Genomic DNA, 53904 nt, shown 5'->3' on the forward strand with positions numbered 1-53904 from the left:
AAGTGACCGACGGGAACGGTGCGGCGCGGGTCATGGACGTCGTGCTTTCGCATGCGTCTCGCCCGATGCTGGAGGCGGCCCCATGACGGACGGCGTGCCGGGAACCCTAAGGATCATGGCGGACGACGATCTCGATCTGGTGCTGGCCTGGCGCAATTCGCCTGCAGTGCGCAGAAACATGTACACAAGTCATGAAATAAGCGCCGAAGAACACCGCGCTTGGTGGGCCAGGATGCACGATGCAAAAGATCGACACGATCTGATCTTCGAGGATAACGAAAGGCCACTTGGCGTCGTCTCGTTTTCACAGGTCTCGCACAGCGATCGCAATGCGGTCTGGGCCTTCTATGCAGCAACCGATGCACCACGCGGGACGGGGTCCCAGATGGAGTTCGCCGCGCTCGACTTTGCCTTCAAGCGGTTAGAGCTGCACAAACTCAGCTGTGAAGTCCTCGCGTTCAACGAACCCGTGATCAAACTTCACCATAAATTCGGCTTCACAATCGAAGGCATTTTCCGTCAACACCATCGGCGCGGGGAGGAATTCGTCGATGTGGTACGTCTGGCCATCCTGCACGACGAGTGGAAAAGCATGCGCCCAGCAATGAGTGGTAAGCTTCGCGCGACCGCATCGCGCTAGACGGCGTTTTCTCTGTGTTGTGCACGAGGTTTCGATGTCCAGTATCAAGATTGCAGATCGACTGATCGGCCGAGACGCCGAACCGTTCATCATTGCCGAAATGTCCGGCAATCATAACGGCTCGAAGGAGCGCGCGCTGGAGATCGTGCGCGCAGCGGCCCAGTGCGGCGTCGATTGTCTGAAATTCCAGACCTACACGGCCGATACCCTGACGCTGGACAGCGACTTGGACGATTTCGTTATCAGTGATGACAAGAGCCTCTGGAATGGTCGCAGGCTGCACGATCTCTACCAGGAAGCCCACACGCCGTGGGAATGGCATGCCGATCTCTTTGCGGCTGCCGCGGAACACGGTGTCATGGCATTCTCCACGCCATTCGATGAAACTGCCGTCGACTTTCTCGACGGTCTCGGCGTTCCGATGTTCAAGATCGCCAGCTTCGAGCTCACCCATCTGCCACTGATCGCCAAGGCCGCAGCTACCGGTAAGCCGCTGATCATGTCGACGGGCATGGGCACGATCGACGAGATCGAGGAAGCCATTGCCACGGCACGGAGCGCAGGTGCGAGCGACGTCGTCCTGTTGAAATGCACGAGCCAGTATCCGGCCGACGCCTCAGACGCCAATCTTATGACCATACCCGACATGGCGTGCCGTTTCGGCGTGCAGGTTGGGCTGTCGGATCACACCCCCGGCACGGGCGTCGCGGTAGCCGCAGTCGTGCACGGGGCGACGGTGATCGAGAAGCATTTCACGCTGTCACGCGCGGAAGGCGGCGTCGATTCCGCGTTTTCCCTCGAGCCCTGGGAGATGCGGCTCCTCAAGGAGGAAACCCGGCGTGCTTGGTTGTCGGGCGGCATGGTTCACTACGGCGGCACGGAGAACGAGAAGAACTCACGGGCCTTCCGCCAGTCGATCTATCCCTCGCAGGATATTCGCGAGGGCGAGATCTTCTCGAACGGCAATCTCAAGATCTGCCGCCCCGGCACCAGCCTAGAGCCGCGCCATTTCGCTGGTCTCTTGGGGAAACCAGCGCGACGCGCGCTCCGCAAGGGTGAACGCATGACGCTGGACGATCTCTAGGATTTCGCATCGGCCACCATTCCAGCATCGACAAGGCTCGCACAACATAGGCCTGCGACAAGGCATCCTCGACGGAGACCATTCCAGCAGAGGATCGCACGATGGCGAACCCCAAGCCTGCCCGCAACCAAGCTGGTGACGCAAGTCGGCCGGAGGACGCATTGAAGGCACGCATGATAGGGGCGCAGACGCTGCTGGCTGCCGTTGCGGCCAAGACGCAAGGCCAGCATCCAAGAAAACCATTCAACGCGCCTCCCGCATCGAAGGCAGAACGCAAGGCGTCGAAAAAAGCCATCGAACTGACCTCTGAAGCGACCAAGGCTTTGCATGCTCGGCGCTACAAGGTGGCCGAGACCCTTTTCGATCAGGCCATCGCCCTGTTCCCATCACCGCCGCACCGGCTGTTGATCAACAGGCTCACTGCTGCGTCGAAGGCTGCCAACCACGCCTATGTTGCTGAGCATTATCCGCAGGTCCGTGCCATGGCGAAGACGGACGATGAGAAAGCGACGGTCGACCATATCTGGATCGACTGTCTCGTTGCCGCCGGATACCCGGACCAGGCGCTCGAACTGATCGAGGTATGGCGTACTTCTGACGTGAAGACTTGGGCCTCGATCCAGACGGTCGCCGGGATCATCGAAGAGGATCGCGGCAACTTCGACAGGGCGATGGCCATTCAGGAGGCGATCCTCGCCCGTGATCCAGACTGTGCCGTTGCGCGCTGGCACCTCTCTCTTCACCAGATGGCGGCCGGGAAATTACCTGAGGCATTCCAAAATTACGATATCCGCTGGGAAATCAGCGATTTTCCGTCTGAGCATCGCAAATTCGAGATTTCCAGGTGGCAAGGCGAAGCTTTGGAAGGCAAGAAAATTCTCGTCTGGCGCGAGCAAGGGGTCGGAGATGAAATTCGTTTCGCGGGTCTCCTCTCGGACCTCGTCATGGCTGGCGCTGACGTCACCTTCGAATGCACGGCAAAACTCGTCCCGCTGTTCCGCCCGTCTCTGCCGGACATCAAGGTCACACCCGTCGTGCCTGCGGCTAACCGGACACCCGCGCTCTATGCCGAATTCGATTTCGAGACCCCGCTTGGCTCTCTAGCGCGGTTCCTGCGGCCATCCGCTGAAGCCTTGCAGGCTAAGGCGCGGCCCTTCCTGAAACGCAGCCCTGAGATTGAGAACAACGTCCGCGAAGCGATGAACGCGCGGCCCGATCAACCGGTTATCGGTCTCTGTTGGCGCTCAAGCCTGCGCAACCTGCATCGCGACAAGAACTATCTGCGTGCCGAGCACATTGCAGCCCTGAAGCTGCTCGGGAGAAGCGGGTTCATCTGCCTTCAGTATGACCAGTGCGGCGAAGAAGTCGCGATTATGCAGGAACTCGGCCTCCCGGTAACCCAATTCTCCAGCATCGATCAAATGAACGATCTCGCGGGAGCGGCCCTGCTCGCCGGCGCCTGCGACCTAGTCATCTCCGCAGGAACGGCAACTGCCGAACTTGCTGCCGGCCTTGGGGTCCCTACGCTGCTCTTTGGACCCCAGCACAGCCGCATCCGGCTCGGGACCGATGGCATGCCATGGCACGCAGCGACGCGTTACATGCCGACCATCCCCGATGAGCCGATAGAGTTGATGAAGACCATTTTGTTCGATTGGGAGAAGATTGCAGCCTGGGCCGAGGATAAGAGCATTTCGGGCCGAAAGATCGATTGGAGCCAATCGTACCCTGGCGCATGACGCAGGTCTTCGGCCTTAAACGAAAAACCCCGGGGTCTTGCGACCCCGGGGTTTTCATTTGGAGCGTTCGGCGCGAACCGGAGGCGGATATTAGCCCTGGAAGAGCTGCAGAATGTTCTGCGAGTTCGAGTTGGCGATCGACAGCGACTGGATGCCGAGCTGCTGCTGGGTCTGAAGCGCCCGCAGACGGGTCGACTCTTCGTTCATGTCGGCGTCCACCAGACGGCCGATACCGCTGTCGATGGAGTCCATCAGGTTGGCGACGAAGTCTTCCTGCATTTCGATGCGGCTCTTGACAGCACCGAGGTCGGCAGCTGCATCCGTCATCGACTGCAGCACAGCGTCGATACCCGAAAGAGCATTGCTGAGAGCGCCAGCCGTCATGGCGGAGATGTCGAGCGTGAGCACCGAAACGCCGGTGATCGAAGCAGAAGCGCCCGAAGCATTGATGTAGCGCAGATCGTTGGAGAGTAGGCCGTTGCCGGAAGCGACATAGCCGCCGGTTGCATCGGTTTCAATCAACGAAGTGGCGGTCGTGTCGACATCCAGCTTGGTAATGGAGACGTTGTTCTGGGAGTCGCGGTTGAACGAACCGACGATCGACTTGGTGCCGGCGACGTTGTCGGTGTCGTGGGAGAGCCAGTTTTCACCCGAGAATGCTGCCGATCCGACGACGCTTACCAGCTGGTTCTGAAGCTGATCGATTTCCTTCTGGATCTTGGCCTTGTCGACGCCCGGCTCCGAAGCTGCAACCAGCTTTGCCTTGATTTCGTCGACGACTTCGATCGCAGCGTTCATACCCGTGTATGCGGTGTCGACCTTGGCAGCGCCGAGACCGAGTGCGTCCTGAACGGTCGAGAGAGCCTTGTTGTCTGAACGCATGGTCGTGGCAATCGACCAGTAGGCGGCGTTGTCGCCGGCCGTCTGAACCTTCATGCCCGAAGAAATGCGACCCTGCGTCGTTTCCATGTCCGAGTTGATGGAGCGCAGCGTCTGCAGCGCGCCCATGGCTGCGCTGTTGGTGAGAAGACTCGTCATTTGGGTAAAGCCCTTTATCGCGTGACTGATACAAAATGAAAGCGCGTCATGTGCGAGACGAAAGGCTTCATGCATGTCGGCGAGTGACTCGACGACGTTTCGTCTGTGAGGAGGATTACAATCTATTTAGGTTAATGCAATGCTAACATACGGCTCCGAACATTTACCATTTGTCGCTTTCATCGCAAAAAATGCAAAAACGCCGCGGTCCGGATGGACCGCGGCGTTTGTCAGTGTTGGTCGGTGACGGGCGTTTCCACCCGAAACCGTGAGAGCTGATCTTAGCCGAAGAGCTGCAGGATGTTCTGCGACTGCGAGTTCGCAATCGACAGCGACTGGATACCGAGCTGCTGCTGCGTCTGCAGAGCGCGAAGGCGGGTGGACTCTTCGTTCATGTCGGCATCCACGAGGCGGCCGATACCGCTGTCGATGGAATTCTTAAGGTCCGAAACGAAGTCACCCTGCATCTCGACGCGCTTCTTCACGGCACCGAGATCGGCAGCGGCATCGGTCATGCTCTGGAGAACAGAGTCCACGCCGGACAAGGCGTTCGAAAGATCACCAGCCGACATGTCGGTGATGTCGAGGTTCATGACGTTCACGCCGCTCAGCGATGCGGAGGTGCCGCTGGCATTGGTGTAAGTTAGGTCGTTGGACAGAAGACCATTGCCGGAAGCAACGTAACCACCAGAAGCGTTGACTTCGATCAGCGACGTGGCGGTCGTGTCGATGTCGAGGGTGGTCAGGCTGACATTGTTGCTGGCGTCACGGTTGAACGAACCAACAACGGCCTTCGTGGTCGCCGAGTTGTTGTCGTCGTGATAGAGCCAGTTTTCGCCGTTGAACGAGGAGGACTTGGTCAGGCTGGTCAGCTGCTCTTGGAGCTGCGTGATTTCCTTCTGAACCTTGGCCTTGTCGACGCCCGGTTCGGAAGCTGCAACCAGCTTGGTCTTGATTTCGTCAACGACTTCGATGGCGGCGTTCATACCGGTGTAGGCGGTATCGATCTTGGCAGCGCCGAGGCCGAGTGCGTCCTGAACCGACGAGAGTGCCTTGTTGTCCGAACGCATGGTGGTTGCGATCGACCAGTAAGCGGCGTTGTCGGAAGCTTCGCCGACTTTCATGCCCGACGAGATGCGGCCCTGGGTCGTGGACATTTCGGAATTGATCGAACGCAGCGTCTGGAGAGCAGACATGGCCGACGTGTTGGTGAGAAGGCTCGTCATTTGAGTAATCCCTTGGACTAAATACTTTTCAGGGACATACCGGACTGCAAAGGATTACCGGCAATGGCGGTTTAGGCATCATGCCACTCTGCTCAGACCTCGGTCAGAAGCGAACCCGCCATGTTGAGACCAACTTCGCCGAGGCCGCTTTCCAAACACTTAATCGGCCCGCCAGACGGCCGTGCAACGACCAACTCCGGGGCGATAACCAGATTTATGGTTAAGGGAAGTCTAAGATAAGGGATGGGCTACGGGCTCAGACGAACGAGCGCACCAGGGAGCCAACAAGCAGGTTCCAGCCATCGATCAATACGAAAAACAGAATCTTGAACGGCAATGAAATGGCCGTAGGCGGCAGCATCATCATGCCCATCGACATGGTGATCGTCGCAACAACGAGGTCGATGACGAGAAACGGCAGCACGATGAGAAAGCCGATCTCGAAGCCGCGTCGGATCTCCGAAATCATGAACGCCGGGGTGAGCACGCGCAGGTCGATCACGCCGTCTGTTTCGACGGTTTGGCCGCGTTCGGTCGCGATGTCGATGAAGAGGTTCAGATCCTCGTCGCGCGTATTGGCCATCATGAAGTCGCGGAAGGGATCGGCGATCAGCTCGATGGCTTGCGTCTCGTCGATCTGCTCTTCCATCAGTGGCTGGACGCCTTCCGACCATGCCCGATCGAAAGTAGGCGCCATGATGTAGAATGTCATGAAGAGGGCAAGGGAAACGAGGATGACGTTCGCAGGCGTCGTCTGCAGGCCCATGCCGGCGCGCAGGATCGCGAATGCAATGATCAGCCGAGGAAAGCTGGTCACCATGATCAGGATGCCGGGCGCAACCGACAGAACGGTGATCAGGCCGAAGGTTCGGATGATCCAGCTCGCGACGGACCCATCGATGGGCGCCTCGAAAAGACCGGGATCAATCCCCTGGGCCTGGGCACTGGCAATCAACGCCATCATGGCGAAGCCAGCTATGAGCAATCGGTTCATTCGATCACGAAGGTCCTGAACATGAGGCTGGCTACCTTGCCTTGCGAGCGCAACGCGGCCCGTTCGGTCAGGTCTTCCTTGAGGTGCTGGAAACCTCGGGCGCCCTCGATCTGCTGCAGCGAGACGGTGCGCAGATAGGCGACGATATCCTGATGAACCGTCTGCGCCATCGCGTCGTCGGCCATGTCGGCGAACACCAGCGAGACTTCGAGGCGGATCCAATTTTCAGATGGATAGGCAAGATTGGTGGTGATTGGATCGAGCGCGACCACCTTGGGAGCAGCATGCGCCTCGCCCCCAGCTTCGTCGCCATGAGCCTCGGCTTCGTCTTCCGGCACGGCCGCCTCGACCTGCGGTGCGAGCATGCCGCCAACGACCCATCCACCACCGGCTGCAACAGCCGACAGGACCAGAACCACGGCGATCGTGATCATCGCCGAAGGCTTCTTCGGCGCGTTGCCCGTTTCTTCAGGTGTCGTCATGTCACCCCCGTCGCCCGTTCCTGCCGCATTCAGATCGGCGAATAGATATCGACGAACTGCTGACCGACCGGAGGCTGCTGAACCTCGGTCAACCGGCCGCGTCCCCCATAGGAAATGCGCGTTTCGGCGATCTTTTCATAAGAGATTCGGTTGAACGCGTCGACATCGCGCGGACGCGCTATCCCCGCAATATTGAGGATGCGAAGTTCCTGATTGACGCGGACTTCCTGGGACCCGCTGATCACCAGGTTTCCGTTCTCCAAGATGCCCGTGACGACGGCGGCAACACTCAGGCGCAATTGCTCTGAACGAGCGGTTGAGCCCGAGCCATTCGTCGATGTGTTCGAGCCGAAGTCGATATCCGCTTCGCCGGCGCCGCTGCCGCCGAAAATGTTATAGGCACCGCCCAATCCGATGCCGCTGTTGTTGACGCGGCTGCGTTCGGTCTCGTTATCGAAGGCAGCGCGGTCATTGATCGCGATGTCGACTGTCAGGATGTCACCGACATTGATCGCTCGCGCATCCTTGAACAGGGCGCTCTGGCTATCTTGCCAGATCGAGAAGCTGCGATTGGTCGTTAGCGGCTGCTTCGGATAAAGCGCCATCTGAGGCGTCTGGCCGTAGGTCAAGCCGGCACCGACCGGGCTCATGGCCGGCGCGCGCCCGATCTCGTTGAAGGTCTGCGAATTGCAGCCGGTGAGAACCGCAAGCGTCGCGAGAAGGGTCAGGCGGCGGATCATGACGGGTTTCTCGATGTGGTTTCATCCGCAGCACTTGCAATCACCGAGGTCAGCGCGGCTGCGATCTGGGTGTCCATCTCATTGAGAATTTGGCTGGCAATGCGCGGGCTGAGCTTCATGATGATCGCTGCCGCGATTTCGGCATTCACGTTTTCAAGGCGCTCGGCAGCCGCATCCGGGCGCATCCCCTTGTAGATATCGATGAGCCCCTGCTCCGCCTGCAACAGAAAATCGTTGCGGCGCTTGAGCCAGTCTTCGTACTCGGCGCGGCGCTCTTCGAGAACGACGATGCGCTCGTCGATTCCGGCCTGCAGGGTGTCGAGCTCCTGCTTCTGCAAGATATAGCGCCGATCACGGGCCGCGTCGGCAATGTTGGTGCAATAGGCTTCGATATCGGCGCTGATTGCCGGATCGACATTGCCTTGCGCGTTGGCGCCGCTCATCGACAGCGGCAGCGCGATCAGAAAGGCGCTAACGGCGCAGGCGTTGAAGCCAAGAAAGGCGAGTGCCATGCGTTTCATGCTCATTGCAGTACAAGCTCCGCCTGAAGTGCACCGGCCGATTTGATGCCCTGAAGAATGGAAATGATGCCGTCCGGCTTGACACCGATGCCGTTGAGGCCGGCGACAAGCGTCTGAAGGTTCGGCCCGTCGAGTATCGCGACCTGCCCGCCTTCGACGTCAGCATAAATGTCCGTGTTCGGTTCTTCTGCCGTCACGCCGTCGGAGAAGGGCAGCGGCTGTACGATGGTCGGTGTCTCGTTGACCCGGACCGTCAGCGTCCCGTAGCTGACTGCCACCGGCGAAATGCGCACGTCGTGGCCAATGACGATCGTCCCGGTCTTCTCGTTGACCACCACGCGCGCGGGCGCATCAGGAACGAGTGTCAGGCCTTCGATTTCAGCCAGAAAGCGCGTCAGCGCGCCTGCATTGGCTGGCTTCTTCACCGCGATCTCGGTGCTGTCGCGCGCTTCGGCAGTCGCCATCCCATAACGCTGGGTCGTATAGGCGTTGACCACGTCCGCAAGAGCGATCGCCGTGCCGAAATCAGGGTTGCGGAGCTGGAAAACGAGATGATCGGCAGCCTCGAACTGAGCACCGACTTCACGCTCGATGATCGCGCCGTTCGGCACGCGACCGGCAGTCGTCACGCCTTGGGTCAATTCCTGCGCCTGGCCTTCGGCCTGAAAGCCGGACACGACCACGCTGCCCTGGGCCACCGCATAGATCTGGCCGTCGGCACCAGACAGCGACGTCATCACCAATGTTCCGCCACGCAGCGAGGTCGCATCTCCGAGCGAACCCACCGTGACGTCGACCCGCGAACCGGCGCTCGCGAAAGGCGGAAGTGTCGCCGTCACCATGACCGCCGCGACGTTGTTGGCATTGGTCGCACGCCCATCGGTCGAGATGCCGAGATTCTGCAGCATTGCCCGCAGCGACTGTTCCGTGAAGGGCGATGCACGCAACCCATCGCCGGTGCCCTGAAGCCCGACGACCAGGCCGTACCCGATCAGCTGATTGTCGCGCGCGCTTTGGACCTGCGCGATGTCCTTGATACGCGAGTTTGCGTCAGCACTGCCGACGAGGCCGCCCGACAGCAGCATCAGTGATGCCACAAGCATGATGACGAAGCGGCCAGAGTTCCCCGATTTCATTGTGCGATGACCTGCACGGTGCCGTTGGCCATCACGGTGCCCGAAACGGTGCTGCCGCTTTCCAGGTTGCGCACCTGGATGAAGTCGCCAATGGCAGCGGATTTCAGCGGACTACCCGAAGCCGTGATCACCAAGCCCCCATTGGAATAGATGAGCTTGACCGGATGCCCACGTTCAACCGCATAGGACGCACGGACGGCCGACATCGGGATCACGCGGCCGGGAAGCAGCGTGCGGCGCGCCACGGCACCTTCGAGCTCCGCCATGGACGAGATGTAGTCGGCACGAATGTTCGGATTGGTCACTTCGACTTCGCGCATCAGTGCGATGTCGATTTCCTGCCCGGGATAGACGACCTCGTTGGGAACCACCGCGACTGGTTCGCTTGCCTTCGCGGGGGTACTTAAACCCGCCGCAAGGGCGAGCGCCGCCGTCAGCATCTTGAACGTGGCCATGTGCGTGCGAAGAGCCATCATGTGCGTCCGCTTCAATCCTAAAATCCGTCAGCGAATGCCTTGCGACACCACAGACGCCATCTCATCAGCCGCCTGAATGATCTTCGAGTTCATCTCATAGGCGCGCTGCGCCGAGATGAGATCGGTGATCTCCTTCACCGGATCGACGTTCGAGGCTTCCAGATATCCCTGCTGGATGCGCGCGAAACCGGCATCGTCGGGAGCACCCACGACGGCGGCGCCCGAGGCCGGCGTTTCGCGGAAGAGATTTTCGCCGAGCGGCTCGAGCCCGGCCTCGTTGACGAAGTTCGAGAGCTCCATTTGACCGAGCTCCTGCAGATCGACCTGGTTCTCGACACGGGCGAAGACCTGGCCGGACCGGCTGACCACGATCTCGCTCGCATTCTGCGGCACGATGATTGCCGGCTGGATGCGATAGCCGTCGGCCGTCACCAGTTCGCCCTCGGCATTCGTGTTGAACGCACCGGAACGTGTGTAGAGCGTGTCGCCTTCCGCCGTCTCGACCTGGAACCAGCCTCGGCCAATCAGCGCGAGGTCGAGGTTGTTGCCGGTGGTGACCAGCGATCCCTGGATATGCAGGTTGCGCACCGCAGTTGTCTGGACGCCGAGGCCGATATAGGCGCCTTCCGGCACCACGGCGGAGTCCGCCCGGTTCGGCACGCCCTGCTGGCGCTCGACCTGGTAGAGCAGATCGGAGAACTCTGCACGCGAGCGCTTGAAGCCCGTCGTGTTGATGTTGGCGATGTTGTTGGCGATGACTTCCAGATTCAATTGCTGGGCGTTCATGCCGGTCGCAGCGATGGCGAGAGCTTTCATGGTCTGGACGTCCTTAAATCTGCATTCGGCTGACTTCGAGGTAGGCGGTCACGATCTTGTCGCGGATCGCGATCGCCGTCTGAAGCGTCTGTTCCGCCGTCATTACCGCATCCACCACTTCGCGCATGTCGGCCTGCCCGTTGATGCCGTCGAGGGAGGATTGCTCGGCACCGCGCAGGTTGCCGACCATGTCGGTGGCCATGCTGGCAAGCGTCGCACCGAAATCGCCGCCGGTCGGTGCGATCCCTTGCGCCTGGCCCGTAAGCGGCGTCTGCAGGATAGAGGAACTGCTGCCCGTCTCCGAAGCGCCTTCCATGGCGCGCGTAAAGGACAGAGCCGAGACGTTCTGGATGCCGCCGATCATTGCGAGGCTCTCAACAGGTCGATTGTCATCGAAATCAGCTCTCGCGTTTGCTTGATCGTCTGAAGGTTGGATTCGTAAGCCCGGTTGGCTTCGCGCATGTCCGCCATCTCGACCAGCACATTGACGTTCGGCTTCTTCACCATGCCGTTCTCATCGGCAGCCTTGTTGCCGGGATCGTATTCGACGGTGAAGTCGCTGGTATCCTCGTCGACCGAACCGACATTGACGAGCGAGGCGCCGGAAACGCGATCGAGCTCGGCATTGAAATCGACGATCTTGCGCCGATAGGGATCTCCGCCCGGCAGGCTGGAGGTGGACTGGGCGTTGGCGAGGTTTTCTGAAACCACACGAAGCCGCGTGGTTTGCGCCTCAAGCCCGGAAGCCGCGATCTTGAGCGATGCAGTCAGTGGATCGATTGTCATGCGCGCACCGTCTGCAGCATCATGCGGTGAAACGTGCGAACGAGATTGGTGCTGAGCTCCATATTCCGCTTGATCTCACCGGTCTTGCGAAGCTCGTCCGCAAGCGTGACGGAATTGCCGGAAACCTGGACCTCGACGCCGTCCTGGACGGTTTTCGAAGAAACCGAGTTGCGCATCTCGTCCTCGATGAAGTGCGCCGGATGCGTGGCCGCCATGCGGTTGCCCGTTTCCTTCAGCACGTCTTCGAACGGGGCTACCTCGCGGGAGGCATAGCCTGGCGTATTGGCGTTGGCGATGTTTCCCGCCACGACGGTCTGACGCACCGAAAGCCAATGGGCTTGTCTGGACGCAAGATCGAAAAGTTGAATGGGTTCCATGCCGGTCTCCGCTGGATCGTTCCGCTTGGATGACCGAACCTAGGCTCTCAATCTTGCGTCAGACTGGTGGAAGACGTCAGCGCTCGATGATGGCGCCTTCGGACGTGACGATCACCCAGATGCCGTCGCGCCGCTCGAGCCGGGCAAGCCGGCTGTTATCCGGAAGCACCGAGCCGATCTGCACCATGTACATGCCGGCGGAATCCTCGATCAGAGCACGACCATTGGCCACATGCAGCAGGCGAAAGGCGTTGGATCCCGGAAACGGTTGGTTGAGCGGATCGGCGACGCCAGCCTCGGGCTCTTCCTCGATTGGTGGCTCGGGTACGGTCGCCGTCATGAGCATGTCGAATTCGCCCTCGCCGGACGGCTCCCCTTCCAGGACGATCGGCGAGGCGCTCATCCTGCCCGTGCCTGGCCACTCCGACAGCGGCCGATCGGTCGAGTAGGTCATCGGCCTGACACCGAAGGATTCCTGATGGAAGAAGACGTACCAGGGGAAAAACGCCGCACCCACGGCGAGAGCGATGCCGCCGCCGATGATCGCCGTGTCGGCATTGAACAGGCGGCGCAGCAAAGGCTCGGGCGGCAAGGTGTCGTCGAAGAAGGTTTCCTGCTCGTCGCTCATTTGCGTCCCTTGCTTGGCTCTGATTGCGGTGTGCCGGGTTGGATAAGACCGGCCGCCTTCTTCATCTCGTGGGCCAGATCGTCGAATGCGTCGGCGGCCGGCGGATCGTCGGGACCTTGCCTCAGGACCTCGTAGACGACCGGGACCTGCTTGACCGCCATGTCCATGTCCGCGTCGGTGCCCGGCCTGTAGCCACCGATCAGTCGGAGATCGCGGGTCTCTTCGAAACGATGGATCAACGCCTTCAGCCGCGTGACCAGCTTTTCCTCGTCACCGGCCCAGGCCTTGCGGGCGAGACGAGAGATGGATGCGAGTGGATCGATCGGCGGATATCGCCCTTCTTCCGCCAGCGTCCGGCTGAGCACGATGTGCCCGTCGAGAATGCCGCGTGTCGCATCGGCGACGGGGTCGTTGTGATTGTCGCCATCGACGAGGATCGACACGATGGCCGTGATCGAACCCGCGTCGCGGCCGCCTGGCCCTGCCCGCTCGAGAAGCTTCGGCAGCTCGGTAAAGACGGATGCCGGATAGCCGCGCGCGATCGGTGCTTCGCCCGACGCAATACCCACCTCGCGCACTGCATGAGCAAAGCGCGTGACGCTGTCGACGATCATCAGCACGTTCTGACCGGCGTCACGGAAATATTCGGCGACCGTCATCGCTGTCAGCGGTGCGAGCCGGCGCAGCATCGGCGACTCGTCGCTCGTCGCCACGACGACGACGCTTTTCGCCAGATTGTCACCGAGCGTATCCTCGATGAATTCCCGCACTTCGCGGCCGCGCTCGCCGACAAGCGAGATGACGACGCGGTCAAAGGCGCTTGCCCTTGCGATCATCGACAACAGCGTCGATTTTCCGACACCCGAGCCGGCGAAGACGCCAAGTCGCTGTCCCAGACAGATCGGTGAGAAGATATCGATCGCCCGAACGCCGGTCCGAAGCGGCGTCTCGACGCGCTGGCGGCTCATCGACGGCGGCGGCTGACTGACGACGGAGCGACGCTTGGCTCCCGGCATCATTTCCGGACCGCCGTCGATCGGCTGGCCCATGGCGTTGATCGTGCGCCCACACCAGGACTGGTCCGGCGCGACCTTGAAGGCGCCGCGGCTGAAGACGGTTTCATTGACCCCGATCGGCTCCCCGGCTTCGATCGGGCAGACCACCACCGTGTCCGTGTCCACCTTGACCACTTCGCCGAGATGGTCGCCGCTCTTGCTGCGGTGAACGACGAATTCACCCAGGCGCACATGGCGCGAGAGACCGGATACCGTGTAGTGGCCGGCGGCGATCGACTGGACATAGCCGCCATAGCGGATGGCCTCGCTTGGCTCGGCGAATTTGCGGGCCACCTTGGCGAGCGCATCCAGCTTTTCGGATCGGTGCGAATGGGAGTGCACGCTCATGTCGCTTTCTGCCCGGCTTCAGGCCGACTGGAGCGTTTCCAGGTGAAGTGGATACCGCTTCACCGTTCGGAAACGCCAAGTACCTTAGGTGTTGCTGCCGCCAAGCGTGCGGATTGCGTCCTGCTTGATCCGTTCGGCATCGCGAACGAGCGCGGAGACGTTCTCGAACTGACGCGTGACCATGATCAGCTGCGTCATCTCTGAGACGGCATTGACATTGGACTGCTCGATGAAGCCCTGGGCGACACCCACATCGAAGCGATCGACGACAGGCTCGGCCTCGCCGTTGGGCAGGATCGCGCTGTTGTCGTGTCGGCTGTAGCCATTAGCGGGGTCGAACGTGAAAAGTCCGATGGCCGAGAGCTGCACGCCGTTCTGGCGCAGGGCGCCGTCGCGGGAAACTTCCGGTTCGCCGCCCGCCGCGTCGAGCTGGATGGCGCCGCCGCCCGGATCGAGGACCGGGTAGCCGTTCAGCGTCACGAGCGAACCATCCTCGGTCATCGTGAAGCGGCCGTCCCGCGTCAGCGCCGGGCCGGCAGGCGTTTCGATGGAAAACCAGGCATCGCCCTGCACCGCGAAATCAAGCGCACTGCCCGTCTGCTTCATGCCGCCATTGCGCGTAGACAGATAGTTTTCCCCCGAAGACACGAACGCGACGTCCGCGGGCCGGCGATTGTCGACCAGTTCCTCGAATTTCACTTCGGTGGCGCGAAAGCCGACCGTGTTGGAATTGGCGACATTGTCCGAGAGCGTCGTCAGGCGCCGCTCGAGCGCGATCTGAGACGACAGCGAGACGTAAAGAGCGGTATCCATGGATCACCGTCCTCCGAGCTTGAGTGTGTTGATGGACAGGAGAAGATCGGGCGAGATGCCCGCGGCCCCCTGCGTGCCGAAAAGACCGGATGTATTGGGAGTCCCCTGCGGCTGGTTCTTCATCTCCCAAAGCGTCGTGAAACGGTCGATGAAGTCGCCGAGCTTCGCGGGGTCCTTGAAATCGTCCAGGCTGAACTGATCTTCGAAATAAGCCGCCTGCTTGTCGATGTCGGTCGCGGCGAATTCGTCCGGCAGGTTGAGCGAGGTGCGAACGACTTCCGCAAGCGCTTCGTCGGCGAGGATTTCGTAGGTGTTCTCCAGCCGCGGCGCCATGCGCTCGAAATAAAGCGCGAGCCGTACGCCGCTGTTGTCGGCCCCCGCGCTCTCCTCGAGCGTCTGGCGCATGTACTTGTCGATGGTCTTCTGCTGCGCCGCGTCGAAGCTGGTCGCTGCCGCACCATGCGTTTCGAAATTGAACGCCTGCGCCAGCTCCTTATACCGCGTGTCAGCCAGCTTGTTGGCGAAGCTTTCGTCGTTGGTGACACCTTCGGTCAGGACCTTGCGAATGAAGGCCTTGGCATAGGCCATGTCTTCCAGACCGTGCGCCTTGAGCGCATAGCGATAGATGCGGTCGTCCGCCATGAACTCGTCGATCGATTTGACGTTGCCGATGGCCCCACGGAAATAGTCGGTTTCGCGGGCAACAAGGGGCTCTTCCGAAACGCGCTCGATCGAACGCGGCAAGTCGGAAGCAAGCAATCGATAACTTGTGAATGTCGTGGTCATTCGAAGAGACCCCCGCTCGTCGGCGCGAGAGGGCCCGCGCAGTTCAGCACCCTGAGTGCGAGCGATAGGTTGGCTGGCTTGCGCGAGGCTGGCTGACCTCCCGGCATGTTAATGGTTTGCTAATGAAACGCCGAGCAGCCAGCTTCACGCAAGCCCCGGTGCGTAGTCAGATTGCGACCACGCCAGCTGCGCGAGAGAATTCATGAACATCATTATCGGCCTCGTCCTGACATTCGGCTCCATCCTGGGCGGCTACATGGCAATGGGCGGCTATCTGCATGTTCTGTATCAGCCGTTTGAGCTGGTGATCATCGGCGGCGCGGCGCTCGGCGCCTTCATCATGGCGAACCCCGTCAAAACCATCAAAGATACGGGCAAGGCCGTTGGCGAAGCCTTGCGTTACAAGGTTCCGAAGCAGCGCGAATATCTCGATACGCTGGGCATTCTCTACATGCTGATGCGCGATCTGCGCGCCAAGTCGCGCAACGAGATCGAAAGCCACATCGACAATCCGGAAGAGTCCGAGCTGTTCAAGGCCGCGCCGACGGTGCTGGCCAACAAGGACCTCACCGCCTTCATCTGCGACTATGTCCGCCTCATCATCATCGGCAACGCCCGTCCCCACGAGATTGAATCTTTGATGGACGAGGAAATTCAGACGATCGTGCGTGATCGCATGAAGCCGTATCACTCGATGAATACCGTCTCGGACGCCTGCCCGGCCATCGGTATCATCGCCGCCGTTCTCGGCGTCATCAAGGCCATGGGCGCAATCGACCAGTCGCCCGAAATTCTCGGTGGCCTTATCGGCGCGGCGCTCGTTGGAACCTTCCTCGGCATCTTCCTGTCCTACAATGTGCTCGGTCCGCTCGCCACGAACATCAAGATCGTGCGCGAAAAGCAGAACCGCCTTTATGTGATCGTCAAGCAAACGCTGCTTGCCTACATGAACGGCTCGGTTCCGCAGGTCGCGCTGGAGCACGGCCGCAAGACCATCTCTGCCTATGAGCGTCCTTCGATCGACGCCGTCGAGCAGGAAATGATGAACCCCGGCGGCGACGCAAAGGCAGCCTGAGACGATGGGCATGGCAGTCACCAAACCCATGGATATCGCCCTCTTGGCCCGCATGACCGGGCGCCTCGGAGAGGCGCCCGTCATCGAGGCGCAAATGGCTGCCATCGGCAAGGCAACCGCCGATGGCCTGGCGAATGCACTTCTGCAGGCGACGAGCGTCCCAATGTCGATCGCTCCCGAAACTGCGCTGCAGGGCGTGCGCGCCGACATGGCCGCCACGTTCGGCGCTCAGGATGTGCTGTGCGAAACCACGATCGAAGGCTGGTCGCTGGACCTGCTGCTCGCAGTTGATTCATCGTTTGTCATTGCCATCACCGAGCGGCTGCTCGGCGGCGAGAGCGACGGCGTTCCCGCGTCGAGGCCATTGTCTGAAATCGAGCAGGACGTCGCGAAACTCCTTTTCGAAACCTTCGCCGAGACGATGCGCAAGGCGGTCTACCCGAAATGCGATCGGGCGATCTGCTCCAATCCGTTCCAGGGCCCGCTGAAGCGCGAGAGCGATGCGTCATCCGCCGACTTCACGGCCATCCTTGTCCTGGACGTCACCATCGGCAAAGCCAGTTTCAAACTGCGCGCCATGGTGCCACAGGCAGTCGTCCTGAAAACGAAGATTGCGGAGCCGGCCGCCGCAGCAAAGACCGACAACCGGCCGAAGCACTGGACCGAGCAGCTGAGCGACAAGGTCCAGAAGTCCAATGTCGGCCTAGAGGCCCGCGTTCGCCTGGTGCCGCTGTCGCTCGGCACAGTCGCGAAACTCCAGCCGGGCTCGATCATTCCGTTTGCCGATGAGAAGGACACGCGGGTCCTGCTGCGCGCCAACGGCAAGGACCTTTTCTGGTGCGAGCTCGGAAAGTCCGGCGAACGCTACATGGTGCGTCTTCAGGAGCGCCATGGCAGCGAAGAAGATCTGATGAAGGAACTGACCGCATGATGCGGCAGCGTATGTCGATGGAGACATGGGAATGGCTGGTCAGCCTGAATTGAACCGCGAAATCGAGCGCGGCGATGGCTCCGATGAGGAATTGAACCGGGCCATCGATGGTCTGCGTGGCGTGCTGCGCAAGGATACCGACGGAGTGACGTCGGCTGAGGATTTGGAGAGTGTCAGCGAAATGACGAATGCCGCAAAAGGACCGAGCAAGGCCTTCCCGGCCGATTTCGGCAGCGACTTCGACGATGGGCCGAGCCCCTTCGATGCAAGCCCTGCCGCACCCAGCCTCGACGGAATGTTTGGCGCCGAGACCCCAGAGTTCGACGACGAACCGACCGCAGCTCTTTTTGCGCCGGAGCCGGAGAAGCCTGTGCGCCGTACGAGCGACAGCCACCGGACAAAATCGAGCTCTGCGATCAACAACGTCGCCGAGACGGGCAATTACGATCTGGTGATGGACATCCCCATCGACATGCAGATCGTCCTCGGCACCAGCCGTCTGCCGGTGGCAAGCCTGATGAACCTTTCGGAAGGCTCGCTCATCGCACTGGATCGCCAGATCGGCGAGCCGGTCGACATTCTTGTGAACGGCCGTCATTTCGGCCGCGGCGAGATCACGGTGCTTGACGGTGATGATAACCGTTTCGGCATCCGCCTGATCGAAGTCATGACCGACAAATCGAAGTAAACCGACAGACAGCGAGAAGGGAAGCGCGATGAACGCGTTCACCGAATATGCACAGGCCGAGCCTTCACCGGCACTGACCAAGGCGCAGAAAGCAGCCGCAATCCTGATCGCAATGGGCAAGCCGGTCGCCGGCAAGCTTCTGAAGTATTTTGCCTCGTCCGAACTCCAGTTGATCATCGCCAACGCGCAGACATTGCGCACGATTCCGGCCGACGAGCTGGAAGGATTGGTGAGCGAGTTCGAAAACCTCTTCACCGAGGGTGCCGGCTTGATGGACAATGCCCGCGCCATGGAAGACATCCTCGACGAAGGCCTGCCGCCGGACGAAGTCGATGGCTTGCTCGGCCGTCGCACACCGTTCCAGGCATTCGAGACCTCGATCTGGGATCGCCTGCAGGATGCCGACCCCGTCGTCATCGGCAACTTCCTGTCGCGCGAACATCCGCAGACCGTCGCTTACATCGTCACTCAGCTTCCCTCGTCCTTCGCAGCGAAGACGCTGCTGCAGCTGCCCGACGAACGCCGCGCCGACATCGTCCACCGCACGGTGAACATGAAGGACGTCAATCCGAAGATCGCCGAGATCATTCACAAGCGGGTCGTCGATCTCGTTCAGGCGCTCGAGGCCGATCGCAACTCAACCGGCACCAACAAGGTTGCCGACATCATGAACGAGCTCGAGAAGCCCCAGGTCGACGCCCTTCTCGGTGCACTCGGCTCCATCAGCACCAAGGCCGTCGAGCGCGTTCGCCCCAAGATCTTCCTGTTCGAGGACATTCTGGAAATGCCGTCCAAGAGCCGCGTCATGCTGTTCGACGACATCTCCAACGATCTCATCACCGCAGCGCTGCGCGATACGCCGCCGGAACTGCGCGAGATGGTCCTCGCTTCGCTGGGCGCACGCCAGCGCCGCATGATCGAGGCGGATCTTGCCGGCGGCGGCGGATCGCCGCGTGACACTGAAGTCGCGCGCCGTTCGATCGCGCAGGAAGCGATCCGTCTGGCTGCGGCCGGCCGAATCGTCCTAAAAGAGCGCCGGGATACGCCGCAAGCCGCATGATGCTGCTCTGCCGGACGTAATGTCTTCCTGACGTTCCTACCATGGAGCCATGATGGCTGAGGGCCAGGATAAAGACAGCAAAACAGAAGAACCGTCAGAGAAGAAACTGCGCGACGCGATGGACAAGGGCAACGTGCCCTTCTCCCGCGAGCTGCCTCTCTTCGGTTCCGCTCTCGCGATCCTGATTTTCTTTGTCTTTTTTCTGCCGGCCGGCGCTGCGCGTCTGACCAGTTCGCTGGTCGACGTCTTCGAAAAGCCGGAGGAGCTTTCGCTGTCGACCGGCCAGGATGCCGTGTTCCTGTTCCGGCATCTGTTTCTGGAATCGGGCGCCGTCCTGTTGCCAGCCTTCGTGCTGATGATCAGTTTCGGCGTCGCGGCATCGGTGTTCCAGAACATGCCGCGCCCGGTTCTCGACCGCGTTCAGCCGAAGATGGAACGCATCTCCCTGATGAAGGGCATCAAGCGAATCTACAGCGTCAAGGGCATGGTGGAATTCGCCAAGTCGCTGTTCAAGATTCTGGTGGTCTCGTCGATCATCGGCGTCGTGCTCAGCGACGATTATTTCGGCGTCCTGGCCGCCATGTTTTCCGACCCCGCGACGATCATCGAGATGATGAGCGCCATGGTGGGTAAAGTCATCGTCGTCGTCCTGATCGCAACGGCGGCGATCGCAGCCGTCGACGTCCTGTGGACGCGGTTCGACTGGCACAACGATCTGCGTATGACGCGCCAGGAAGTGAAGGACGAATACAAGCAGTCCGAAGGCGACCCGATCGTCAAGTCGCGGCAGCGTTCGCTCGCCCGCGACCGCGCAAGGCGGCGCATGATCGCGTCCGTGCCGCGTGCCACGCTCGTCATCACCAACCCGACCCACTACGCCGTTGCTTTGCGCTATGTGCGCGAGGAAGGCGGCGCGCCTCTGGTCGTCGCCAAGGGCCAGGACCTCATCGCACTGAAGATTCGCGAGATCGCGCAGGACCACGGCATCCCGATTTTCGAGGAACCGCCACTTGCCCGCTCCATCTTTGCGCAAGTCTCCGTGGATAGTGTCATCCCCACGGAATTCTACCGGGCCGTCGCGGAACTGATTCATCAGGTCTACGCCAAGCCCGCACAGTCACAACCAGTCAAGGCCAGTTGACCGCCATGATGAAGACCAGCTGCACCGCCGAACGCGAAATGATCGTTGCCGAGGCACTGCGCCCGGTGGCCAGCGAATTGCGTCTCATCGACGCCGGCGACCTCATCTCGATGCTCAAATTCGAGTGCTATGGCGACCTCGCCGACCTCGTGGCCTCAGCGGCCGAGCTGTATTTCCTGCCCGGTACCGTTTCGCTCGGCATCGGCGGCGATTACTGGCTGGACTGGTCGACGCGGCCCCGCGTCGTGCTCGATCTGGAACTGCGGCCGGAAGGTGTGACCATCTACGCCCGCCTGACGCTCGAAGATGCGCAGGGCGGCGTGGAGATCAGCCACATCGCCTTCGACGATCCCTCCGAGGATCCGGAAGTGAACACGCTTCTGCTATCGGAAAGCCTGCTCAAGTCGCGCTTCCGCAAATCGGTCGGAGCACTCCAACTTCCGTACTAAAAAGGTGGCGCGTTAGCTCCGACGTCAGCCGGACACAGCTTGTGGGGTATCAGGCGAGATATCCGAGCCGAATGGCTTTGGCGATCGCCTGGATCCGGTTGACAGAATCGAGCTTCGCCGTTGCCGTGCCAAGATAGGCATTCACCGTGTGGACCGACAATTCCAGACGGTCGGCGATCGCTTCGGATTTCAGGCCGTCGCCTGCCAGTTGCAGGCATTCCAGTTCCCGCTCGTTGAGCTTCTGGCGCGGCGCCGCCTCTCGAATATCCAGCATCAGAAGAAGCTTCATCACCTTGAAACTGCGACGATGAAGGTTGAGCAGCATTTCCGCGTCGCAGGAAAGGTCTTCGCCCGCGAACACCGTCAGGCCGTTGCCGAGCCCACCGAGCTTAACCGGGAACGCGATCATATCGAGCCCATCGGCCGTCACCGGCAGGTATCCGACCGCACCCATCTGCGAGGCACAGCCGCTCAAGTCCGGCGAGCCGGCGAAACCGTGGATCAGCGGTGCGAGCGAGCGCTCCATATGGCCGATGACCGCACGGGAAAAGCGGGCATTGAAACCGCCTGCGATATCTCCGCTGCCTTTGCCAGCGCACCGGCTCAGCACGCAATGGGTGGCGGCCCGTGCCGCGTTCGGTGCCAGCCGGAGAAGAAAGCGGTTCTCGGCGCCGAGCCCTTCGGCCATGTCGCGCAGCTGCTCGTCGATCGCAGCCATCGAGCACTCTTTGTCCTTTACCTGGAAAGCCAGTTGCCCAGAGGTCTTGCTGTGACCGATTTGGATGTTCATGGCGGTTATCTCCTCAGATCAGGCTATGTCTGACAGCGTAAGCGATCGCTTCCGACCGGGTCTTGGTCGCCGTCTTGCGCATGATGCTCGTGATGTAGTTGTTCACCGTGTTGCGCGAGATGCCGATGATCATCGAGATCTCGTCACTGGTCTTGCCCTCTGCAATCCAGTTCAAGCACTCGATTTCACGTTCGGTGAGGTCGAGGACGCTGGCGGGAACGTACGTGGCTTCGTCGAAGCGCGCGGCGAAATAGGCGCTGAGCAACGCCACGTCATGGACCCGGTCGCGGGCCACGACGATATCGCTGCGAAAGAGAAAGATGACCGACAACCGCGCCTGGCCCGTGCAAAACGGAAAGGCGCAGTAGATGCGGCTCAGATGCTCGGGCAGCCTCAACGTCGCCGGGGCGCGGAGAAACGCGGGCTCCATGATCGCCATGCAGCGCTCGAGCTCGTTGCGCTTGGATTGATGCTTGATCACATATTGGCCAAGCGTCCGCACGAGGTCGAACGGCCAGTTGGATGAGACGATGTGATCGAAGCCGTCTTCGTTGAGCATGTCTTGGCGAGCGAGCATGTAATGCTCCGCTCCGACGAAGCTGCTCATGAGCTCAAAGCCGGCTGGCAGGTCGCCACGCTCGGCACATTGAGCCAGCTTGCCGATGAGAGCGCTGCGGTCGATCATGACAAATGACCGCCCGCGGATCCGTCATCCGCACATAGCAAAAGTGAGGACGCCCGCCCAGCGTCCGAAAAAAACATCACTCTTGGCTCCTTCGCCAAACGGTGTCGAAGATACGCAAGAACGCGATACGTTACGTAGCCAGATCGGTGATTCGTCCCTTAAGAAAAGGTTACGCACCACCCCCATGGCTTGTCCACTGTCAAACCTGGCCATTTACCGCGAGCGTCCGATATGGGCCGATTCGCGTGTCGGTTGAGCAACCAATTGCTCCGAAATAACTGCATGTCGGTCGGGCTAAACCGCATAAAGTGGGAACACTGGCCACGATTACTTGTATTGTTATTGACCAGAATGGATTATTGCGGCGTACGGAATATCTACCCTTGGCGGAGGGGCGTCTCGTTTCGAAGAGTGAGAACCCGTGGCGTGACTGACAGATTGGATGCCCCGAACAGCGTTCTCGACCAGGCGACGATCAATCTTCTTTCGGAATTTTGCATCGTCGATCATTGGTCGGCCAATCTCGCCAACGCGATGCTGAAGATCGGGCCCCGCGGACGCGAGCTACATGGTTTGCCCGTGGAGCGCACCACCTTCGGTCTGCTGGAGTTGGTGCGCTGCTATGATGATTGCGCCCACGACAAGATCATCAAACTCTTCGAACACGCGGCCTTCGAAAGCCGGCCGTTCAACTTTTCCGCGGTGATAAGGCAGCCGTCGGAGGATCATCGCATCGTTCATTGTTTCGGTGCGTATCGGTCTCTCAAGGACCAGTCAGATGGCGAGGAACTCTACGGAGTGTTTCTCTTTTCCCGCGGCACCTACGGCCATCTTTGAAAGCAACCTGGATCAGGCCGCCTTCTCGATCGCCCATTTGCGCAAGATCTTGGCAGCGCGTTCTTCGTTCAGCTCGACCATGCGAGCCAGACGCTTCTCGGGGCCTTCCTTCATCCGGCGATTGTAGCCGGCACCCTCGTCGCTGCCGAGGAGATCCGTCTCGGGGTCGAAGCCGAAGTCCGCGCCGAAGCCCTCCATCGGAATAGCACCCGTGCCGACCGATGGGCTGAAATCGCCAAGCGCGCCGTCGGCTTCTTGTGCAGGCACCACGGCGGTGCCGACCGACCGCGCCAGTGGGCGAAGCCCGAACCAGACGACCAGCAGAGCGACCACGATGAATGCAGCGGCATTGACCATGCTGCCGGCATGGCGTGAGAGATTTTCGAGAACCGAGCCTTCGCCGACGGCCTCCTCCAGGAGCTGATTCTCGAGAAATGCCATGGCGTTCAGCGACACCACATCGCCTCGATCCTGACTGAACCCTGCCGCCGACTGCACGATGTTTTCCATATCGGCGAGATAGGCGTCGATCTGTTCCTGGGTGGCGTTTTCGCCGATCATCGCAGCAATGCGACCACGATTGACGACGACGGCGATCGACAGCTGCTCGATCGTGTAGCTGTTCTTGACGGTCTCGATCGTCTTCGAGTTGATCTCGAAGTTGGTCTGCTCTTCGCGCCGATCGAGCGACTCGTTCGACGTAGGCCCGCCGCCTTCGCCTTCCGGTGCGGCCTGCGGGAGGTTTTGCTCAACCGTTGCGGGGGTGTCACCCTCGGCGCGGTTAGAACGCTCTTCTTCGCGCGTTACCCGTACCGAACGCTCGACTCGCGATTCCGGATCGAAAGTGGTTTCGCGGATCTGCTGGCTGTCGGTGTTCAGGTTGGCCCGGACGCTTGCGCGGAAGTTGTCGACGCCGAGAAAAGGCGCCAATGCCTTCTCGATGCTGGTTTCGATCTCGCCTTCGACGAGCTGAACGAGGCTCATGGAGCGATTGAGCGCGCTGTTGGTCATGTCGTCGCCGGAAGCGAGCAACTGGCCCGTGGAATCGAGCACCGTGACATTGTCGATGCCGAGACCCGGAACGGATGCTGCCACGAGATGGCGCACGGAGTCCGCAGCTCGCTGGCCGTTCGTACCGGACGTGCGGATCATGACCGACGCTGACGGTTCCTGCTCGCCCCGCCGGAAGTTGCCGCGATCGGGCATGACGATGTGAACACGCGCGGCGGAGATACCGCTGATCGACTGGATCGTCCGCGCAATCTCTCCCTCAAGGGCACGAACGCGAGTCACTTCCTGCATGAACGAGGTCAGGCCAAGCGAACCGACATTGTCGAAGAGTTCATAGCCGCCATTGGCGCTGTCGGGCAGCCCGCGCTCGGCAAGAAACGCGCGCACCGAGCCCACTTGACCAACCGGAACGAGGAGGCTGGCACCATCCGCACCGACGGAAAAATCCATGTTCGCTTCGGAAAGCGCCATCGAAACCCGGCCGAGATCCTCCGGTTCGAGGCCGACATAGACCGTTTCCATGGTTGGTCGGTTCAGATAGAGCCCGGCGGCCACGACCAGGGCGATCGCAAGAGCGGTTCCCCCTATCAATGCCATGATGCGCATCTGGCCGAGGGCCATGAACCGCTTGGAGAGTGGTGCCAGTTGGCTCAACAGATTCATTCTGTGCCCGTTCAACTGCAAAAATCGACGCGTCACGGCGTGACACGCCATGCGATCCTGTCAGGGCGACATTAGGCAGTGAAACTTGCGCGAGGGTGTTGCGCCACGACTGCGCGCGGGACAGCAATCGTCAGAATCGAGGCAGCTCAGAAAAGCTCGATGCCACCGCTTTCTGGCATCGCAGCGCTGCGCGCATCTGCAGCGCCGGAAAGGCGATCCTTGACGTCGGACAACGTCATGATGCGCAGTGCATCTTGAAGGTCGATGCCCACGCCGTGCGGGACGTTGAGCGAAAGCGCATCGAGGAAATGACCGAGGCCGCGCAATCGCTGGATCGTGAGATCGAGCGTCTGCAGGCGCATGAGCCGTGCGTCATTCGTCTCGGCGCCACCGCCCGCAATGAGGTCGGTTTCCAGCGCTTCGACCGCGCCGGCGAGATCGCTCATCTCGTTTGCCAAGCGCCCCAGCAGTAGGCCTAACGGTTGACCGGCTTCATCCTGTTCCAGTCTGCATCGTGCGTGCTCGGCCATCATTCCATGCTCCAGTATATGCACTTGGGCGTCGCTGACGCCGTCACTCAAAAGAATTCCACGCCACCATCTGCTGGAGCCGGCGCAACCGGGCGCGGACGCTCCATCTCGACGGCGCGCAGCGTCTGCGTGTTATCGAGCGCATGTTGTCTGGCACGCCCACTCACAGGCCAGAACTCGACCTTGCGGCCGAGATCACCGCCGGTGGAAGCGTTGATGATCGGAATACGCTCGTCATTGAGAAACCGAACTGCAAATTCCGCATTCTGCTGACCGACATTCGAGAACTGCGCAATCGTCTGAGCGCCGCCGAAGATCTTCGCCTGCAGTCGATCCCGGCGCGCACCGTTCTTCAGCAGTTCGTTGATCAGCAGTTCCATGAGATGCACGCCGTATCGCGTCGCGGCATTGCCAGAAGAGCCTGGTCCGCCGGGCAGCAGGAAATGGTTCATTCCGCCGATGCCGGCCGTCGTATCCCGCAAACAGGCAGCAACGCAGGAACCGAGAATAGTGGTCAGCACGACATTCGGGTCGTTGCTGACATGATACTCTCCCTGAATGACGTGGATGCGCCGGACCGTGCCGGCTGTCATTTCAACGCACCGAACACAGCCTCGATCGCCGCCTGCATCTTCTCTACCGTGAAAGGCTTGGACAAGACGTTGTTCGCACCGAGCTGCGCCGCCTTCTGCACCAGAGCGCGGTCGCCCTGTGCCGTCAGCATGATGAACGCAGCACGCTTCGTCTGGGCGTTGGAGCGGATTGCCTGGAGAAGCCCGAGGCCATCCATCTTCGGCATGTTGAAATCAGAGATGACCAGATGATGCGGCTGTTGCTGCATGATCGCCAGGCCCTGCTGACCGTCACCGGCCACCGTTATCTGCGAAAACCCCAGCGACTGGAGCGCTTCGCCGAGCAGCAGGCGGCTGGTCACCTGGTCGTCGACGATGAGAACTTTGATTTTCTGCGCAAGCGACATCATACAACCCCGATTTTCTTGGCCGCCGTTGCGGCAATAATCTCATCTCCGATGGCATCGAGCGGAAGCTGCACGGCGACAGCCCCTATCTCCTGCGCAACGCGAGGCATTCCGTAGACAACAGCGCTGCGCTCGTCCTGGCCGAACGTTGCAGCTCCCGCCTGGCGCATGGCGAGCAGCCCCTGAGCGCCGTCGCGGCCCATGCCGGTCAGGATCGCGCCGACGGCGTTCTTGCCCGCCGTCGCTGCGACAGAGCGGAAGAGGACGTCGACCGACGGGCGGTGGCCATTCACGGTTCCGCTTTCCACCAGCCGGCACCGTGGCCCTGAGCCGTTGGCGACCTCCAGATGCCGCTCGCCGCCGGGCGCCAGATAGACGCGACCGAAGGACAGCGGCTCGCCATCAATGGCCTCGGCAACTTTCGGCGCGCATAGGCGATCCAGGCGCTCCGCGAAGCTGCGCGTGAAGGTTGCCGGCATGTGCTGCGTGATGACCGTCGGCGGACAATTGGCCGGAAACCGCGAAAGAACCTGGATCAGCGCCTCGACGCCGCCGGTCGATGCACCGATGGCGATGATCCGGTTGCGCGGGCGGTAGTCCGACGTCACCGGTGCGGGCGCGACCTTTTCCGTCGGACGCTGATAGGTCCGCTTCAATCGCGAAGCGGCAGCTTCCTTGACCAGCGTGGTCAGCCCGGCAAATGGCTTTCCTTCGCCCGGGACGGGTTTGCCGATGCAGTCGAAGGCACCGATCTCGAGCGCCGCCAGCGTCGCCTCGGCTCCACGCTGCGTCAGAGTCGACACCATGATCACGGGCATCGGCCGCAGCTGCATGATCTTTTCGAGAAATTCGAGACCGCTCATGCTCGGCATTTCAATGTCGAGCGTTACGACGTCGGGGTCGAGCGCCTTGATGGCGCTTCTCGCCTCCATCGCGTTCGATGCCTGGCCGACGACCTCGATGTCCGGATCGGCGTTCAGCACGGCTGAAATCATCATCCGCATCGTGGCGGAATCATCGACGACAATGACCCTGATGGGGGCGTTCATAGCGCTCCGCTCCTGCCTGCCGGTCTGCCGGACGTCTTTCGATAAGTGGTGATGGCGACGTTGTCGAAGCCGTCTTTCGCCGGGCCCGACACCCGCTCGGAATGACCGATATAGAGGTGTCCACCATCCTCCAGCGCTTGATGGTAGCGGCTCCAGACACGCGCCTGGGTCTGCTCGTCGAAATAGATCACGACGTTGCGGCAGAAGATCACCTGGAACGTGCCTTTGAAAGGCCAGTCGCGCAGGAGGTTGAGCTCGCGAAATGCGATCAGTTGCTTGACTTGCGGCGAGACTTCCCAGCGAGGGCCAACCTCGCCCTTCGCTTCATATATGAACCGCGAGCGCAAGGCAGATGGCACCGTTTCCACCGCATGGTCGTCGTAGCGACCGGTACGGGCCTTCGCGATGATCTTCGGATCGATATCGCTCGCGAGAATGCGGAAATCATAGGATGCGATCTCCGGCATCAGCGACAGGACCGTCAACCCGATCGAATATGGCTCCTGGCCATCCGAGCACCCGGCCGACCAGATCCGCACCCGGCCACCATCCTTCGCCTTCTTCAGGAGCGGCGGCAACACAGTGTCGCGCATGTGATCGAAATGGTGATTCTCTCGAAAGAAGCGCGTGAAGTTCGTCGTGAGGAACGACAGCATCTCGCGCCGCTCGTCCGCGCCTTCTGCCGAAGAAACGAGTTCGCAATAGTCGCGGAAACTCGCTAGGCGCAGCTGCCGAATACGCTTGGAAAGCCGCGAATAGACGAGCGAGGCTTTTGTCTCATTGAGATGGATGCCTGCGTCAGCGTAGATCATCGCCGCGATCTCGGTGAGATCGCGACGGGTCAGCGGAAACTCTCCGCTGACCAGCAGTTCTTCGCTGGGCAAGCCTCCGCCGTCGCGCGCCAGTGGGCGTGTCATGCCGCTTCGCTTTCGCTCGCCTTGAAGAGCGCTTCAAGTTCGATCAAGCAGATCATCCGACCCTCGATCGCCAAAACGCCGCGGGCGAACGACTTGTCGAGTTCGGACGAGACCTCCGGCGTGGGCTGGATGTTCGCGCTCGTGACCGACAGGATGTCGGAAACAGCATCGACCAGAAGTCCCACGACCTTCTTATGGACCTGAGCAACGATGATGACGTGGCGCGCGGTCGGGTCCGCTGCCTTCATGCCGAGACGGCTAGACAGATCGATGATCGGCAGCACCGCCCCGCGCAGGTTGATCACGCCGAGCACGAAGCCTGGCGAATGCGGCAATGCGGTTGCCGGGGTCCATCCCCTGATTTCACGCACCGACATGATGTCGACGCAGAATTCCTGATCGCCGATACGGAAAGCGATGAGTTCGCGAACGCCGTCAGCCTGGTTCCTGGCAAGCTCTTTCATGGTCCTATCCTACTGCTGCGAGGGAAAGTTCGGGCCGCGCCTGGTCGCCGCGAGAACCGGCGACGACAGCATCGACGTCGAGAATAAGGGCGACACGCCCGTCACCAAGAATGGTGGCAGCTGCAATACCGGGCACGTGATCGTAATTGGCTTCCAGGCTCTTGATGACGACCTGGCGCTGGCCCTGGATCGCGTCCACCATGAGCGCACGCTGGCCGCCACCTTCCGTTTCCACGAGAAGCGCCACGCCATGAACCGGATCGGCCTGTTCGCTGCGAAAAGACAACACCCGCCCCACATCCACCAGCGGACAAAATGTGTCGCGGATGGAGATGAGGCGCTGTTCCGCGCCGAAGCGATGGATTTTCGAGGCTTCCGGCTGCAGCGTTTCGACAATCGCCGTCAGCGGTACGACCAGCGTCTGGTTGGCGACCGAAACGACCATCCCATCGAGCACCGCAAGCGTCAGCGGCAGGCTCATGGTGAAGACCGAGCCCTCGCCTGGCTTCGAAACGATGGAGATGCGGCCGCCCAATTGCTGGATGGACCGCTTGACGACATCCATGCCGACGCCGCGACCCGAAATGTCGGATATCTTGTCGGCCGTGGAGAACCCTGCATGGAAGATCAGATTGTCGATTTCCTCGTCCGTCAGGTTGGCATCCGCGCTGATCAGACCGTTCTCGATCGCCTTCCTGCGGACACGCTCGCGGTTGATCCCAGCCCCGTCGTCGGCGATCTCGATCACGATGCGACCTGACCGGTGCTTGGCGGCAAGCCTCAGAGTTCCTTCTTCCGGCTTACCGGCAGCCAGCCGCTTCTCGGGCGTTTCCAACCCGTGATCGACCGCATTGCGGATCATGTGGGTCAGCGGCTCGGCGAGCTTGTCGATGACGGTCTTGTCGACCTCGGTGTTCTCGCCTTCGGTGATCAGACGCACGTTCTTGCCCGTCATGTCGGCGATTTCACGCACGATACGGGACATACGCTGGAAGACGGGCTTTACGGGCTGGGCGCGGATCGCCATCACGCTGTCCTGGATTTCCCGGGTCAGCTGCTGCAGTTCCTCAAGCCCCATATTGATGGCCGATGTGCCGGACGCGCTCTCATTGACGCTTTGCGCCAGCATGGCCTGATTGATGACCAGTTCACCGACGAGGTTGATCAGGCGGTCGACGCGATCGAGATCGACCCGGATGGTCGGAGCGACCGTTTCCGCGGCACGGCGATCCCCACCTTGACGGCGATCCCCTGCATCGGCATCGGCGCCCCTTTTGGCAGCGGCTTCGGCGATCGAAATCACCGGCGCGGCTGGAGTGGTCGCCGCAGGCTTGGCAGCCATGGGCGCCGGCTGCGGCGCGATCGTATCCTCAACGGTCAGATTGTCGAATGCCGAGAGATCGAACGGCACCGGAACCATGACGCCATCATTGGCCGCAACAACCGGCTTCGATGCGACAAGAGTCGGAGCAGGCGTCTCGACCGGAGCCATCAGCACGATCCCAGCGGTCGGTTGAACGGCGGCGGCATCACCCGCCGGAACGATGGTCAGGTCGCAGTCCCATTCGGCGAATTCGAAGACCCGCTGGATCGGCGCCTCGTCGGCGAGACCCGCGATCTCGATCGTCCAGGCAAGATAAGCACCCTCTGGGTCCATCTGATCGAGGTCTGGCAGATCGCTGCTATCGCACGCGATCTGCGCCGTGCCGAGTTTTGCAACGTCGCGCAGTAGCAGATAGGCGTCGTTGCCCTTGCCGTAGAGTTCGGCGCGCGGCCGGAAGGTCACGACGAAACCCGAGGCTGCAACATCGTCGTCTTCGTCGGCGAAATCGTCGAAGGAGAAAGGCACAGGCGCGAAATCGCTGCCCTGCGGCTCGTCCAGCATCACCGGCACCGGCTTGAATTCCGGCTCGGCGTCGGCCAGCTTCTCACCGGAAGACACGCCTTCGCCACGTGCCAACGCTTCCAGATCGGCGACGAGCGATGCGCTCCGATCCTGGTCGATCTGGTCGCCATGACGGGCGGCGTTGGTCAGGTCAGCCAGAACGTCCGCCGACTTCAGCATGACCTTCAGGACGTCGTGCGTCGGCTCGAGTTGCCCCGACCGAACCTTGTCCAGCGTGGTTTCGAAGACATGGGCGAAGGCCACGAGATCGTCGAGCGCAAACGCGCCGGCGCCGCCCTTGATCGAATGCACGGCCCGGAAGACGGCATTGACGGTTTCCGGATCTGTGTCGCCATCGTTCAGTGCAAGGAGACCCGTCTCCAGCTCGGCGAGTTGCTCCTCGCATTCCTGGAAGAATATCTCTCTGATTTCATTCATATCCATGATGTCGATCCCGTCAGGCCGTCACGCGCTCGATGGCGTCGATGAGTTTCGCAGGGTCGAAGGGCTTCACGATCCAGCCGGTGGCGCCGGCCTGTCGTGCGCGGTTCTTCTTTTCCTGGTCGCTTTCCGTGGTGAGCACGAGGATCGGAATGGCACGGGTACGCTCGTCCCTCCGAACGCCCTCGATGAAACCGAAGCCGTCGAGCCGCGGCATGTTGATGTCGGTCACGATCACGTCGGGGTTGGAGCGGGCGAGAACTTCGAGGCCTTCGACACCGTCTTCCGCCTGAATCGTCTCGTATCCGGCACCCGACAACGTCATCAGGAGCATGTTTCGGATCGTGCGCGAATCGTCGACCGTCAGCACCGTCTTTTTCATCGTGTCGTCTCCGTTGCGGGCGTCAGATCACCGGCAAAACCCATCTGCCGGACTGCGTTGAGGAAACCGTCGGAAGGACGATCGATCGAAAAGCTTGCGCCGTCGCGCTGCCAGGCATTTCGTGCCGCCAGAAGAACCTGCAGGCATTGTCCGCCGATCCGCTCGACGCGCGAAGCATCGAGAGCCAAGGGTGTGCCGCGGCGCGCAAGAAGGCGATCGCGGAGCGGCGATGCCGCGTTGAGGTCCAGGACCGTCGGCAGTTCAACGACCTTTGCATCGTCCATCATCGTCATCGCTCCATTCATACGTGCTGTCCTTTGCAGAGTGCGGCCGTCCCGCCGCCTTCCTGCGTTGCCGTCTTCGTCATGCACCAAGGCTCCGCAGGTAACCCCAGGCGTCGTTGTCTCGAGATGGTCGCTTGATGGCGACAGGCTCGGTCGATCGTGCCGGTTCGCGTCGCTCATAGGATTTCGGTACGGCAGGCGAGCCGACGCGATCGTCGCCGTGAGAAGCACCATGAAGCGGGACCGACATGATGTGAGCGATCGATGCCTTCGCCGACTGGCCGGCGCGATCGATAGCGTCGAACGTCTCCGCCATGCGGCCAAAACCCTGTCCGAGAAGACCGCAATCGGCCTTGATTGCCTTCAATTCCTCGCCCGCAGTCTTGGCATCCGCGTCGACCGCGGACATGCGCTGCAGGACGTCCTTCAGGATGTCCCGCGTCTCTCTGACACGGGCAGACCCCAGGCCCACATGTTGTTTGGTCTGCCCAACGATGCTCTTGATATCCTTGGCCGCGTCCGCTGAGCGCTCGGCAAGCGCCCGCACTTCTGAAGCGACCACGGCAAAACCTCGGCCGGCGTCGCCCGCGCGCGCGGCCTCGATGCCGGCGTTCAAGGCAAGAAGGTTTGTCTGGAATGCAATCTCGTCGACCGAGCCGATCAGCCGGTTGATCTCTTCCGCCGATCGCTCGATGTCGCCCATCGCAGCCATGGTGTGGGCAGCGGCGCTGTCGCCTTCGCTAGCCTTGGCGCGCGTGTCTCCGAGCGACGTTCCGACAGCCGCAAGCCGCATTGCAGCCGAGCCGACGGCCGCAGACAGGTGCGCACCGTTCTCGCGCGCCGTCTCGACCACCGCACCTGCCTCGCCGGCCAAGGCGATCACCTGTTCCTGCGCAGTCTCGGCAAGTACGCCGTGGGTCTCGAGCGCAACGGAAGCGCCGGCGAGCGCACCGCGGTGCTGATCGAGTTCTGAAAGCACGTGGTTGATGGCGCCGGCGACCGTACCAAGGCTGTCGGGAAGTCGGGCAGGATCGAGCCGACGGCCGGTGTCGCCACGCGCGGCATTCTGCAGGGGTGGCAGAAGCACCGTTTCGATGCGCTGGCGGTTATCGAGCCGCCGGGCTTCAGTTTCGCGTCTGAAATCGGCTTCCCGGCGCGCCGCCCGCTCGGTCACCAAAGTCTCGATGTCGGCAAGCACGATCTTGACCAGCGCCGAGACCGCCGTCAGGTCGACGCTTTCCGTCTTGTTGAGGGATGGCCAGCGCCGCTGACGCGGCTGTTCGCCCATGGCGGCGATGGCCGTTTCGATTGCCTGGCCATAGGCCGCGAACAAGAGCCCGATCGGCGCGCCCGGCTCCGTCAGGACGGGTGCGATCTCCGCTTCTGCGAGATTACCTTCTTCAAGAACGACTATCGCATCCAGGCGATCGATAAGCGACCGCTTCAAGCGCCCTTGCAAGGCCCCGTCGATCGCGCCGCCTCGCTGTGCGGTATCCAGCAGAGAGCCGATGCTAGCCTCTGCCGAAGTCCCGAGGCTGGGCGACACGAGCCGCACGCCTTCGCGCTCGCCCTGACCGATCGTCGATACGACGAATGCGGTCCGGTCGCTGCGAAAACCATGCTCGTTGAGCCGATCCTGCCTCAAGGTGATCCTAACCGGTCATGCAGGCACGGACGCGCCCGGTCGCGACCGGAAACGCCACATCACTCACATGCCTAAATCTGTCGGGAAAATACCGGTCTCTGTCCGGTACGACGAACCGGCATCATGCCTGAGGGGAATGGCTGTGCGCCCCCACACCCACTGCGTCGTGATGGGGAGACTATGATCGAAGTCCTTGCACTAAGGTTAACCATCGAGAGCAACTTCCTGAGTAGTCGACCACCGACGCAGACTTCCCTCAGTTTGACGAGTTGCGGCGCAAGATAAGCGATGCCAGTATTGCGTTGCAGCAACGATTGTTGCGGATACGACCTTTTGCCCCTTCGACACGATCAGGGCTGCGCATTACCATCGATGCCAAAGTATTAACCTTGTGCGCCAACGATGTCGAAATCGCCTCAACTGGCAGACCGATTCGAAGTGGCCGCGTCTCTCGGCGCGTCGCTGCTGGCGATGGGCCGCGAGCATGGCATCGACGTCGACGGCATTGCACGGTCGATGGGCCTCGACACGGCACATTTCAATGATTTCTCGACGTGCATCAGCCTGGACCGGCTGTGCCGTCTGTTCGAATCGCTCGCCATTATTTCTGGCGACCCCGCTTTCGGCCTGAAAGCGGCCGACCACCTGCAACCCGGCATCACCGGCATTTACGGCTATGGAATGTTGAGCGCACCGACGCTTGCCGAGTCGCTTTCCTTCGCCGTGCGGCATCATCGCTTGTTGATGGAGACGCAGCATTGTCAGATCGCCGTGAAGGGGGAGATCGCGCGGCTGGAGTGGTCGCTGCCGGCACTTATCGTGCGCCACGACCAGTTCACCGACTATATCGCTGCTCTCTTTGCCGCACGGTATCGCGGTCTTCTCGGACTGAACCTGCGCGCGGCACGCTTTCTTCTTCAACGGCCCCCGCCAACCGCTCTCGGCATGTATCGCCGCAAGCTAGCGGCCAATCTGCGGTTCGGCGAGCCGATGAACGCCATCGAGTTTCCAGCCGGCCTGATGGCGACGCCGAACCCGAAAGCAGATGCGCGTCTTCATCGCCTCATGGAAGAGCAATGTGCCAAGCAGGCAGAACTGAGAGTAGAGAACGACGACCTGCAAACGCGTATCCGGCTCTATCTGCTGCAGAATCTATCCGCCGGTGAACCTACGCTCGAACACGTCGCCCGCCATATGGGCATGAGCGAACGGACGCTTCAGCGCCGTTTGGCCGAGGCGGGAACATCCCACAACGACCTCATCGACCAGACCAGGCGCGAATGGGCACGCCGCCTGCTGCGCGACAGCGAACGCAGCATATCCGACATCGGCTACGAGCTCGGCTTTTCCCAGCCAAGCGCGTTTACCCGCTCAGCCCAACGGTGGTTCGGGCGCTCTCCCAGCGAACTCCGACGGGAACTGCGAAGCCTCTCTCATCACTGATTTTGTGCATTGCAGCATTTTGAATGGCGTCACGGGTCAAAATCTCGCAAAGCAAATTCGTATATTAGATTTTTATCGCCGCCGGTCGTCATGATCCGCCGCGAAGCGCTTTGCCGCCCGCATGGATGTCGGCAGCCCTCAGACTCTCCCCGCAGAGTTCGAAAGACGACCATGAACAAGATGAACGAGTTGGGCGCCAGCGCGCTCAACCAGCACGAGCTGGATTGCCTGCGCCTGCTCGCACACGGCCGCGACACGGGCTTGATCGCCGCACACATGGGCTGTTCGGTCGATGAGATCGAACAGACGCTGGATGGGGTCACTGCCCAATTGGCCGCTTCCAGCCGTCTGCATGCCGTCGTCATGGCCATGCGGCTCGGCCTGATCCGATAAGCCATTCCGTGGATGCGATCGGTTCGTCATGAACCGGTCGCAGACACCGTTACGCCCGCCTCGTCTTTCAGCGTCTTCAACACGATTTCCGAGCGCACCTGCGTCACCTGTGGCTGGGGCAGGAGCTTCTCGTGAACGAAGCGGGCAAACGCTGCGAGGTCGGGAACACGGATGTCCAGCACATAATCCGCATCGCCGGAAACGGAGTGGGCTGCTCTCACTTCCTCCTGACGCGCCAGAAAGGCGGCAAAGGCCGCCTCCTGCTCCTGGCCGTGGGACCGTAGGTTGACGCGGGTAATGGCGCGCATGCCGAAGCCGAGCGCATCGGCGTCGAGAAGGGCACCGTAACCCTTGATAAGACCGCCGGCTTCGAGCGCAGCCCGCCGTCGCGAGCATTGCGATGGCGACAGGTGAACCTGCGCTGCGAGGTCCGCATTGGTCAGCGTCGCATCCCTTTGCAACGCATTGAGAATTGCAGCATCCACCCGATCGATACGAACCTGTTGCATCAATTGCCGTCTTTTACCGATTTCGATGCATCATCCTCTAGTCCGGCACATCAGATTGCAAGCCGATTGCACGTCTCCAGCGGTAGAATGAGCACAGCTCAACGACGAGGAGGACCACGCATGGGACCGTTTCCACACGACGCACCGAAAGCAACGATCACGGAAGCCAATCCGGCCGGCACGGACGGGTTCGAGTTCGTCGAATTCGCCCATCCGGAACCGGAGGTTCTCGACAATCTGTTCCACCAGATGGGCTTCACGCCGGTCGCGCGACACCGCCGCAAGGCGATCACGCTCTACCGCCAGGGTGACATCAATTACCTGCTGAACGCCGAACCCCGCTCTCATGCGTCGACATTCTGCGCCGAGCACGGCCCCTGCGCACCAGCCATGGCCTGGCGTGTCGTCGACGCGCAGCACACCTTCAAACGTGCCGTCAGCCTGGGCGCGGAACCCTATCTTGGCGACGGCAAATCCATCGATGCGCCTGCCGTCGTCGGCATCGGTGGATCGCTGCTCTATTTCGTCGATCGCTATGATGATGCAGGTAGCTGCTATTCAGCGGACTACGAGTGGCTCGGAGAAGTTGATCCGAAGCCGCAGGGGTTCGGCTTCTTCTATCTTGATCACCTGACCCACAATGTCGTGCGCGGCAACATGGACACCTGGTACCGGTTCTATGCCGAGACCTTTAATTTCCGCGAAATCCGCTTCTTCGACATCAAGGGCAAGCAGACCGGCCTGACGTCGCGCGCCCTCACCTCGCCCGATGGCAAGATCCGGATCCCCATCAACGAAAGTGCCGACGAGCACAGCCAGATCGAAGAGTATCTGCGCGACTATGGCGGCGAAGGCATACAGCACATCGCGATCGCGACCGATGACATCTACGCAGCCACAGACCGCATCAGCGACGCCGGAATGGAATTCATGCCCGGCCCGCCGGATGTCTATTACGAGATGTCTCTCAAACGCGTCGATGGCCACCAGGAGCCACTGGAACGGCTGAAGAAGCGCGGCATCCTGATCGATGGCGAAGGCGTCGTCGGTGGCGGCGAGACCCGCGTCCTGCTGCAGATCTTCTCCAAAACCGTGATCGGCCCGATCTTCTTCGAATTCATCCAGCGCAAGGGTGACGACGGCTTCGGCGAAGGCAATTTCCGCGCGCTCTTCGAGTCGATCGAGGAAGACCAGGTTCGACGCGGCGTGCTGAGCAGACCAACATCGGCAGAGTAGACGTTTCACAGAAACTGAAGCAGCCGGCCAGTCATTCCTGGTCGGCTGTGTGCGAATGAGAAGGGTCTTTGAAAAATGGTGCCCAGGGACGGAGTCGAACCGCCGACACTGCGATTTTCAGTCGCATGCTCTACCAACTGAGCTACCTGGGCATCTTCTTGATCCGCCGACATTTCTGCAGCGGGAAAGACCGTTGGCAGGCCCTTCGAAGTGGGCGGGTTATAGCCACCCGAAATTGCGGTGTCCAGCACCCGGCACCGAAATTTGTCAGTCTATTCGCGGCCGGTTTGATCGTCGTCCGGCAGGCTCCCGTCACCCTCTTCCGGATCGTCTTCGCGCACCGGGATGACATAGGCGCCCGTCAGCCATCGATTGAGATCGATTTCCTTGCAGCGCGTCGAGCAGAAGGGAAAAGTGGCCCGGTGAGAGGGCTTCCCGCACTCCGGGCACGGCCGCGGCTTGCGCAAAGGCGTCACTTTGGCGTCGATACCGTCAACCATTGCTCAGCGCGCTTCCAGCCAGTTCAAATGCACTTCGTAGCCCTCGCCCGTCAAAAGACCGACCGTCTCATAAAGCGGCAAGCCGACGACATTCGTATAGGAGCCCACAAGCTTGACGACGAAAGCGCCGGCATAGCCCTGGATGGCGTAACCGCCGGCTTTGCCGCGCCATTGGCCGGACGCAAGATAGGAATCGATTTCCACCGTCGACAGCCGCTTGAAGCGCACGCGCGTTTCCACGATCGTCTGCCGCAGCTTGCCGGAAGGCGTGATGACGCACACACCGGTGAAGACGCGGTGCGAACGACCCGAGAGCAGGTAAAGGGCATTGGACGCCTCATCCACCCGCTCGGGCTTGCCGATGCTGCGGCGGCCGACCGAAACCACGGTATCCGCCGAGAGGATGAAATGCCCCTTGAGGGCCGGGTCCGATGCGATCGCGGCGCGCGCCGCTTCCGCCTTCTCCTTCGACAGGCGCCGGGCAAGCGAGCGGGGATGCTCCGACTTTGCCGGCGTCTCGTCGATTTCCATCGGCATCAGCTTGTCAGGCTCGATTCCGGCCTGCGCAAGCAGCTCGATCCGCCGAGGCGAACCGGATGCGAGAATGAGTTTCTTGGACAACGCCATGATCTAGCCCGAGCCGCAGCCGTTCCTTCGGCCGCCTGGGGCCGTCTGGAATGCTATTTGAAGCGATAGGTGATGCGGCCCTTGGTCAGGTCATAGGGCGTCATTTCGACGAGCACCTTGTCGCCGGCCAGCACGCGGATGCGGTTCTTGCGCATGCGTCCGGCAGTGTGGGCGATGATCTCGTGCTCGTTTTCCAGCTTCACGCGGAAGGTCGCATTCGGAAGCAATTCGGTCACGATGCCCGGAAACTCCAGGACTTCTTCTTTTGCCATACAGGTCGGTTCTTTCTTGTTTTAAGGGCCCAGGCCAAAGCCTCGGCTGAAATCGGGCGGAAACTACACAATCCGGTCACCTTTGTGAACCGTCGAGATCATGCCGGCGACCGAGGCTTCAACTGACCTGGACGTCGTCAAATCAGTCGCGGCGAGACCTGAACCGCGCGATGATCGCCGTCCTGATCCGGTCGCGCACGTCCCGGTAACTCTCCAGGATCTGCTCGCGCGTCCCGGTCGCGACCGTCGGATCCGGCATCGGCCAGTAGATCACGTCGACCGCATTCGTCCGCGTCAGCTCCAGCGCCCGGTGATGCGCCTCCGGAGCGAGCGTGACGATGACGTCGAAAAAGCCGTCCTCGAGATCGTCGAGCAGTTGCGGTTGCCGTTTGCCGAGATCCAGCCCGATCTCGTTCAAAACGGCATCGACGAACGGATCGCGCGTACCCGGCCTGACACCCGCCGAAGCGATATAGGTGCCGGGCCCGAGAATGTCACGCGCCATTGCTTCGGCCATCGGCGAGCGGATCGAATTCATTCCGCAAACGAAGAGAATGGACCCCGGATCGCGCCTCTCCTCGGCGGGCGTGTCCGTGTCGGGGGGTGGCATCAACCGCGCCAGTGCAGAACGCAGATCAGGGTGAACAGTCGGCGCGCCGTCGGAAAATCCACTTTGATCTTTCCCTCGAGCCGATCCATCAGCGTTTGCGAACCGTCATTGTGAATGCCGCGCCTGCCCATGTCGATCGCCTCGATCTGTCCCGGCGAGGACGATCGGATCGCATCGTAGTAGCTTTCGCAGATCATGAAATAGTCCTTCACGATCCGCCGGAACGGGGTCAGCGACAGGATGTGGGTCACGACCTGATCGCCGCTTTCCGTCGTCACGGCGAAGACGAGGCGCATGTCGACCAGCGAGAGCTTGAGCTTGTACGGTCCGCCCGGGTGCCCCACTGGCTCGAAGCTGTTTTCTTCCACGAGGTCGAAGATGGCGACTGCCCGCTCATGCTCGACATCGGGCGTCGAACGGCCGATCGATTCGTCGAGTTCGACGTCGCTGAGCCGGAAGACGCCCGTTGTCCCCATCACGAACCCGGCATGTTCATGCGGATGGAAACGGACCGCGCATGGGCGTCGAGGCCTTCCGCCTCGGCAAGCGCGATGGCGGCTGGCCCGAGCGCGCCCAGCTGATCCGGCCCGAGTTCCAGCACCGACGTGCGCTTGACGTAGTCGAGCACCGAAAGGCCGGACGAGAAGCGTGCCGAACGGGCGGTCGGCAAAACGTGGTTTGATCCGCCGACATAGTCGCCGATCACTTCGGGCGTGTGCCGCCCCATGAAGATCGCACCGGCATTGCGGATATGCGGCAGAAGATCGTGCGGCCGCTCGACCGCCAGTTCCAGATGCTCGGCAGCGATCCGATTGATCAGAGGGAGCGCGGCAGTGAGATCGTCCACCGTGATAACGGCGCCATGATCGCGCCAGCTGGCTTCCGCCCGCTCTCGGCTGGACAAGGTGGTCAACTGGGATACAACGGCGCGCTCGACGGCATCGGCCAAATCGCCATCGTCGGTGATGAGGATCGACTGCGCGGCTTCGTCGTGCTCGGCCTGCGCCAGCAGATCGGCAGCAAGCCAATCGGCACTGTTGCCGCCATCGGCGACCACAAGGACCTCCGACGGGCCGGCGATCATGTCGATGCCGACATGGCCGAAGACCTGGCGTTTTGCAGCAGCCACATAGGCGTTGCCTGGACCGACGATCTTGTCCACGGCCTTGATCGTTTCCGTTCCGAAGGCGAGCGCCGCAACGGCCTGCGCGCCGCCGATCCGGTATATCTCGGTTACGCCGGCAATGCGCGCAGCAGCAAGCACGACGGGATTGAGCGCACCGGCGCGTGCCGGGACCGTCATGACCAGCCGCTCGACACCGGCCACCCGGGCAGGAACCGCATTCATCAAAACGGAGCTCGGATAACTCGCCTTGCCGCCCGGCACGTAGAGACCCACAGCCTCAATCGCCGTCCAGCGCGAGCCGAGCTTCACGCCAAGCGCATCCTCGTAGAAATCATCGCGTGGGAGCTGGCGGCTGTGATGTGCCTCGATGCGCTCGGCCGCAAGCCGCAGCGCGTCCAGCGTGCGCGCATCGACGAGATCCATCGCGGCATCGATTTCGGCCTCGGTTACGGCCAGGCCGTCATGTTCCAGGTCGATACCGTCGTATTGCTTGGACAATTCGATCAGCGCGACATCACCGCGCGCGCGCACATCGGCAATGATCTTGGCGACGGCATCGCCGACATCGACGGAGACTTCACGCTTGGTCGAAAGCAGCGCCGCGAAGCGTGCTTCGAAATCCGGGTCCTGATGATCGAGACGAATGGCCAAGCGGCTTGCTCCCTGCACGTAAACTTTAGCGCTCAATCACGTTCTGGATGGCGCGGTCGCCGCTGCGTTTCCCATGCTGGCCCGAGATCGGCAAGCTGCGCCTCGATACATTCGACGTTGAGCTGAACGGAAATATCGTCGGCGAAGATCAGTTCAATCTCTCCACCCGGTCCTTCTGTCGCAACATCGGGCACGAACTGGACGGCAAGCAGTGACAGTACAGTCTCGCGCGCGCCCCGATCGAAGCCTTTCGACCGGACGGAAAGCACCCGGCTGAAATGCATCGCTGCACGCCGGCGCTCGAAGCTTTTCTGCCGCTCGCCCTGCGCCACTTCCCAGACGAACCGGTTGGCCCCTAGCGCAAACTGCCGGCTCTTGGCGTCGTAGCTCATGTCCCCGACCTTCAGCACTGCGTCCTGCATATGCGCGGAAAGAACGTCGAGGTCTTCGCTGTCGAGGGCTATGAGTTTGATCAGATCCATGACTGCATTCTCTTGGAGACGGCGCCGATGCGCAATGCGGTCGATCCGCTGCGGGCCACGGCACTCGAGCAACCTTGCTCGAATTCAATGGTGCAGCGCAACATAAGCACGCGCATCCGGTTTCGCAACGGCGGCAGGTGCGATTAGCGCACCCGGGCCGACTAGCCCGAGATGCGCTCGACCTGCGCGCCGCAATTGGTGAGCTTTTCCTCGAGCCGCTCGAAACCGCGATCGAGATGGTAGACGCGGTTGACGACCGTCTCGCCTTCGGCAGCCAGTCCGGCGATGACGAGCGATACCGAGGCCCGCAGATCCGTGGCCATCACCTGCGCCCCCTTCAGCCGATCGACGCCGCTGACCGTGGCGGTCTGACCCGACAAAGAAATGCGCGCACCGAGCCGTGCAAGTTCCTGCACATGCATGAACCGGTTCTCGAAAATCGTCTCGGTAATCCGCGACTCGCCCTTGGCCATCGTCATCAGCCCCATGAACTGGGCCTGCAAATCGGTTGGGAAGCCCGGAAACGGGTCGGTCGTCACGTCGACCGGTGCGATGCCCGAGCCATTGCGCACCACGCGGATGCCGCTTGCCGTCTCGCTGATCTCAGCGCCGGCGGATTGAAGCGCATCCATGGCCGAACGCAGCAGGTTGATATCGGTGTTTTCGAGAACGACGTCACCGCCGGTCATGGCGACGGCCATCGCATAGGTGCCCGTCTCGATGCGGTCGGGAAGCACCCGGTGGCGCGCGCCCGAAAGCGAAGCGACGCCCTCGATCGTGATCGTCGACGTGCCGGCGCCGGAGATTTTCGCGCCCATGGCATTCAGGCACTTGGCGAGATCGGCCACTTCCGGTTCGCGTGCCGCGTTCTCGATCTCGGTGACGCCTTTGCCGAGCGTCGCCGCCATCATCAGAACATGCGTCGCTCCCACTGAGACCTTCGGGAACACGTAGCGCCCGCCGACTATGCCCTTCGGCGCCCTGGCGTTCACATAGCCGCCGTCGATTTCGATCTCGACGCCGAGCGCCGCGAGGCCCTCGAGAAAAAGATCCACCGGACGCGTACCGATGGCGCAGCCGCCGGGAAGAGAAACCCGGGCTTCGCCCATGCGCGCCAGAAGCGGGCCGATGACCCAAAAGCTCGCCCGCATCTTGGAGACGAGTTCATAAGGCGCAGTCGTGTCGACGATGTTGCGCGCCGTGAAATGCACGGTGCGCGCATAGCTTTCGCCCTGGCGCTCGCGCCGGCCGTTGACCGTGATGTCGACGCCGTGATTGCCGAGAATGCGGACCAGCTGCTCGACATCGGCCAGATGCGGCACGTTCTCGAGCGTCAGCGTGTCATCGGTCAGGAGCGAGGCGATCATCAGGGGCAGCGCCGCGTTCTTGGCGCCGGAAATCGGGATGATGCCCGAAAGAGGATTGCCGCCGATGACTTTGATACGATCCATGCGCTTGCTATGCGGACCGGAAGTCCGCCCTCTCCTGGTGATCGACAACACCCATTCGCGGGCTGCCTGTCGCATCGTTGCGACCGATTGAATTCAGATCCGCGCGTCGGGCGCTGCCAAGCGGCGTGACGCGCATGATGAGACGCGGCCGCACGACGGACGCTTCCAGCGCCATCCATGAACCGCATCCTCGATGCCCCACAGGCGCGCTAGAGATCAATTATGCGGATATCAAGACCGATTCGCACCATCCACAGGGCGCGCAACGTGCATCCTGCGCAAAAGCCATGATCCAGCCGGTTTAAAGCAGGCACTCGGCTTCAGGCCGCTCAGGAATTGTCGCTGTCTTCGTCGTCCCCACCCATCGCCCGGCGTCCGCGCATCTGCGCCTTGCGTCGCTTGAGATTGTCGCGAAGCGCCGCCGCCAGCCGCTCCTTCTTGCGCGAAGCCGCACTATCCGGCTTCCGTACCATGGCCTCGTCCTGCCTCGACGGCTTCGGCTCATTGCCTGTCGCATCCTGCGCCACGGCCTCGCCATCGCCCCTGGGCGGCGCGCCGCTCGGACCCTCTCCGATCAAGTCGGCCTTGTCGCTCTTGCCAGTTTCATCGCTCATGATCACGCCGCTTTAGCCGATCCCACCCCGCAATCAAAGCCTGTGCCAAGGGAATACGGCCATCGGCATCGCCCGCTCAGACCATGCGAGATGCGGCTTGCACTCCCCCTGAACCTATGGCAATAGGCCCCTGCCCGCGGCAAGACCGCGCCGGCCATCAAGCTGCGGTAGCTCAGTGGTAGAGCACTCCCTTGGTAAGGGAGAGGTCGAGAGTTCAATCCTCTCTCGCAGCACCATTATCTCACTGATATTTTGAGTTGAATTTAGAACGCGCGGTCCGGGCTCTGCCGACCGGCCAGCATGCCGCACGGCATGGCCCCACGCCGGCCCCGTGCTCGTCAGAGACGGTGTCTTCGTAAGACTCAGGACCCGCCCCCCTCGCTGAACTGCTTGAAGTCCCGTCCCAGCGGTTCGAGGCAGGCGTCCGAATCTTTCAGACGCGAGATTTGATTGACGAAACGCGGCTGCAGCTCCTTGATGAAGCACACATGCGCGAACCCGTCCTTCCGCTCGACGACCTGCGATCCGATGCAGAATTCGAACTCTCCCAAGACAAGAAAGAAGTGGTCGGGAATGGGGCTGGCCGGTCCGATCTCCAGCTTTGCACCGCCTTCCGACAAATCCAGCATGTTCACGATGCGGATGTTCGGATCGCGGATGCCGGGAGCGAAGAAGAGCGCCCGAACGCGCAGGTCCGTCGGCCGCCGGTACCACTGCCTGCGTTCATGGATGGAGGGAATTCGGCTCAGGTAGTTTTTAGTTCTTGGGAAGAGCGGCTGCGCCATTCTCGTTACTCAACTGAATTATCTGACCAACACCGGAGACTGTCGCTTCTGCCTTTAGGGGTATGCTTTCACCCGCTTCGGGTGGTTCTCGTTCACTGCGATGAACTCCTGGGCTTGGGTGGGAGACAGCGCCTTGGCGTAGAGCCAGCCTTGGGCAAACCGGCAGCCCATGCTGCGCAGCATGAGAGCGGTCGTCTCATCCTCCACACCCTCGGCCACGACCGTCAGTCGCAGCCCTTCGGCGAGCGAGCACATCGTTTGCACGATGGTGCGATCCTTCTCGCTCGTCGACATCCGCCGGACGAACGACATGTCAATCTTCAGTTGATGGATGGGAAACTGCGTCAGATGGACCAGCGACGCGTACCCCGTCCCGAAATCGTCAAGAGCGATCGAGAAGCCCATCTCGTTGATCTTGGCGAGCACTTGCGCAGCCTTCTCGGCCGTTCGACCAAGCAGCACGCCCTCCGTGATCTCCAACTTGATGGATGACGCGGGCAATCTGGCGTCGACGACGCGGCCGAGGCGATCCAGGAACGACGGGTCGCGCAGCTGCACCGAGCTGATGTTGATCGCGATCTGACCGAACGGCCGACCTTCCGCGGTCCATCGCGTCGCCGTTTCGATGACCTGGTCGAAGACGAGATCGGACAACCCCGCGCCGATCATGGGATCGTCGATCAGATGAGCGAACAAACCGGCTGATGTCGGGCCGTTCTTCGGATGGTGCCAGCGCAGCAGGGCCTCGAAACCATCGAGGGCACCGGACCACAGGTCGATGATGGGCTGGTAATAAACCTCGAACTCGGCGTGCTCGATGCCCTCCACGATTTCGCGTCTCAGCTGATGATCCCGCTCGTCCGCGGCGCCCAATTCGTCCGTGTAAAGAACCAGCCCCCCACGACCGGACTGCTTGGCGTGCAGAAGCGCCACATCTGCCTTGCTGAACAGACTTGCTGCACTCACTTCGCTCCCCTCGGCCAAGACCGCACCCATGGACACGCGCGAATGCAGTTGCACCCCCTTGATCGTCATCTCGGCGCTGAGGTGATGCTTGATGCGCCGCGCCTGGAGCTGCAGGGATTGCTCGTCCGGGACGCTGGTCAGCAGAACGCCGAACTCATCACCGCCGAAACGCGATACGTGGGCGCAATCGCCTCCGCTCACCAGTGCCGACAAGCGACGCCCCAATTCCTTAATCACGGCATCTCCGGCCTCGTAGCCGAACGCGTCGTTGATGTCCTTGAAGTGATCGAGATCGAAGAACAGCAGCGCGAGACATGGATCAGATCCACGCTCGCCCAGGAGCTCATCGAGCCTTTGGAAAAATGCTGCTCGGTTCGGCAATCCCGTCATGTGATCGTGAGAAGAATGATGCAGAGCGCGCGACAGAAGCTCCTGCTCCTCCGTCACGTCTTGGAGAGAACCGATCAGCCGTGTTGGCGCACCATCCGAACGGTATTCGGTTTCGCCGATCGTGCGGACCCATTTGCGTTCGCCTGATGGTGTGATGAGCGGGTACTCGGCCTCCAGAACTTCACCGGTCTCGATCGCGATCGAGACAAGCTGCCTAAGTCGCTCCCGTTCGGGAAGGGCACAGAAGTCGACGGCGCGCTCAACGGTCGGCGTAAAATCCTCAGGTGAAACACCGTGAATGGCGTAGACTTCCGAGGTCCAGGTCACCTCATCGGTTGCGAGATCGACCGCCCAGCCGCCCACCCGCGACATGCGCCCGATCTGGCTCAGCAGCATCTGGTACTCGCTGAGTTCCCGATATTGTTTTTCGAGGGTCGATCGTACGTCTTCGAGCCTCTCCTGCTCGGCGACGCGCTCCGTTACATCCATCAGGCAGCCCTGCCAAGTGACGATTCCGGCCTCTTCCCTCACCGGGTGGGAGGCGCCGAGGATCGAGAGTGTGCCTTTGGTGGGATGCTGAACGCGGAACTGGTGCTCCCAGGGAGCAACGGACCGATAGGCTTCGTCGATGGATGTCGCAAATGCCTCGACGTCTTCTGGATGCAGCTGAGAGAAGACCTGCTCGATGTCTTTCACCGCCACATCGGGAGATACGCCGAGCGTGTCGATCAGGCCCCGGCTGGCATAGCTGAGCCACTGCTCGCCTTCACTGTTTCGCTTGAATTCGAAAAGCCCACCCGGCGAATTGTCGGCCAGTCCGTAGACGCGGTCTTTGTCTGCATTCAGGTCGATACCAAGACGACGTGCATCTAGCAGATCCATGGTGATCCGAGCCAACTCGCGCAGCATCTCGAGATGGTAGGGCGAGGGCTCACGAGACTGCGGATCAATGACGCAGATCGTACCAAGACGATGATGATCGCGCGTTATGAGAGGGGCACCCGCGTAGAAGGAGACGGCCCCTGACGTCACGAGGGGGTTGTCCGCAAACCGCTCGTCCTTCGCCGCATCTGGCACGACGAAAACCTCGTCGCCCTCGATGGCGAAGCGGCAGAAGCTCTCATCTAACGTGGTTTCCTCTCGATCGAAGCCGATGCGGGCTTTGAACCATTGCCGATGGTCGTCGACGAAGCTGATCAAGGATGTCGACACACCGAAGATGTGCGCAGCCAGCTTTGTTAAAGTGTCGAAGACCGGTTCCGTCGCCGTATCAAGAACATGAAAGCTCCTCAGTGCATCAAGCCGCGCCGTGCCCACAGAGGTATGCATGATTGATCGTGTCCTAATCCCTACGTCTTTGCGGCTTCGCCTGTTCAGTGACAGGCATCCCGTTTTGACGGCTCAGCGCCCAACTCGATCGCATTGCATCACAGAAGTTGAAAAACACTTTGCACTTTTGCCGAAAAATGAGTCAGCAGCCCGATTATTGAGAATTTGGGAGGCACGTGCGTCGAATTCCGGACGACCAAGGTTCAAAAGGCAACCAGTGACGGCGTCTTTGACACCGACAGTCGGGAACTCCGACCTCTGCGCAGCTATCTCATCCAGTCACCTGAATGACCCCCCGATCAAGAAATCGGTGATTGCAAACCGATTGGCACGGTTGCGCGATCTTCGTGAATGGGGTCCGGAAAGATCACTCAATCTTTCGTTGTAGGCGGATTGCCATCGCACCTGGCTGCAGCCATTCTGCGGTCAGGGCTCTGGGGGAAGCAGGCATGGACGCAATCGAGACGATCGGGCGGTTTGAGAACGTCGGGATCAATTGCGAATTCGGCTTCGTTCAGCGCGCGTTGGGATGTGAAGCGGGTGGGTTGCTGCGGTGGGCCTTCTGCCCACCTGCATCGCTGCTCCAGCTCTTCGAACGCGACTTTGCCGGTCTCTTCGCCTTCGAGAGCCTGGAGCCGGACTTCGACATGGTCCGCGACGGGCTATACGACATCGCGTTCCACACCCGCATCCAGTCGGACAGTGGCGGATGGCTCCACGACGAGGACACGCGCCGTGCTTTGCATGCCGATGAAGCGGGCAAGATCGCGCATCTGCTCGGTAAATTCCGTGCGCGCCTTCGAGATCCCGACGTGGTGTTCGTCGTGAAGGACAACCAGGGAATGCCCAACGATCTGCGAAGCAGGCTCTCGGAGGCATTCAACGCCCACAGTCCCGGCCAGCTGCTGGTCGTCGATACAACGTCCGAGCCGGCGCTGGTAGGCACCGTGCGCGACCGGGGCGATTACGTCGAGGGGCTTATCGACCGGTTTGCGCCTTATCCGGAATCCGACAAATTCTCTCCAGCCTGGCTGGCGATGCTGGCCGAATTCGAACGCTGCTATCCGTCGACGTCCCTTGCCGAACGGTCCTACGCGTAAGCGAGACCCCGGCGACTCACGCGCCGGAGCAATGAGCGCCGCCCGGCGCCTGGCCGGAGCCGAGTGCGATGGGGCTCGGAGCGTTGAACGGATCTATGCCGCCCGAAGCCTGGAGATCGGCGGCAGCCAGCACAAGGACAACCAGCATCGTGCTCAACGCGACAAGTGTGCGGCCGGGGAAGCGGTAATGATCGCTGCTCATGCGGGTTGTCCTTCTCCAACAGGGGGCTTCATCGGCTGCAACAGAACAGGGCGAAGCTTGAGGCCGACGCCGGATCCCACGAACGCTGCAGCAAACCACACCCAGCCATGCAGGCTGCCCGTGGAAATGCCACTGAAGAAAGCCCCGACATTGCAGCCGAACGCAATGCGGGCGCTGTAGCCGAGAACGAGGCCCGCGATCAGGATCACGGCCCAGCTCTCGAATTTGAGGCGCTTGACCTGATCACCGACGGGCGCGCGCCAGCGCATCACGAGGAACGCGCCGAAGATGAGGCCGATATTGGTCAGCGACGTGTAATCGGTCAGGATGCTCTGGCTGAGGCGCTCGGCATGCACTGGGCCGGACCAGAAGGCGTTGGCGGCAAGGTCCATGCCGCCAGCCTGGGCGATCTTGGCGCCCCAGAGGCCAAGGCCGTAAACCACACCCCAAGGCTGGCCCGCAACGACGAGGTTGCCGATGGCGAGCAGTGCGATGACGATCGCGGCGATCCACAACCGACGCGGCGGCATCTTCTTGCCCGGTGCCGACCGGAAGATCACCAACGCGGCAATCGCAGCCAGTCCCACAAGCGTCAGCGCTAGGCCGCCATTGGCGCCGGCAATCCCCTGCATCGTCAGCGTCGGAAGCGCGCCGAGCCCTGTCCACCAGTCGAGATGCAAGGTGCCGAGGAAGCTGCCGGCGATGAAGCCGACGAGTGCCACGGCGCCGATCAGATTGCCGCTGCCGGCATTGACGAGCGTTCCCGATCCGCACCCCATGACCAGCTGCATGGCCGCGCCGAACACGAAAGCGCCGGCGATCATGGCCAGACCGATCGGGGCATGGGCACCGATCAGTTCGCCGGGCGCAGAGGCAAGCAGAGGAATGGCCACGGCCGCGGTCAGCCCGATCGCCAGCAGCTGCGCGACGAGCCCGCGTCCATCCTTCTCGGTGATCATCACCCGCCATGGACCGGCAAAGCCAAATCGAAGTCCTTCGAGCGCCAGGCCGAAGCCGATGCCGACGAGGACGAGAAGGGCAGCGCGCGGACCGGCGAGGCCGAACACGACGATCACGAGCACGAGGCTGGCGACGATCAGAGACAGACGGTTGAGGATCATATCAATCACTACCTGAACAATGCGAACCGCGCCCGATCAGGGCGCGGTGGATTTGGGTCAAACGAGATCATGCATTTCGCCCGATCTTCAGATCAGGAGAAGAAGCTTTCCACCCAGCGCTTCGTCGACAGCCAGTAATAGGTGAAGGCGCCGGGCTGGTTGGCGACAGGGCGATCGGCCTGGGTCCACTCTGCCATGCTCTCGGCGTAAAGACGGGTGTTTTCCACGCCGGCCATTTCACTCAGCGCGAACCAGTTGATGGCCGCCCAATGGCCCGTGTTGCAGAAGGATACCGTAAGCGGCGCATCGGTCTGCCCGTAATCCTCGGCGATCTGGCGGGCTGCCGGCGCATCCACCATGCGGTTGCCTTCGAACCAGCTTTCATAGGTCAGATTGCCGGCGTCGGGCAGCGTTCCCGGATCGGCGACGGTCCACATGATGCCTTCGAAGAAACTCTGCGGGCGAGCGTCGATCAGGCGTGCGTCGCCCGAGGCGACATGCTGCTCGACTTCCTCGGTGGAAACGCGCCACTGGTCCGACCATTCGGGCTCCCAGGTGCTTGCCGTCACAGTGCCGGCTTCGTTCGACACGTCGAGGCCCGCTTCGCGCCAAGCCGTGAACCCACCATTGACCAGCGCGAGATCCTCGACGCCGAGCGACTTCAACGTCCAGTAAACGCGTGCCGCCGTGCCCATGTCGGTCGTGTCTGCTCCCTCGTGCACGAGGACCACCGGCGTATCCGCCTCGATGCCGAGGCTCTGGACGAGGTCCTGGTAATACTCGACTTCGCGGAGTGCGCCGGGGTTTTCTGCAGGGCCACGCCACTCGGCGTAAGGAGCAGAAACGGCGCCAGGGATGAAGCCGCTCTCGCCGCTGACGCGAATGATGCGGACATTCTCGTCCTGCGCCAGGATTGCAGACAGCTCCTGCGGCTCCAGAAGCGGCTTCCAGCCGTCCGGTGCAGCAAAAGCGGTGCTGGCGAGAAGGGGCGAAACGAGAGCTGCGATCAGCAGGCTGCGCGCATGGGTCATCGTGAACTCCGACAATAAACAAGGAAAATCTTGAATGCTAAATATGGGTCTGACAGCCATTTGACAAACCGCAACCGGGGCGTATTCGGGCTCTTTTCTGAGCAAGGCGATCCATGCAGAAAATTTGCCCGCCCAGAGCGCACGACACGGGATGTTGCGGAACGTAATGTGCAGATAACGATAATCTATTTCCCGAAAGATCCGCTGATTCCAGGCTCGTCCACGGCGTAACCGCCTTGACGCATGTCCCTTTTAGTTCAATGACGGGCAATCCTTTGGCACAAGACGCCTGTTCGCACCGGAGTGAAGCGCGATTTTTTCCAGCAGCCATCACGATGTGCTCGACCTGACCGATGTGCCCCTCATCGGCCAGGGCACGAAGCGACGGGTATTCCATCACCCGGGCGATCCAAGCTGCTGCATCAAAATCGTACGGCCGGACCTGGAAAACTGGACGCGACCGTTCCAAGGCTGGAAGCGCTACTTTTATCGCTCCGGCGCCCAATCCATGCAGATCGACGAGTTGCGCGAACAGTTCGCCCTCTATGCGCGCGGCGGTTATCCGGATTTCCTGACGCCCATCCTCGGGCTGCTGGAAACCAACCTCGGCCCGGGGCTCGTCGTCGGGATTGTGCGTGACGACGACGGTACGCTCGCACCCGATGTCCGCCAGATGATCCTGCGCAAGACTTTCACGCCCGCCGCCGAGCAGGCGGTGGAAGACTTCTTCCGCAAGGTGCTTGCCGCGCCCATCGTCATCAGCGATCTGACGCCGCAGAACATATGCTGCGCACGTCGCGGCAACGGCTATGAGTGCTTCATGGTCGACGGCTGGGGCGACGACAGCCTTCTGAAGCTGAAATCCTTCAGCGCCGGCATCAACACGCTGCTGAAACGCTTCGCGATCGCGCAATGCCGCAGCAAGATGCGAAACTATCAGGCGTTGGTTGCAAAGGGTGCGATCGACGAACAGACCGGAGCACAGCCGGTCTGAGATGCCTGCGCTGACGCAAAGCGACAGCCGACCGGCTTAATCGCTCAATCTTCGACATGCAAAAAGGGGCAAGCTTTCGCTCACCCCTTTTGAAGCACTCTCGCTGGAAAGCGATCAGAACTTGAAGGAAGCTTTGGCCTTCAGCGTGTGAACCGTGACGTCGATGCCCGAATTATCGAAGTCCGAGAAGTCGTGGTAGAGGTACTCGGCGCCAACGATGATGCTGTCGGTCGCAGCAAAATCAACACCTGCGCCGGCAGCCCAACCGAAGTCGCTCAGATCACCGAGAGCCGTGTCGGACGTGGCGTAAGCAGCGCCGCCCGTTCCGTAAACCATCGCACGACCGAGATCGACACCGGCGCGCAGCTTGGCGCGAGCGACGCCGTCGATTTCGCCGAGGCCGCCGTCGATTTCGATGTTGGCGAAGTCATAGTCGACTTCGGCGCCGACGACGAAGCCACCAAGATCATAGTTGTAACCAGCGTGCACACCACCGAGAACGCCATCAGCGTCGACGTCGGCAACGCCGGTGTCGAGCTCTGCCCAGGCGTAGCCGGCCTGGACACCGATGTAAGGGCCGGTCCAGTCGAAGCCGGGCGCAACCATCGGGGCGCTGATCGGAGCGGGTTCGTTGTAAACGATTGCGTCGGCGGCAAATGCCGAAGCGGACATGACGGTCGAGGCGAGTGCAACTGCGATGATGTGCTTCATTTTTTGCTCCATACGCGACCCGGTTTGGGGGGTGGGTCGCTCAAATTTCATGAGCGCAATATCGCGCAAATTATGAACCAAACCTTTACGATCCAATTCAATTTCTCCACGTTTTCAGCGCTGTGGCCCAGTTGCAACAGGCCAAGGCCTGGGACGCGTCAACGGTCGGCGATGAAGGCCTGCAGCCGATCGGCAGCGGCTGTCACATGGTCGAGGCGTCGCAGGAAGCAGGCGCGGAAAAAGGCCGAGCCACCGGCGCCGAATGCCGTTCCCGGCGCGAGGCCGACTGCGGTGCTGTCGACGATGTCGAGCGCAGCCCGTCTTGGATCGTCGATGCCGTCGATGGCGAAGAACGCGTAGAACGCCCCATCCGGCTTGACGAGGCGCACGCGGTTGGTCGCCAGCAGCGCATCGCAGAAGAGATCACGCGCCTGGCGCGCTCGCTCGACCTGTTCGTCGACGAAGCCATCGCCATGCTCGAGCGCTGCGGCCGCGCCCTGCTGCAGGAAATGCGGCACGCCCGACGTCGCGTATTGAATGAGGTTTTCCAGCACCTGGCCGAGTTCAGGTGGCGCCGTGATCCACCCCATTCGCCAGCCGGTCATCGCCCAGTTTTTGGAGAAGGAATTGACGAAGAGGATGCGGTCGCCTTCTTCCCGGATGTCGAAGAAGGACGGCGCGCGACCGCCGGCATAGTAAAAGCGCGAATAGATTTCGTCCGCCATGATCCACAGGCCGTGGCGCCGCGCGAGATCGAGGATCTGCTTGAGATCGTCGGTCGACGCGCTCCAGCCGGTCGGGTTGGACGGCGAGTTGACGAAGATCGCCTTGGTACGCGGCGTGATGGACGCTTCGAGCTTGCCGATATCGAGGCTCCAGCCCCGCTCGGTGAACTCGAGAAGCACAGGCACCGGCTGTGACCCGCTGATGGTTACCGCCGCCGGGAAGTTCGGCCAGGCCGGCGACAGGTAGAGCACCTCTGATCCTGCCGGAACGATCGCTTCCAGGCCGATGCGGATCGCCTGCATGCCGGAAACTGTGACGTAGAACTCGTTCGCGTCGAAAGATGCGCCAAAATGGCGAGCATGGTAGCGCGCCAGTTCCTGCCGCAGATTGGGGATGCCACGCTGCCAGGTGTAGAACGTCTCGCCGCGCGTCAGCGAGGCCGACGCGGCCTCTGAGATGAACGCCGGTGTCGGCTGGTCCCCCTCGCCGACCCAAAGCGCAATCAGCCCTTCACGGCCTCGCCCGTGATTGACGACTTCGACAATCCCGCTTTCCGGCACGGAATGCGCGATCGGGCTCAGATGGTCCATAAGGGACATGAATGTGCTCCGCCTCTTGATCGGCATTGCCTATCGCGATTCGAGGCGGTGCACACGTCATAAGCACTGATCGACGGATCGATGCCGATGATGGACGAACCTACCTCTTCAGCAGGTCCCTGATCTCGGTCAGAAGCAGGATATCGGCGGGCGGAGCGATGTCTTGCGCCGGGTCTTCCTGCTTGCGGCGAAGCCGGTTCACGCCCTTGACCATCAGGAAGATGATGAAGGCGAGGATGACGAAATTGATCAAGACCGTGAGGAAGTTACCGTATGCGAGAACCGCGCCCTGCTCGCGGGCGGCTGCCAGCGTGTTGGCCGTGACGTCGGACGACAGCGGAATGAAGTAGTTCGAAAAATCGACGCCCGAGCCGAGAACCGCTCCAACGAGCGGCATGACGACATCATCGACAACCGAGGAAACGATCAGACCGAAGGCTCCGCC

Annotated in this window: 63 protein-coding genes and 2 tRNA genes (2 of these 65 cut by a window edge); 17 read left to right on the forward strand and 48 right to left on the reverse strand. The window is 61.3% G+C overall.

What is annotated here, in order from left to right; translation table 11 throughout:
* The 4 genes from pseG to GC125_RS19175 all read left to right on the forward strand — a co-directional run.
* Positions 1-86, forward strand: partial view of a UDP-2,4-diacetamido-2,4,6-trideoxy-beta-L-altropyranose hydrolase gene (gene pseG, locus GC125_RS19160; RefSeq protein ID WP_151987173.1) — the end only. 1069 nt of this gene lie to the left of the window's left edge; only the last 86 of its 1155 coding nucleotides appear in the window; its start codon lies beyond the left edge, outside the window; it ends in the stop codon at positions 84-86.
* Positions 83-640, forward strand: a complete 558-nt coding sequence (pseH, locus tag GC125_RS19165) for a UDP-4-amino-4,6-dideoxy-N-acetyl-beta-L-altrosamine N-acetyltransferase (protein ID WP_151987175.1) — start codon at positions 83-85, stop codon at positions 638-640. The genes pseG and pseH overlap by 4 nt, the downstream gene beginning before the upstream one ends.
* A gap of 34 nt (positions 641-674) precedes the next feature.
* Complete coding sequence (gene pseI, locus GC125_RS19170) at positions 675-1724, forward strand: pseudaminic acid synthase (RefSeq protein WP_151987177.1); 1050 nt, start codon at positions 675-677, stop codon at positions 1722-1724.
* Between the two features lie 101 nt (positions 1725-1825).
* A complete protein-coding gene (locus GC125_RS19175; RefSeq protein ID WP_151987179.1) occupies positions 1826-3463 on the forward strand; it encodes a tetratricopeptide repeat-containing glycosyltransferase family protein in 1638 nt (545 codons plus the stop codon).
* A 90-nt stretch (positions 3464-3553) separates the two neighbouring features.
* Here the strand turns inward: GC125_RS19175 and GC125_RS19180 are convergent, their stop codons facing one another.
* The 16 genes from GC125_RS19180 to GC125_RS19255 form a co-directional block, all read right to left on the reverse strand.
* Positions 3554-4501, reverse strand: a complete 948-nt coding sequence (locus GC125_RS19180; RefSeq protein ID WP_151987181.1) for a flagellin N-terminal helical domain-containing protein — start codon at positions 4499-4501, stop codon at positions 3554-3556.
* Between the two features lie 281 nt (positions 4502-4782).
* Complete coding sequence (locus GC125_RS19185; protein WP_151987183.1) at positions 4783-5727, reverse strand: flagellin N-terminal helical domain-containing protein; 945 nt, start codon at positions 5725-5727, stop codon at positions 4783-4785.
* A gap of 256 nt (positions 5728-5983) precedes the next feature.
* Positions 5984-6721, reverse strand: a complete 738-nt coding sequence (fliP, locus tag GC125_RS19190) for a flagellar type III secretion system pore protein FliP (protein WP_151987185.1) — start codon at positions 6719-6721, stop codon at positions 5984-5986.
* Positions 6718-7203: a flagellar basal body-associated FliL family protein gene (locus GC125_RS19195; RefSeq protein ID WP_151987187.1), complete on the reverse strand. Its 486-nt coding sequence runs from the start codon at positions 7201-7203 to the stop codon at positions 6718-6720. The genes fliP and GC125_RS19195 overlap by 4 nt, the downstream gene beginning before the upstream one ends.
* A 29-nt stretch (positions 7204-7232) precedes the next feature.
* Positions 7233-7943: a flagellar basal body L-ring protein FlgH gene (gene flgH, locus GC125_RS19200; protein ID WP_151987189.1), complete on the reverse strand. Its 711-nt coding sequence runs from the start codon at positions 7941-7943 to the stop codon at positions 7233-7235.
* A complete protein-coding gene (locus tag GC125_RS19205) occupies positions 7940-8455 on the reverse strand; it encodes a MotE family protein (protein WP_502706113.1) in 516 nt (171 codons plus the stop codon). The genes flgH and GC125_RS19205 overlap by 4 nt, the downstream gene beginning before the upstream one ends.
* 11 nt (positions 8456-8466) lie before the next feature.
* Positions 8467-9600 (reverse strand): flagellar basal body P-ring protein FlgI, encoded by a 1134-nt coding sequence (locus GC125_RS19210; RefSeq protein ID WP_502706076.1) that lies wholly within the window; start codon positions 9598-9600, stop codon positions 8467-8469.
* Positions 9597-10073 (reverse strand): flagellar basal body P-ring formation chaperone FlgA, encoded by a 477-nt coding sequence (flgA, locus tag GC125_RS19215; protein WP_286165578.1) that lies wholly within the window; start codon positions 10071-10073, stop codon positions 9597-9599. Before flgA ends, GC125_RS19210 begins: the two co-directional genes overlap by 4 nt.
* A gap of 30 nt (positions 10074-10103) precedes the next feature.
* Positions 10104-10892 (reverse strand): flagellar basal-body rod protein FlgG, encoded by a 789-nt coding sequence (gene flgG, locus GC125_RS19220; protein WP_151987191.1) that lies wholly within the window; start codon positions 10890-10892, stop codon positions 10104-10106.
* 13 nt (positions 10893-10905) lie between these two features.
* A complete protein-coding gene (gene fliE / locus GC125_RS19225; protein ID WP_151987192.1) occupies positions 10906-11256 on the reverse strand; it encodes a flagellar hook-basal body complex protein FliE in 351 nt (116 codons plus the stop codon).
* Complete coding sequence (gene flgC, locus GC125_RS19230) at positions 11253-11672, reverse strand: flagellar basal body rod protein FlgC (RefSeq protein ID WP_151988097.1); 420 nt, start codon at positions 11670-11672, stop codon at positions 11253-11255. Before flgC ends, fliE begins: the two co-directional genes overlap by 4 nt.
* Positions 11673-11674: 2 nt before the next feature.
* Positions 11675-12055, reverse strand: a complete 381-nt coding sequence (gene flgB, locus GC125_RS19235) for a flagellar basal body rod protein FlgB (RefSeq protein ID WP_151987194.1) — start codon at positions 12053-12055, stop codon at positions 11675-11677.
* Between the two features lie 76 nt (positions 12056-12131).
* A complete protein-coding gene (locus GC125_RS19240) occupies positions 12132-12683 on the reverse strand; it encodes a flagellar protein (protein WP_151987196.1) in 552 nt (183 codons plus the stop codon).
* Complete coding sequence (fliI, locus tag GC125_RS19245; RefSeq protein ID WP_151987198.1) at positions 12680-14086, reverse strand: flagellar protein export ATPase FliI; 1407 nt, start codon at positions 14084-14086, stop codon at positions 12680-12682. Before fliI ends, GC125_RS19240 begins: the two co-directional genes overlap by 4 nt.
* Before the next feature lie 84 nt (positions 14087-14170).
* A complete protein-coding gene (flgF, locus tag GC125_RS19250; protein ID WP_151987200.1) occupies positions 14171-14899 on the reverse strand; it encodes a flagellar basal-body rod protein FlgF in 729 nt (242 codons plus the stop codon).
* A gap of 3 nt (positions 14900-14902) precedes the next feature.
* Entirely contained in the window at positions 14903-15685 is a 783-nt protein-coding gene (locus tag GC125_RS19255) for a DUF1217 domain-containing protein (protein WP_151987202.1), read from the reverse strand.
* A gap of 202 nt (positions 15686-15887) precedes the next feature.
* Here GC125_RS19255 and motA point away from each other — a divergent pair, with 202 nt between their 5' ends.
* From motA to GC125_RS19285, 6 genes are read left to right on the forward strand one after another with little or no spacing between them, the layout of a single operon-like run.
* Positions 15888-16760, forward strand: a complete 873-nt coding sequence (gene motA / locus GC125_RS19260; RefSeq protein WP_151987204.1) for a flagellar motor stator protein MotA — start codon at positions 15888-15890, stop codon at positions 16758-16760.
* Between the two features lie 10 nt (positions 16761-16770).
* The gene (locus tag GC125_RS19265) at positions 16771-17691 is read left to right on the forward strand and encodes a FliM/FliN family flagellar motor switch protein (RefSeq protein ID WP_199864651.1); all 921 of its coding nucleotides are present in this window, start codon (positions 16771-16773) and stop codon (positions 17689-17691) included.
* Positions 17692-17722: 31 nt separating this feature from the next.
* Positions 17723-18379 (forward strand): flagellar motor switch protein FliN, encoded by a 657-nt coding sequence (gene fliN, locus GC125_RS19270; protein WP_151987208.1) that lies wholly within the window; start codon positions 17723-17725, stop codon positions 18377-18379.
* 28 nt (positions 18380-18407) lie between these two features.
* Complete coding sequence (locus tag GC125_RS19275; RefSeq protein WP_151987210.1) at positions 18408-19439, forward strand: flagellar motor switch protein FliG; 1032 nt, start codon at positions 18408-18410, stop codon at positions 19437-19439.
* A gap of 52 nt (positions 19440-19491) precedes the next feature.
* Positions 19492-20580 (forward strand): flagellar biosynthesis protein FlhB, encoded by a 1089-nt coding sequence (gene flhB, locus GC125_RS19280; protein ID WP_151987212.1) that lies wholly within the window; start codon positions 19492-19494, stop codon positions 20578-20580.
* Between the two features lie 5 nt (positions 20581-20585).
* Positions 20586-21029 (forward strand): BspJ family T4SS effector nucleomodulin, encoded by a 444-nt coding sequence (locus GC125_RS19285; protein ID WP_151987214.1) that lies wholly within the window; start codon positions 20586-20588, stop codon positions 21027-21029.
* 49 nt (positions 21030-21078) lie between these two features.
* Here the strand turns inward: GC125_RS19285 and GC125_RS19290 are convergent, their stop codons facing one another.
* Together GC125_RS19290 and visN are read right to left on the reverse strand one after the other, a co-directional pair.
* Entirely contained in the window at positions 21079-21819 is a 741-nt protein-coding gene (locus tag GC125_RS19290) for a helix-turn-helix transcriptional regulator (RefSeq protein ID WP_151987216.1), read from the reverse strand.
* Positions 21820-21832: 13 nt separating this feature from the next.
* Positions 21833-22504, reverse strand: a complete 672-nt coding sequence (gene visN, locus GC125_RS19295; RefSeq protein ID WP_151987218.1) for a transcriptional regulator VisN — start codon at positions 22502-22504, stop codon at positions 21833-21835.
* A 426-nt stretch (positions 22505-22930) separates the two neighbouring features.
* Between visN and GC125_RS19300 the strand changes: the two genes are divergently transcribed.
* Positions 22931-23341 carry a hypothetical protein gene (locus GC125_RS19300; protein ID WP_151987220.1) on the forward strand — a complete coding sequence of 137 codons (411 nt, stop codon included), beginning with the start codon at positions 22931-22933 and terminating at the stop codon, positions 23339-23341.
* 12 nt (positions 23342-23353) lie between these two features.
* On the opposite strand, the gene fliF is transcribed toward GC125_RS19300, so the two are convergent.
* From fliF to GC125_RS19355, 11 genes are all read right to left on the reverse strand, one after another.
* Positions 23354-25015: a flagellar basal-body MS-ring/collar protein FliF gene (gene fliF, locus GC125_RS19305; protein ID WP_151987222.1), complete on the reverse strand. Its 1662-nt coding sequence runs from the start codon at positions 25013-25015 to the stop codon at positions 23354-23356.
* A gap of 146 nt (positions 25016-25161) precedes the next feature.
* The gene (locus tag GC125_RS19310; protein ID WP_502706077.1) at positions 25162-25548 is read right to left on the reverse strand and encodes a DUF8776 family protein; all 387 of its coding nucleotides are present in this window, start codon (positions 25546-25548) and stop codon (positions 25162-25164) included.
* 44 nt (positions 25549-25592) lie between these two features.
* A complete protein-coding gene (locus tag GC125_RS19315; RefSeq protein WP_151987226.1) occupies positions 25593-26138 on the reverse strand; it encodes a chemotaxis protein CheD in 546 nt (181 codons plus the stop codon).
* Complete coding sequence (locus tag GC125_RS19320) at positions 26135-26524, reverse strand: response regulator (RefSeq protein WP_126012811.1); 390 nt, start codon at positions 26522-26524, stop codon at positions 26135-26137. Before GC125_RS19320 ends, GC125_RS19315 begins: the two co-directional genes overlap by 4 nt.
* A complete protein-coding gene (locus GC125_RS19325; RefSeq protein ID WP_151987228.1) occupies positions 26524-27573 on the reverse strand; it encodes a protein-glutamate methylesterase/protein-glutamine glutaminase in 1050 nt (349 codons plus the stop codon). The genes GC125_RS19320 and GC125_RS19325 overlap by 1 nt, the downstream gene beginning before the upstream one ends.
* On the reverse strand, positions 27570-28490 hold the full coding sequence (locus tag GC125_RS19330) for a CheR family methyltransferase (RefSeq protein WP_151987231.1): 921 nt from the start codon (positions 28488-28490) through the stop codon (positions 27570-27572). Before GC125_RS19330 ends, GC125_RS19325 begins: the two co-directional genes overlap by 4 nt.
* The gene (locus GC125_RS19335) at positions 28487-28954 is read right to left on the reverse strand and encodes a chemotaxis protein CheW (protein ID WP_151987233.1); all 468 of its coding nucleotides are present in this window, start codon (positions 28952-28954) and stop codon (positions 28487-28489) included. Before GC125_RS19335 ends, GC125_RS19330 begins: the two co-directional genes overlap by 4 nt.
* A gap of 4 nt (positions 28955-28958) precedes the next feature.
* Positions 28959-31283: a chemotaxis protein CheA gene (locus tag GC125_RS19340; protein WP_151987235.1), complete on the reverse strand. Its 2325-nt coding sequence runs from the start codon at positions 31281-31283 to the stop codon at positions 28959-28961.
* Between the two features lie 13 nt (positions 31284-31296).
* On the reverse strand, positions 31297-31662 hold the full coding sequence (locus tag GC125_RS19345) for a response regulator (protein ID WP_126008498.1): 366 nt from the start codon (positions 31660-31662) through the stop codon (positions 31297-31299).
* Positions 31659-31949: an STAS domain-containing protein gene (locus GC125_RS19350; RefSeq protein WP_286165581.1), complete on the reverse strand. Its 291-nt coding sequence runs from the start codon at positions 31947-31949 to the stop codon at positions 31659-31661. Before GC125_RS19350 ends, GC125_RS19345 begins: the two co-directional genes overlap by 4 nt.
* 76 nt (positions 31950-32025) lie before the next feature.
* Complete coding sequence (locus tag GC125_RS19355; RefSeq protein ID WP_151987237.1) at positions 32026-33591, reverse strand: methyl-accepting chemotaxis protein; 1566 nt, start codon at positions 33589-33591, stop codon at positions 32026-32028.
* Positions 33592-33993: 402 nt separating this feature from the next.
* Here GC125_RS19355 and GC125_RS19360 point away from each other — a divergent pair, with 402 nt between their 5' ends.
* Both GC125_RS19360 and GC125_RS20110 read left to right on the forward strand, forming a co-directional pair.
* The gene (locus tag GC125_RS19360; protein ID WP_151987239.1) at positions 33994-35034 is read left to right on the forward strand and encodes an AraC family transcriptional regulator; all 1041 of its coding nucleotides are present in this window, start codon (positions 33994-33996) and stop codon (positions 35032-35034) included.
* A 171-nt stretch (positions 35035-35205) separates the two neighbouring features.
* Positions 35206-35427: a LuxR C-terminal-related transcriptional regulator gene (locus GC125_RS20110; RefSeq protein ID WP_199864652.1), complete on the forward strand. Its 222-nt coding sequence runs from the start codon at positions 35206-35208 to the stop codon at positions 35425-35427.
* A 26-nt stretch (positions 35428-35453) separates the two neighbouring features.
* Here GC125_RS20110 and GC125_RS19370 read toward each other — a convergent pair whose 3' ends face one another.
* On the reverse strand, positions 35454-35936 hold the full coding sequence (locus GC125_RS19370; protein WP_151987242.1) for an Lrp/AsnC family transcriptional regulator: 483 nt from the start codon (positions 35934-35936) through the stop codon (positions 35454-35456).
* 120 nt (positions 35937-36056) lie between these two features.
* Here GC125_RS19370 and hppD point away from each other — a divergent pair, with 120 nt between their 5' ends.
* A complete protein-coding gene (gene hppD / locus GC125_RS19375; RefSeq protein WP_151987244.1) occupies positions 36057-37172 on the forward strand; it encodes a 4-hydroxyphenylpyruvate dioxygenase in 1116 nt (371 codons plus the stop codon).
* Between the two features lie 76 nt (positions 37173-37248).
* Here the strand turns inward: hppD and GC125_RS19380 are convergent.
* From GC125_RS19380 to GC125_RS19425, 10 genes are all read right to left on the reverse strand, one after another.
* A tRNA-Phe gene (locus GC125_RS19380) sits at positions 37249-37324 on the reverse strand.
* A 120-nt stretch (positions 37325-37444) separates the two neighbouring features.
* On the reverse strand, positions 37445-37672 hold the full coding sequence (yacG, locus tag GC125_RS19385; protein WP_151987246.1) for a DNA gyrase inhibitor YacG: 228 nt from the start codon (positions 37670-37672) through the stop codon (positions 37445-37447).
* 3 nt (positions 37673-37675) lie between these two features.
* Positions 37676-38299, reverse strand: a complete 624-nt coding sequence (locus GC125_RS19390) for a Maf-like protein (protein WP_151987248.1) — start codon at positions 38297-38299, stop codon at positions 37676-37678.
* 53 nt (positions 38300-38352) lie between these two features.
* Positions 38353-38571 carry a translation initiation factor IF-1 gene (infA, locus tag GC125_RS19395; RefSeq protein ID WP_007759621.1) on the reverse strand — a complete coding sequence of 73 codons (219 nt, stop codon included), beginning with the start codon at positions 38569-38571 and terminating at the stop codon, positions 38353-38355.
* Positions 38572-38713: 142 nt separating this feature from the next.
* Positions 38714-39181, reverse strand: a complete 468-nt coding sequence (locus GC125_RS19400) for an arsenate-mycothiol transferase ArsC (RefSeq protein WP_151987250.1) — start codon at positions 39179-39181, stop codon at positions 38714-38716.
* Positions 39181-39657: a UPF0262 family protein gene (locus GC125_RS19405; RefSeq protein ID WP_151987251.1), complete on the reverse strand. Its 477-nt coding sequence runs from the start codon at positions 39655-39657 to the stop codon at positions 39181-39183. Before GC125_RS19405 ends, GC125_RS19400 begins: the two co-directional genes overlap by 1 nt.
* A complete protein-coding gene (gene hisD, locus GC125_RS19410) occupies positions 39657-40958 on the reverse strand; it encodes a histidinol dehydrogenase (RefSeq protein ID WP_151987253.1) in 1302 nt (433 codons plus the stop codon). Before hisD ends, GC125_RS19405 begins: the two co-directional genes overlap by 1 nt.
* A gap of 32 nt (positions 40959-40990) precedes the next feature.
* Positions 40991-41440 (reverse strand): DUF2948 family protein, encoded by a 450-nt coding sequence (locus tag GC125_RS19415; RefSeq protein WP_151987255.1) that lies wholly within the window; start codon positions 41438-41440, stop codon positions 40991-40993.
* Positions 41441-41601: 161 nt separating this feature from the next.
* Entirely contained in the window at positions 41602-42891 is a 1290-nt protein-coding gene (gene murA / locus GC125_RS19420; RefSeq protein ID WP_151987257.1) for a UDP-N-acetylglucosamine 1-carboxyvinyltransferase, read from the reverse strand.
* 329 nt (positions 42892-43220) lie between these two features.
* Positions 43221-43505 carry a hypothetical protein gene (locus GC125_RS19425; protein WP_151987259.1) on the reverse strand — a complete coding sequence of 95 codons (285 nt, stop codon included), beginning with the start codon at positions 43503-43505 and terminating at the stop codon, positions 43221-43223.
* A gap of 161 nt (positions 43506-43666) precedes the next feature.
* On the opposite strand from GC125_RS19425, the gene GC125_RS19430 reads away from it, so the two are divergent.
* Positions 43667-43741, forward strand: a tRNA-Thr gene (locus tag GC125_RS19430).
* Between the two features lie 126 nt (positions 43742-43867).
* On the opposite strand, the gene GC125_RS19435 is transcribed toward GC125_RS19430, so the two are convergent.
* Together GC125_RS19435 and GC125_RS19440 are read right to left on the reverse strand one after the other, a co-directional pair.
* Positions 43868-44290, reverse strand: a complete 423-nt coding sequence (locus GC125_RS19435) for a PilZ domain-containing protein (protein ID WP_151987261.1) — start codon at positions 44288-44290, stop codon at positions 43868-43870.
* 54 nt (positions 44291-44344) lie between these two features.
* On the reverse strand, positions 44345-46975 hold the full coding sequence (locus GC125_RS19440) for a sensor domain-containing phosphodiesterase (RefSeq protein WP_151987263.1): 2631 nt from the start codon (positions 46973-46975) through the stop codon (positions 44345-44347).
* 449 nt (positions 46976-47424) lie between these two features.
* Between GC125_RS19440 and GC125_RS19445 the strand changes: the two genes are divergently transcribed.
* A complete protein-coding gene (locus GC125_RS19445; RefSeq protein WP_151987265.1) occupies positions 47425-48075 on the forward strand; it encodes a hypothetical protein in 651 nt (216 codons plus the stop codon).
* 16 nt (positions 48076-48091) lie between these two features.
* Here GC125_RS19445 and GC125_RS19450 read toward each other — a convergent pair whose 3' ends face one another.
* The 3 genes from GC125_RS19450 to GC125_RS19460 form a co-directional block, all read right to left on the reverse strand.
* Entirely contained in the window at positions 48092-48277 is a 186-nt protein-coding gene (locus GC125_RS19450) for a hypothetical protein (RefSeq protein WP_151987267.1), read from the reverse strand.
* Complete coding sequence (locus GC125_RS19455) at positions 48274-49398, reverse strand: YeeE/YedE family protein (protein WP_151987269.1); 1125 nt, start codon at positions 49396-49398, stop codon at positions 48274-48276. The genes GC125_RS19450 and GC125_RS19455 overlap by 4 nt, the downstream gene beginning before the upstream one ends.
* 92 nt (positions 49399-49490) lie before the next feature.
* Positions 49491-50429 (reverse strand): sulfurtransferase, encoded by a 939-nt coding sequence (locus tag GC125_RS19460; RefSeq protein ID WP_199864653.1) that lies wholly within the window; start codon positions 50427-50429, stop codon positions 49491-49493.
* 337 nt (positions 50430-50766) lie between these two features.
* Between GC125_RS19460 and GC125_RS19465 the strand changes: the two genes are divergently transcribed.
* Entirely contained in the window at positions 50767-51423 is a 657-nt protein-coding gene (locus tag GC125_RS19465; RefSeq protein ID WP_199864654.1) for a YrbL family protein, read from the forward strand.
* Between the two features lie 114 nt (positions 51424-51537).
* On the opposite strand, the gene GC125_RS19470 is transcribed toward GC125_RS19465, so the two are convergent.
* The 3 genes from GC125_RS19470 to mscL form a co-directional block, all read right to left on the reverse strand.
* A complete protein-coding gene (locus GC125_RS19470; RefSeq protein ID WP_199864655.1) occupies positions 51538-52134 on the reverse strand; it encodes an outer membrane protein in 597 nt (198 codons plus the stop codon).
* A 158-nt stretch (positions 52135-52292) separates the two neighbouring features.
* Positions 52293-53459 (reverse strand): pyridoxal phosphate-dependent aminotransferase, encoded by a 1167-nt coding sequence (locus tag GC125_RS19475; protein ID WP_151987277.1) that lies wholly within the window; start codon positions 53457-53459, stop codon positions 52293-52295.
* 100 nt (positions 53460-53559) lie between these two features.
* Positions 53560-53904, reverse strand: the 3' portion of a protein-coding gene (mscL, locus tag GC125_RS19480) for a large conductance mechanosensitive channel protein MscL (RefSeq protein WP_151987279.1). The gene runs 69 nt beyond the window's last position; 345 of the gene's 414 nt are visible here — the last part of the coding sequence; the start codon falls outside the window, past its right edge — the gene reads right to left on this strand; it ends in the stop codon at positions 53560-53562.

This window comes from Rhizobium sp. EC-SD404, assembly GCF_902498825.1.
In the GTDB taxonomy this organism is placed as follows: Bacteria; Pseudomonadota; Alphaproteobacteria; order Rhizobiales; family Rhizobiaceae; genus Georhizobium.

Excerpts from the sequence above, each read along its gene's own strand:
- flgH (WP_151987189.1), bottom strand. The coding sequence starts at position 7,943 with ATGATCCGCCGCCTGACCCTTCTCGCGACGCTTGCGGTTCTCACCGGC.
- flgA (WP_286165578.1), bottom strand. The coding sequence starts at position 10,073 with ATGGCTCTTCGCACGCACATGGCCACGTTCAAGATGCTGACGGCGGCG.
- GC125_RS19310 (WP_502706077.1), bottom strand. The coding sequence starts at position 25,548 with ATGATGGCCGAGCACGCACGATGCAGACTGGAACAGGATGAAGCCGGT.
- GC125_RS20110 (WP_199864652.1), top strand. The coding sequence starts at position 35,206 with ATGAACAAGATGAACGAGTTGGGCGCCAGCGCGCTCAACCAGCACGAG.
- fliE (WP_151987192.1), bottom strand. The coding sequence starts at position 11,256 with ATGATCGGCGGCATCCAGAACGTCTCGGCTCTGTCCTTTACGCGCGCC.
- GC125_RS19450 (WP_151987267.1), bottom strand. The coding sequence starts at position 48,277 with ATGAGCAGCGATCATTACCGCTTCCCCGGCCGCACACTTGTCGCGTTG.
- GC125_RS19210 (WP_502706076.1), bottom strand. The coding sequence starts at position 9,600 with ATGAAATCGGGGAACTCTGGCCGCTTCGTCATCATGCTTGTGGCATCA.
- GC125_RS19370 (WP_151987242.1), bottom strand. The coding sequence starts at position 35,936 with ATGCAACAGGTTCGTATCGATCGGGTGGATGCTGCAATTCTCAATGCG.
- GC125_RS19440 (WP_151987263.1), bottom strand. The coding sequence starts at position 46,975 with ATGCATACCTCTGTGGGCACGGCGCGGCTTGATGCACTGAGGAGCTTT.
- GC125_RS19425 (WP_151987259.1), bottom strand. The coding sequence starts at position 43,505 with ATGAGCGATGAAACTGGCAAGAGCGACAAGGCCGACTTGATCGGAGAG.
- GC125_RS19340 (WP_151987235.1), bottom strand. The coding sequence starts at position 31,283 with ATGGATATGAATGAAATCAGAGAGATATTCTTCCAGGAATGCGAGGAG.
- GC125_RS19315 (WP_151987226.1), bottom strand. The coding sequence starts at position 26,138 with ATGACAGCCGGCACGGTCCGGCGCATCCACGTCATTCAGGGAGAGTAT.
- GC125_RS19265 (WP_199864651.1), top strand. The coding sequence starts at position 16,771 with ATGGCAGTCACCAAACCCATGGATATCGCCCTCTTGGCCCGCATGACC.
- visN (WP_151987218.1), bottom strand. The coding sequence starts at position 22,504 with ATGATCGACCGCAGCGCTCTCATCGGCAAGCTGGCTCAATGTGCCGAG.
- GC125_RS19320 (WP_126012811.1), bottom strand. The coding sequence starts at position 26,524 with ATGTCGCTTGCGCAGAAAATCAAAGTTCTCATCGTCGACGACCAGGTG.
- GC125_RS19240 (WP_151987196.1), bottom strand. The coding sequence starts at position 12,683 with ATGAGCGACGAGCAGGAAACCTTCTTCGACGACACCTTGCCGCCCGAG.
- flhB (WP_151987212.1), top strand. The coding sequence starts at position 19,492 with ATGGCTGAGGGCCAGGATAAAGACAGCAAAACAGAAGAACCGTCAGAG.
- GC125_RS19455 (WP_151987269.1), bottom strand. The coding sequence starts at position 49,398 with ATGATCCTCAACCGTCTGTCTCTGATCGTCGCCAGCCTCGTGCTCGTG.
- GC125_RS19445 (WP_151987265.1), top strand. The coding sequence starts at position 47,425 with ATGGACGCAATCGAGACGATCGGGCGGTTTGAGAACGTCGGGATCAAT.
- GC125_RS19350 (WP_286165581.1), bottom strand. The coding sequence starts at position 31,949 with ATGATGGACGATGCAAAGGTCGTTGAACTGCCGACGGTCCTGGACCTC.
- GC125_RS19435 (WP_151987261.1), bottom strand. The coding sequence starts at position 44,290 with ATGGCGCAGCCGCTCTTCCCAAGAACTAAAAACTACCTGAGCCGAATT.
- GC125_RS19335 (WP_151987233.1), bottom strand. The coding sequence starts at position 28,954 with ATGAAAGAGCTTGCCAGGAACCAGGCTGACGGCGTTCGCGAACTCATC.
- yacG (WP_151987246.1), bottom strand. The coding sequence starts at position 37,672 with ATGGTTGACGGTATCGACGCCAAAGTGACGCCTTTGCGCAAGCCGCGG.
- GC125_RS19290 (WP_151987216.1), bottom strand. The coding sequence starts at position 21,819 with ATGAACATCCAAATCGGTCACAGCAAGACCTCTGGGCAACTGGCTTTC.
- GC125_RS19325 (WP_151987228.1), bottom strand. The coding sequence starts at position 27,573 with ATGAACGCCCCCATCAGGGTCATTGTCGTCGATGATTCCGCCACGATG.
- GC125_RS19285 (WP_151987214.1), top strand. The coding sequence starts at position 20,586 with ATGATGAAGACCAGCTGCACCGCCGAACGCGAAATGATCGTTGCCGAG.
- murA (WP_151987257.1), bottom strand. The coding sequence starts at position 42,891 with ATGGATCGTATCAAAGTCATCGGCGGCAATCCTCTTTCGGGCATCATC.
- GC125_RS19275 (WP_151987210.1), top strand. The coding sequence starts at position 18,408 with ATGAACGCGTTCACCGAATATGCACAGGCCGAGCCTTCACCGGCACTG.
- flgB (WP_151987194.1), bottom strand. The coding sequence starts at position 12,055 with ATGGAACCCATTCAACTTTTCGATCTTGCGTCCAGACAAGCCCATTGG.
- fliI (WP_151987198.1), bottom strand. The coding sequence starts at position 14,086 with ATGAGCGTGCACTCCCATTCGCACCGATCCGAAAAGCTGGATGCGCTC.
- GC125_RS19180 (WP_151987181.1), bottom strand. The coding sequence starts at position 4,501 with ATGACGAGTCTTCTCACCAACAGCGCAGCCATGGGCGCGCTGCAGACG.
- flgG (WP_151987191.1), bottom strand. The coding sequence starts at position 10,892 with ATGAAAGCTCTCGCCATCGCTGCGACCGGCATGAACGCCCAGCAATTG.
- GC125_RS19195 (WP_151987187.1), bottom strand. The coding sequence starts at position 7,203 with ATGACGACACCTGAAGAAACGGGCAACGCGCCGAAGAAGCCTTCGGCG.
- motA (WP_151987204.1), top strand. The coding sequence starts at position 15,888 with ATGAACATCATTATCGGCCTCGTCCTGACATTCGGCTCCATCCTGGGC.
- fliP (WP_151987185.1), bottom strand. The coding sequence starts at position 6,721 with ATGAACCGATTGCTCATAGCTGGCTTCGCCATGATGGCGTTGATTGCC.
- GC125_RS19185 (WP_151987183.1), bottom strand. The coding sequence starts at position 5,727 with ATGACGAGCCTTCTCACCAACACGTCGGCCATGTCTGCTCTCCAGACG.
- GC125_RS19405 (WP_151987251.1), bottom strand. The coding sequence starts at position 39,657 with ATGGGGACAACGGGCGTCTTCCGGCTCAGCGACGTCGAACTCGACGAA.
- flgF (WP_151987200.1), bottom strand. The coding sequence starts at position 14,899 with ATGGATACCGCTCTTTACGTCTCGCTGTCGTCTCAGATCGCGCTCGAG.
- GC125_RS19205 (WP_502706113.1), bottom strand. The coding sequence starts at position 8,455 with ATGGCACTCGCCTTTCTTGGCTTCAACGCCTGCGCCGTTAGCGCCTTT.
- fliF (WP_151987222.1), bottom strand. The coding sequence starts at position 25,015 with ATGAATCTGTTGAGCCAACTGGCACCACTCTCCAAGCGGTTCATGGCC.
- GC125_RS19330 (WP_151987231.1), bottom strand. The coding sequence starts at position 28,490 with ATGACACGCCCACTGGCGCGCGACGGCGGAGGCTTGCCCAGCGAAGAA.
- GC125_RS19345 (WP_126008498.1), bottom strand. The coding sequence starts at position 31,662 with ATGAAAAAGACGGTGCTGACGGTCGACGATTCGCGCACGATCCGAAAC.
- GC125_RS19255 (WP_151987202.1), bottom strand. The coding sequence starts at position 15,685 with ATGACCACGACATTCACAAGTTATCGATTGCTTGCTTCCGACTTGCCG.
- infA (WP_007759621.1), bottom strand. The coding sequence starts at position 38,571 with ATGGCAAAAGAAGAAGTCCTGGAGTTTCCGGGCATCGTGACCGAATTG.
- GC125_RS19175 (WP_151987179.1), top strand. The coding sequence starts at position 1,826 with ATGGCGAACCCCAAGCCTGCCCGCAACCAAGCTGGTGACGCAAGTCGG.
- GC125_RS19460 (WP_199864653.1), bottom strand. The coding sequence starts at position 50,429 with ATGACCCATGCGCGCAGCCTGCTGATCGCAGCTCTCGTTTCGCCCCTT.
- pseH (WP_151987175.1), top strand. The coding sequence starts at position 83 with ATGACGGACGGCGTGCCGGGAACCCTAAGGATCATGGCGGACGACGAT.
- GC125_RS19390 (WP_151987248.1), bottom strand. The coding sequence starts at position 38,299 with ATGGCGTTGTCCAAGAAACTCATTCTCGCATCCGGTTCGCCTCGGCGG.
- hppD (WP_151987244.1), top strand. The coding sequence starts at position 36,057 with ATGGGACCGTTTCCACACGACGCACCGAAAGCAACGATCACGGAAGCC.
- GC125_RS19415 (WP_151987255.1), bottom strand. The coding sequence starts at position 41,440 with ATGGATCTGATCAAACTCATAGCCCTCGACAGCGAAGACCTCGACGTT.
- GC125_RS19475 (WP_151987277.1), bottom strand. The coding sequence starts at position 53,459 with ATGTCCCTTATGGACCATCTGAGCCCGATCGCGCATTCCGTGCCGGAA.
- fliN (WP_151987208.1), top strand. The coding sequence starts at position 17,723 with ATGGCTGGTCAGCCTGAATTGAACCGCGAAATCGAGCGCGGCGATGGC.
- GC125_RS19400 (WP_151987250.1), bottom strand. The coding sequence starts at position 39,181 with ATGCCACCCCCCGACACGGACACGCCCGCCGAGGAGAGGCGCGATCCG.
- GC125_RS19360 (WP_151987239.1), top strand. The coding sequence starts at position 33,994 with ATGTCGAAATCGCCTCAACTGGCAGACCGATTCGAAGTGGCCGCGTCT.
- GC125_RS19470 (WP_199864655.1), bottom strand. The coding sequence starts at position 52,134 with ATGAAGCACATCATCGCAGTTGCACTCGCCTCGACCGTCATGTCCGCT.
- pseI (WP_151987177.1), top strand. The coding sequence starts at position 675 with ATGTCCAGTATCAAGATTGCAGATCGACTGATCGGCCGAGACGCCGAA.